General features: G+C 62.4%; 53 protein-coding genes (2 of these 53 running past the window's edge). 31 read left to right on the forward strand and 22 right to left on the reverse strand.

The window, feature by feature from the left end; translation table 11 throughout:
• The 9 genes from EI983_RS08805 to hemA all read left to right on the forward strand — a co-directional run.
• A protein-coding gene (locus EI983_RS08805; RefSeq protein ID WP_157709034.1) for a cytochrome D1 domain-containing protein crosses the window boundary here: on the forward strand, window positions 1-97 show its final stretch. It extends 1,010 nt beyond the left edge of the window; 97 of the gene's 1,107 nt are visible here — the last part of the coding sequence; its start codon lies beyond the left edge, outside the window; the stop codon is at window positions 95-97.
• Window positions 98-108: 11 nt separating this feature from the next.
• A complete protein-coding gene (gene ahbB / locus EI983_RS08810; RefSeq protein ID WP_157706997.1) occupies window positions 109-1,089 on the forward strand; it encodes a siroheme decarboxylase subunit beta in 981 nt (326 codons plus the stop codon).
• Entirely contained in the window at window positions 1,086-1,535 is a 450-nt protein-coding gene (locus tag EI983_RS08815) for an Lrp/AsnC family transcriptional regulator (protein WP_157709035.1), read from the forward strand. The genes ahbB (EI983_RS08810) and EI983_RS08815 overlap by 4 nt, the downstream gene beginning before the upstream one ends.
• Entirely contained in the window at window positions 1,532-2,020 is a 489-nt protein-coding gene (gene ahbB / locus EI983_RS08820) for a siroheme decarboxylase subunit beta (protein ID WP_157706998.1), read from the forward strand. Before EI983_RS08815 ends, ahbB (EI983_RS08820) begins: the two co-directional genes overlap by 4 nt.
• Window positions 2,020-3,231 (forward strand): heme d1 biosynthesis radical SAM protein NirJ, encoded by a 1,212-nt coding sequence (gene nirJ / locus EI983_RS08825; RefSeq protein ID WP_157706999.1) that lies wholly within the window; start codon window positions 2,020-2,022, stop codon window positions 3,229-3,231. The genes ahbB (EI983_RS08820) and nirJ overlap by 1 nt, the downstream gene beginning before the upstream one ends.
• A complete protein-coding gene (locus EI983_RS08830; protein WP_157707000.1) occupies window positions 3,206-4,756 on the forward strand; it encodes a nitrite reductase in 1,551 nt (516 codons plus the stop codon). Before nirJ ends, EI983_RS08830 begins: the two co-directional genes overlap by 26 nt.
• A 55-nt stretch (window positions 4,757-4,811) precedes the next feature.
• Entirely contained in the window at window positions 4,812-5,444 is a 633-nt protein-coding gene (locus EI983_RS08835; protein ID WP_246162358.1) for a sirohydrochlorin chelatase, read from the forward strand.
• A complete protein-coding gene (locus EI983_RS08840) occupies window positions 5,441-5,668 on the forward strand; it encodes a hypothetical protein (RefSeq protein ID WP_157707002.1) in 228 nt (75 codons plus the stop codon). The genes EI983_RS08835 and EI983_RS08840 overlap by 4 nt, the downstream gene beginning before the upstream one ends.
• A 72-nt stretch (window positions 5,669-5,740) precedes the next feature.
• A complete protein-coding gene (gene hemA, locus EI983_RS08845) occupies window positions 5,741-6,955 on the forward strand; it encodes a 5-aminolevulinate synthase (RefSeq protein WP_157707003.1) in 1,215 nt (404 codons plus the stop codon).
• Window positions 6,956-6,982: 27 nt separating this feature from the next.
• On the opposite strand, the gene EI983_RS08850 is transcribed toward hemA, so the two are convergent.
• The 7 genes from EI983_RS08850 to EI983_RS08880 are packed head-to-tail and all read right to left on the reverse strand — an operon-like array spanning window position 6,983 to window position 15,470.
• Window positions 6,983-7,918: an FAD:protein FMN transferase gene (locus EI983_RS08850; RefSeq protein WP_157707004.1), complete on the reverse strand. Its 936-nt coding sequence runs from the start codon at window positions 7,916-7,918 to the stop codon at window positions 6,983-6,985.
• Complete coding sequence (locus EI983_RS08855) at window positions 7,915-8,436, reverse strand: nitrous oxide reductase accessory protein NosL (RefSeq protein WP_157707005.1); 522 nt, start codon at window positions 8,434-8,436, stop codon at window positions 7,915-7,917. The genes EI983_RS08850 and EI983_RS08855 overlap by 4 nt, the downstream gene beginning before the upstream one ends.
• Entirely contained in the window at window positions 8,433-9,254 is an 822-nt protein-coding gene (locus EI983_RS08860; RefSeq protein WP_157707006.1) for an ABC transporter permease, read from the reverse strand. The genes EI983_RS08855 and EI983_RS08860 overlap by 4 nt, the downstream gene beginning before the upstream one ends.
• Window positions 9,251-10,147 carry an ABC transporter ATP-binding protein gene (locus EI983_RS08865; RefSeq protein ID WP_157707007.1) on the reverse strand — a complete coding sequence of 299 codons (897 nt, stop codon included), beginning with the start codon at window positions 10,145-10,147 and terminating at the stop codon, window positions 9,251-9,253. Before EI983_RS08865 ends, EI983_RS08860 begins: the two co-directional genes overlap by 4 nt.
• Entirely contained in the window at window positions 10,144-11,403 is a 1,260-nt protein-coding gene (locus tag EI983_RS08870) for a nitrous oxide reductase family maturation protein NosD (protein ID WP_157707008.1), read from the reverse strand. The genes EI983_RS08865 and EI983_RS08870 overlap by 4 nt, the downstream gene beginning before the upstream one ends.
• Window positions 11,403-13,295 (reverse strand): TAT-dependent nitrous-oxide reductase, encoded by a 1,893-nt coding sequence (gene nosZ / locus EI983_RS08875; RefSeq protein WP_157707009.1) that lies wholly within the window; start codon window positions 13,293-13,295, stop codon window positions 11,403-11,405. The genes EI983_RS08870 and nosZ overlap by 1 nt, the downstream gene beginning before the upstream one ends.
• 30 nt (window positions 13,296-13,325) lie before the next feature.
• On the reverse strand, window positions 13,326-15,470 hold the full coding sequence (locus EI983_RS08880) for a NosR/NirI family protein (protein ID WP_157707010.1): 2,145 nt from the start codon (window positions 15,468-15,470) through the stop codon (window positions 13,326-13,328).
• Window positions 15,471-15,694: 224 nt separating this feature from the next.
• Between EI983_RS08880 and EI983_RS08885 the strand changes: the two genes are divergently transcribed.
• A complete protein-coding gene (locus EI983_RS08885) occupies window positions 15,695-16,348 on the forward strand; it encodes a Crp/Fnr family transcriptional regulator (protein WP_198389402.1) in 654 nt (217 codons plus the stop codon).
• Window positions 16,349-16,361: 13 nt separating this feature from the next.
• Here the strand turns inward: EI983_RS08885 and EI983_RS08890 are convergent, their stop codons facing one another.
• Both EI983_RS08890 and EI983_RS08895 read right to left on the reverse strand, forming a co-directional pair.
• The gene (locus EI983_RS08890; protein ID WP_157707012.1) at window positions 16,362-17,561 is read right to left on the reverse strand and encodes an NnrS family protein; all 1,200 of its coding nucleotides are present in this window, start codon (window positions 17,559-17,561) and stop codon (window positions 16,362-16,364) included.
• Between the two features lie 231 nt (window positions 17,562-17,792).
• Entirely contained in the window at window positions 17,793-19,136 is a 1,344-nt protein-coding gene (locus EI983_RS08895) for a flavin-containing monooxygenase (RefSeq protein ID WP_157707013.1), read from the reverse strand.
• Window positions 19,137-19,299: 163 nt separating this feature from the next.
• Between EI983_RS08895 and EI983_RS08900 the strand changes: the two genes are divergently transcribed.
• Window positions 19,300-20,601 (forward strand): ABC transporter substrate-binding protein, encoded by a 1,302-nt coding sequence (locus EI983_RS08900; protein ID WP_157707014.1) that lies wholly within the window; start codon window positions 19,300-19,302, stop codon window positions 20,599-20,601.
• Between the two features lie 3 nt (window positions 20,602-20,604).
• On the opposite strand, the gene EI983_RS08905 is transcribed toward EI983_RS08900, so the two are convergent.
• Complete coding sequence (locus tag EI983_RS08905; RefSeq protein WP_157707015.1) at window positions 20,605-21,333, reverse strand: FadR/GntR family transcriptional regulator; 729 nt, start codon at window positions 21,331-21,333, stop codon at window positions 20,605-20,607.
• 158 nt (window positions 21,334-21,491) lie between these two features.
• On the opposite strand from EI983_RS08905, the gene EI983_RS08910 reads away from it, so the two are divergent.
• Complete coding sequence (locus tag EI983_RS08910; protein WP_157707016.1) at window positions 21,492-23,012, forward strand: trimethylamine methyltransferase family protein; 1,521 nt, start codon at window positions 21,492-21,494, stop codon at window positions 23,010-23,012.
• Here the strand turns inward: EI983_RS08910 and EI983_RS08915 are convergent, their stop codons facing one another.
• The gene (locus EI983_RS08915; protein ID WP_157707017.1) at window positions 23,013-25,433 is read right to left on the reverse strand and encodes a GcvT family protein; all 2,421 of its coding nucleotides are present in this window, start codon (window positions 25,431-25,433) and stop codon (window positions 23,013-23,015) included.
• Window positions 25,434-25,618: 185 nt separating this feature from the next.
• On the opposite strand from EI983_RS08915, the gene EI983_RS08920 reads away from it, so the two are divergent.
• Together EI983_RS08920 and EI983_RS08925 are read left to right on the forward strand one after the other, a co-directional pair.
• On the forward strand, window positions 25,619-27,145 hold the full coding sequence (locus EI983_RS08920) for a trimethylamine methyltransferase family protein (protein WP_157707018.1): 1,527 nt from the start codon (window positions 25,619-25,621) through the stop codon (window positions 27,143-27,145).
• A gap of 23 nt (window positions 27,146-27,168) precedes the next feature.
• Window positions 27,169-28,035 carry a methyltransferase domain-containing protein gene (locus tag EI983_RS08925; RefSeq protein WP_246162360.1) on the forward strand — a complete coding sequence of 289 codons (867 nt, stop codon included), beginning with the start codon at window positions 27,169-27,171 and terminating at the stop codon, window positions 28,033-28,035.
• Between the two features lie 88 nt (window positions 28,036-28,123).
• On the opposite strand, the gene EI983_RS08930 is transcribed toward EI983_RS08925, so the two are convergent.
• Window positions 28,124-29,107, reverse strand: a complete 984-nt coding sequence (locus EI983_RS08930; protein WP_157707019.1) for a LysR family transcriptional regulator — start codon at window positions 29,105-29,107, stop codon at window positions 28,124-28,126.
• An 88-nt stretch (window positions 29,108-29,195) separates the two neighbouring features.
• Entirely contained in the window at window positions 29,196-31,730 is a 2,535-nt protein-coding gene (locus tag EI983_RS08935; RefSeq protein ID WP_157707020.1) for a hybrid sensor histidine kinase/response regulator, read from the reverse strand.
• A 193-nt stretch (window positions 31,731-31,923) separates the two neighbouring features.
• Here EI983_RS08935 and EI983_RS08940 point away from each other — a divergent pair, with 193 nt between their 5' ends.
• Entirely contained in the window at window positions 31,924-32,529 is a 606-nt protein-coding gene (locus tag EI983_RS08940) for a response regulator (protein ID WP_157707021.1), read from the forward strand.
• Window positions 32,530-32,610: 81 nt separating this feature from the next.
• Window positions 32,611-34,644 (forward strand): hypothetical protein, encoded by a 2,034-nt coding sequence (locus EI983_RS08945; protein WP_157707022.1) that lies wholly within the window; start codon window positions 32,611-32,613, stop codon window positions 34,642-34,644.
• 118 nt (window positions 34,645-34,762) lie between these two features.
• Here EI983_RS08945 and EI983_RS08950 read toward each other — a convergent pair whose 3' ends face one another.
• Genes EI983_RS08950 through EI983_RS08960 form a run of 3 tightly spaced genes read right to left on the reverse strand, consistent with a single transcriptional unit; the run spans window position 34,763 to window position 37,108 of the window.
• On the reverse strand, window positions 34,763-35,824 hold the full coding sequence (locus EI983_RS08950; protein ID WP_157707023.1) for a methyltetrahydrofolate cobalamin methyltransferase: 1,062 nt from the start codon (window positions 35,822-35,824) through the stop codon (window positions 34,763-34,765).
• A gap of 13 nt (window positions 35,825-35,837) precedes the next feature.
• Window positions 35,838-36,770 (reverse strand): methylenetetrahydrofolate reductase, encoded by a 933-nt coding sequence (locus EI983_RS08955; protein ID WP_157707024.1) that lies wholly within the window; start codon window positions 36,768-36,770, stop codon window positions 35,838-35,840.
• A gap of 26 nt (window positions 36,771-36,796) precedes the next feature.
• A complete protein-coding gene (locus EI983_RS08960; RefSeq protein ID WP_157707025.1) occupies window positions 36,797-37,108 on the reverse strand; it encodes a virulence factor in 312 nt (103 codons plus the stop codon).
• 310 nt (window positions 37,109-37,418) lie between these two features.
• Between EI983_RS08960 and EI983_RS08965 the strand changes: the two genes are divergently transcribed.
• Both EI983_RS08965 and EI983_RS08970 read left to right on the forward strand, forming a co-directional pair.
• On the forward strand, window positions 37,419-38,546 hold the full coding sequence (locus EI983_RS08965) for a Ppx/GppA phosphatase family protein (RefSeq protein ID WP_157707026.1): 1,128 nt from the start codon (window positions 37,419-37,421) through the stop codon (window positions 38,544-38,546).
• 4 nt (window positions 38,547-38,550) lie between these two features.
• Window positions 38,551-39,267 carry an RlmE family RNA methyltransferase gene (locus tag EI983_RS08970; protein WP_157707027.1) on the forward strand — a complete coding sequence of 239 codons (717 nt, stop codon included), beginning with the start codon at window positions 38,551-38,553 and terminating at the stop codon, window positions 39,265-39,267.
• Window positions 39,268-39,278: 11 nt separating this feature from the next.
• Here EI983_RS08970 and EI983_RS08975 read toward each other — a convergent pair whose 3' ends face one another.
• Together EI983_RS08975 and EI983_RS08980 are read right to left on the reverse strand one after the other, a co-directional pair.
• Window positions 39,279-39,449, reverse strand: a complete 171-nt coding sequence (locus EI983_RS08975; protein ID WP_157707028.1) for a hypothetical protein — start codon at window positions 39,447-39,449, stop codon at window positions 39,279-39,281.
• A gap of 122 nt (window positions 39,450-39,571) precedes the next feature.
• Window positions 39,572-40,243, reverse strand: coding sequence for a PAS domain-containing protein (locus EI983_RS08980; RefSeq protein WP_157707029.1), 672 nt, complete (start codon window positions 40,241-40,243; stop codon window positions 39,572-39,574).
• A 208-nt stretch (window positions 40,244-40,451) separates the two neighbouring features.
• Between EI983_RS08980 and EI983_RS08985 the strand changes: the two genes are divergently transcribed.
• The 10 genes from EI983_RS08985 (at window position 40,452) to phoB (ending at window position 49,937) form a co-directional block, all read left to right on the forward strand.
• Complete coding sequence (locus tag EI983_RS08985; protein WP_157707030.1) at window positions 40,452-41,330, forward strand: YicC/YloC family endoribonuclease; 879 nt, start codon at window positions 40,452-40,454, stop codon at window positions 41,328-41,330.
• A gap of 56 nt (window positions 41,331-41,386) precedes the next feature.
• Complete coding sequence (gmk, locus tag EI983_RS08990; RefSeq protein ID WP_157707031.1) at window positions 41,387-42,028, forward strand: guanylate kinase; 642 nt, start codon at window positions 41,387-41,389, stop codon at window positions 42,026-42,028.
• Window positions 42,025-42,552 (forward strand): gamma carbonic anhydrase family protein, encoded by a 528-nt coding sequence (locus EI983_RS08995; RefSeq protein ID WP_157709037.1) that lies wholly within the window; start codon window positions 42,025-42,027, stop codon window positions 42,550-42,552. The genes gmk and EI983_RS08995 overlap by 4 nt, the downstream gene beginning before the upstream one ends.
• Window positions 42,553-42,556: 4 nt before the next feature.
• Window positions 42,557-43,606, forward strand: a complete 1,050-nt coding sequence (locus EI983_RS09000; RefSeq protein ID WP_157707032.1) for a sensor histidine kinase — start codon at window positions 42,557-42,559, stop codon at window positions 43,604-43,606.
• Window positions 43,607-43,757: 151 nt separating this feature from the next.
• Window positions 43,758-44,813, forward strand: a complete 1,056-nt coding sequence (locus EI983_RS09005; protein ID WP_157707033.1) for a substrate-binding domain-containing protein — start codon at window positions 43,758-43,760, stop codon at window positions 44,811-44,813.
• Window positions 44,814-44,882: 69 nt separating this feature from the next.
• Complete coding sequence (gene pstC, locus EI983_RS09010) at window positions 44,883-46,346, forward strand: phosphate ABC transporter permease subunit PstC (RefSeq protein ID WP_157707034.1); 1,464 nt, start codon at window positions 44,883-44,885, stop codon at window positions 46,344-46,346.
• Window positions 46,343-47,689: a phosphate ABC transporter permease PstA gene (gene pstA, locus EI983_RS09015; protein WP_157707035.1), complete on the forward strand. Its 1,347-nt coding sequence runs from the start codon at window positions 46,343-46,345 to the stop codon at window positions 47,687-47,689. The genes pstC and pstA overlap by 4 nt, the downstream gene beginning before the upstream one ends.
• 22 nt (window positions 47,690-47,711) lie before the next feature.
• Window positions 47,712-48,509 carry a phosphate ABC transporter ATP-binding protein PstB gene (pstB, locus tag EI983_RS09020; RefSeq protein WP_157707036.1) on the forward strand — a complete coding sequence of 266 codons (798 nt, stop codon included), beginning with the start codon at window positions 47,712-47,714 and terminating at the stop codon, window positions 48,507-48,509.
• 10 nt (window positions 48,510-48,519) lie between these two features.
• Window positions 48,520-49,242 carry a phosphate signaling complex protein PhoU gene (gene phoU / locus EI983_RS09025; RefSeq protein WP_157707037.1) on the forward strand — a complete coding sequence of 241 codons (723 nt, stop codon included), beginning with the start codon at window positions 48,520-48,522 and terminating at the stop codon, window positions 49,240-49,242.
• 5 nt (window positions 49,243-49,247) lie between these two features.
• The gene (gene phoB, locus EI983_RS09030) at window positions 49,248-49,937 is read left to right on the forward strand and encodes a phosphate regulon transcriptional regulator PhoB (protein WP_157707038.1); all 690 of its coding nucleotides are present in this window, start codon (window positions 49,248-49,250) and stop codon (window positions 49,935-49,937) included.
• A 63-nt stretch (window positions 49,938-50,000) separates the two neighbouring features.
• On the opposite strand, the gene EI983_RS09035 is transcribed toward phoB, so the two are convergent.
• Window positions 50,001-50,912, reverse strand: coding sequence for a LysR substrate-binding domain-containing protein (locus EI983_RS09035; RefSeq protein ID WP_157707039.1), 912 nt, complete (start codon window positions 50,910-50,912; stop codon window positions 50,001-50,003).
• Window positions 50,913-51,029: 117 nt separating this feature from the next.
• On the opposite strand from EI983_RS09035, the gene EI983_RS09040 reads away from it, so the two are divergent.
• From EI983_RS09040 to EI983_RS09050, 3 genes are all read left to right on the forward strand, one after another.
• Window positions 51,030-52,253 carry an acyl-CoA dehydrogenase gene (locus EI983_RS09040; protein ID WP_157707040.1) on the forward strand — a complete coding sequence of 408 codons (1,224 nt, stop codon included), beginning with the start codon at window positions 51,030-51,032 and terminating at the stop codon, window positions 52,251-52,253.
• 444 nt (window positions 52,254-52,697) lie between these two features.
• Window positions 52,698-53,141, forward strand: coding sequence for a type II 3-dehydroquinate dehydratase (aroQ, locus tag EI983_RS09045; protein ID WP_157707041.1), 444 nt, complete (start codon window positions 52,698-52,700; stop codon window positions 53,139-53,141).
• Window positions 53,138-53,893: an autoinducer binding domain-containing protein gene (locus EI983_RS09050; protein ID WP_157707042.1), complete on the forward strand. Its 756-nt coding sequence runs from the start codon at window positions 53,138-53,140 to the stop codon at window positions 53,891-53,893. The genes aroQ and EI983_RS09050 overlap by 4 nt, the downstream gene beginning before the upstream one ends.
• A 333-nt stretch (window positions 53,894-54,226) precedes the next feature.
• On the opposite strand, the gene EI983_RS09055 is transcribed toward EI983_RS09050, so the two are convergent.
• From EI983_RS09055 to rpsB, 3 genes are all read right to left on the reverse strand, one after another.
• Window positions 54,227-55,336, reverse strand: coding sequence for a serine/threonine protein kinase (locus EI983_RS09055; protein WP_157707043.1), 1,110 nt, complete (start codon window positions 55,334-55,336; stop codon window positions 54,227-54,229).
• Window positions 55,337-55,422: 86 nt separating this feature from the next.
• Window positions 55,423-56,301: a translation elongation factor Ts gene (gene tsf / locus EI983_RS09060; protein ID WP_157707044.1), complete on the reverse strand. Its 879-nt coding sequence runs from the start codon at window positions 56,299-56,301 to the stop codon at window positions 55,423-55,425.
• Between the two features lie 80 nt (window positions 56,302-56,381).
• Window positions 56,382-56,688, reverse strand: partial view of a 30S ribosomal protein S2 gene (gene rpsB / locus EI983_RS09065; protein WP_157707045.1) — the end only. Its footprint extends 497 nt past the window's final position; 307 of the gene's 804 nt are visible here — the last part of the coding sequence; its start codon lies off the right edge, out of view; the stop codon is at window positions 56,382-56,384.

Genomic DNA, 56,688 nt, shown 5'->3' on the forward strand with positions numbered 1-56,688 from the left:
CTACGACACGCGCAGCTTTGAAAAGCTGGGCGAAATCCCGGCCAAGACCCCCTCGGGCATCTTCTTTACCGCCCGCGCGCACCGGTCCGGCTTATGAGGAGCATGGCGATGGAGCTCGATAATCTGGACTGGAGACTGATGAACGACTGGCAGCGGGCGCTGCCGCTCGTCCCGCATCCGTTCAGGATTATCGGAGAGACGCTCAACACCACCGAAGAGGATATCCTTTTACGTCTGAAATCGCTTCTGGCCTCCGGCTCGATCAGCCGGGTTGGGGCGACCTGCCGTCCCAACACGCTCGCGGCCAGCACGCTGGCCGCGGTGGCCGCGCCACCGGAACGGATAGAGGAGGTGGCCGCGATCATCACCGGGATCGAAGGGGTGAACCACAGCTATCAGCGTGAAAACGAGTGGAATATCTGGTTTGTCGCGACCGGTCCGACCCGGGACTTCGTGGATGCCGCGCTTGACGAGGTTGCCCGCAAGACCGGGCTGAAGGTGCTCGATCTGCGCCTGGTGCGGCCGTTCAATGTGGATCTGGGCTTTGCGCTGGACGGCACGAGCACGATGCCGCCGCCGGTGCCGGTGGACGAGACAGTGCCGCTTGAGGAAGGCGACCGCGCGCTGATGCAGGCGCTGTCAGAAGGCATGGCGCTGGTCACGCGGCCCTTTGCGGCGCTGGGGGAACAACTGGGGCGCAGCGAGGGCGACATTCTCGACCGGGTGCGGGCGCTCGCGCAATCGGGGGTGCTGTCGCGGATCGGGCTGATCGTGCGGCACCGGCCGCTGGGCTGGCGCTCCAACGCGATGTGCGTGTTTGACGTGCCTGCCGACGAGATCGAGGAAAAGGGCCGTGCGCTGACCCAGGTGCAGGGGGTGACACTGTGTTACGAACGCCGCCCCGCGCCCGGAGACTGGCCCTACACGCTCTATTGCATGATCCACGGCCGCAGCCGGTCAGAGGCGCTGGATGTGCTGTCACTGGCGCGGGTGCGGGCGCAGCTTACGGGTTATGACTACAAGGTTCTGTTCAGTACCCGCTGCTTCAAGCAGACCGGCGCGCTGATCGACAAGACGGAGAGGGCCTGATGCTGGACGACACGGACCGCGCGATCATCAACGCGCTACAGGAAGGCTTCCCTCTGGCGTCGCGCCCTTATGCGCAGGCGGCGGAGCGGTTGGGGCTGAGCGAAGCGGACCTGCTCTCGCGGCTCACGGCGATGAAAGAGGCGGGCGTGATCACCCGCTTTGGCCCGTTCTTTGACGCCGCCGCGATGGGTGGGGCGTTCTGCCTGTGTGCGATAGCCGTGCCCGAGGACCGGTTCGATGAGGTCAACGACGCGGTCAATGCCTTCCCGGAAGTGGCCCATAACTACAAGCGCACGCACCGGCTGAACATGTGGTTCGTGCTGGCGACCGAGACCGAGGATGGCATCGGGGCCGCCGCGCGGGAGATTGAAGCGGCGACAGGGCTGACGGTCTATCTCTTTCCCAAGCTGCGCGAATTTTTCATCGGTTTCCGGGTGGCGGCATGAGTATTTCAGCCCAGGATCGCACGCTGATCGAAGCCTGCCAGGGCGGTTTGCCCTTCGTGCCCGAGCCCTACGCGGCCATTGCCGAAAAGACCGGCATGGACGAGGCCGAGGTGATCGACCGTCTGGCCGCATTGAAAGAGCGCGGCATCGTGCGCCGCATCGGCATCGCCCCCAATCATTACAAGCTGGGCATGACCGCCAACGGCATGACCGTGTGGGATGTCTGTGACGATGCGGTGCAGGAACTCGGCCCGCTGGTGGGCGCGATGGAGGCGGTGACGCATTGCTATATCCGCCCGCGCGCGCTGCCGATTTGGCCCTATAACCTTTTTGCGATGGTGCATGGCGCGAGCCGCGATGAGGTTGAGGCCAAACGCGCCGTAATCGCGGAGCTGTTGGGCGACGCCTGCCGCGCCTCCGACATTCTCTATTCGACCGCCATTCTCAAGAAAACGGGCCTGCGCCTGAAGAAGGGAGCCTCCTGATGTTTCGACTGAGCCAATACATGGAGCAACTGATCACCCCGACGCCGGTGCGTCCGCGCCGGGGGGAGGTGCGCCCGGTGGTAATCTGGAACCTGACGCGCCGCTGCAATCTGAAGTGCCGCCATTGCTATACAACCTCGGCTGATCTGGCCTTTCCGGGTGAGTTGAGCACCGAACAGGTGTTCGAGGTGATCGACGATCTGGCGGAGTTTGGCCTTCCGGCGCTGATCCTGTCGGGCGGAGAGCCACTGTCGCGGCCAGACTTCTTTGAGATCGCGCGCTATGCCCGGCCCAAGTTCCGCTATCTGGCGCTCTCGACCAACGGCACCAAGATCGAAGGCGAGGCGGCCCGGCAGGTGGCCGAAATCGGGTTCAATTACGTGGGCATTTCCATCGACGGCGTGGGCAAGACAAATGACTGGTTCCGCGGCAAGGACGGCGCCTTTGCCGAGGCGCTTTCTGGCGTGCAGACCTGCAAGGAGCTGGGCATCAAAGTGGGCCTGCGCTTTACGCCCACCGAGGAAAACGCCGATCAACTGCCGCAGATCCTGGACCTGTGCGAGGCGGAGGGGATCGACAAGTTCTACATGTCGCACCTTGTCTATGCCGGACGGGGCAACAAGAACCGGGGCGAGGATGCAGGCCATGCGCGGGCGCGCAAGGCCGTCAACCTGCTGATCGAAAGGGCCTGGGATGCGCTGAAGAACGGCCGACATTTCGAGGTGGTGACCGGCAACAATGACGCCGATGCGGTGCTGTTCCTCAACTGGGTGCGCGACAATTTCGCCCCTGAGAAGGCCGAGCATGTGGAGGCGCATCTGCGCGCCTGGGGCGGCAATTCGTCGGGCATCGGCGTGGCCAATATCGACCCTGTGGGCAAGGTCCATCCCGACACGTACTGGTCGGATTACACGATCGGAAATGTGAAACAGACCAAATTCACCGAGCTCTGGACCGGCGACGACAAGATGCTGGCGCTTTTGCGCACGCGGCCCCGGCCGCTGGAGGGGCGCTGTGGGGCCTGTGCGCATAAGGATGTCTGTGGCGGCAACACCCGCATTCGCGCGCTGCAACTGACGGGTAATCCCTGGGCCGAGGACCCGGCCTGTTATCTGAGCGATGCGGAGATTGGCGTGAATGATGCCGCCCCGCGTCTTGAAGTCTCGACCTTCCGAGGAAAACGGTATGATCCGGAACATCATTTTTACTAGCGCGGCGGCGGCTCTCTGCGCCCTTGCGGGGCAGCTCGCGGCGGCGGAGCCAGAGCCGGAGGTGCTCTTTGCAACCCATTGCGCGGTCTGTCATGGCGATGACCGGCTGGGCGCGCTGGGGCCTGCACTGATCCCCGAGGCGTTGAAGAGGCTGAAGGGCGACAAGCTGCAGGCGGTGATCGCGCAGGGGCGGGATGCCACCCAGATGCCGGGCTTTGCCGATCAGCTCAATGCCGAGGAAATCGCCGTTCTCGCGGCCTATCTGCATGAGCCGCTGCCGGACATACCCACCTGGGACAAGGCCAGGATCGAAAGCACGCTGGTGCTGAACGAGGATTATGCCGAACCCGCTGGTCCGGAGCATGGGGCGGACCCGCTGAACCTCACGATCGTGGTGGAGACGGGCGATCATCACATTTCGATCCTCGATGGCGACAAGATGGAGGTCATGCAACGGCTGGAGACGCCTCTGGCGGTGCATGGCGGCCCGAAGTTTTCGCCCGACGGGCGGTTCGTCTTTATCATGTCGCGCGATGGCTGGGTGCAGAAGGTGGATTTGTGGAACATGGCCGAAGTGGGCCGCGTCCGCGCGGGGGTCAACTCCCGCAATATCGCGATGAGTGCGGATGGCAAATGGCTGGCCGTGGCCAATTACCTGCCGATGACGCTGACGATCCTGTCGACCGACGATCTGAGCGTGGCGGAGGTGAAGGAGATTGTCGGCAAGAATGGCCAGCCAAGCCGGGTATCTGCCGTCTATCAGGCGCCGCCGCGCGAAAGCTTTGTTCTGGCGCTGAAGGACGTGCCCGAAATCTGGGAGGTTTTCTATGGCGAGGACCCGCCGTTCTATGGCTTCGTGCATGATTATCGCGATGAAGGCGTCCTTGGATATGACGAGCCGTTCCCGGTACGGCAGATCACGCTCAAGGACATCATGGACGACTTCTTCTTCTCGCAGGATTACGAATATGTCATGGGCGCGTCGCGCGACGGGATGGGCGGGCATGTCGTCGATCTGGTGATCGGTCACACGATTGCGGCGCTCGATCTGCCGGGCATGCCGCATCTGGGCTCGGGTATCACCTGGGAACGCGACGGCCGCACGGTGATGGCCACGCCGCATTTACGGGACAGCCTGTTGTCGGTGATTGACATGAAAAGCTGGGAAACGGTGGCGCAGGTCGCGACCGACGGGCCCGGTTTCTTCTTGAGAAGTCACGAGAACACGCCATATCTGTGGGCAGATGTCTTCTTTGGCCCCAATCGCGACGTGATGCATGTGATCGACAAGCAGAGCCTCGAGATCGTCAAATCCCTGCGTCCGGCAGAGGGCAAGACGGTGGCGCATGTGGAGTTTGACCGCTATGGCAAATATGCTCTGGTCAGCATCTGGGAGCAGGATGGCGCGGTGATTGTCTATGACGCGGCCACGCTGGAAGAGATCAAGCGCCTGCCGATGGTGAAACCTTCAGGGAAATACAATGTCTTCAACAAGATCACCTTCTCCGCCGGGACCAGCCACTGAACTGCTGATCATCTCGCATGGGTCACCGTCGGAACCTGCGCCGCAGGAGGCGTTCGTGCGGGAACTGGCCGCGCGCGTGGCTGAGGTGTCGGGTGCCGAAGTGCGCGGTGCGACGCTGGCCGCAGAAGGCGCCCTGGAGGCGGCGGTGGAAGGGCTCTCGCATCCGCTGGTCTTTCCGCATTTCATGGCCGATGGCTGGTTCGTGGCGACCAATATGCAAAAGCGGCTGGCGAAGGCGGGGCTGGCGGAGTGGACGACACTGACCCCACTGGGCCTGCTGTCCGATTTGTCGGCTCTGGCGCTGGAGCATCTGCGCCGTGCGATGCAGGAGAGTGGGCTGCCGGTGGGAGAGACGACACTGATCGTGGCCGCCCACGGCTCTCCGTCCAACCGGCGCCCGGCGGAGGTCACGGAACGCTTTGCCGCGCAGCTTCGCGCAGCGCCGGATTTTGCCGCAGTGCGGACAGGGTATGTGGATGAAGAGCCCAGCATCGAGGACGCCGCATCGGTGGAGGGCCCGGCGCTGGTGCTGCCGTTCTTTGCCGCCGAGGCCGGGCATGTGCTAATGGATTTGCCAGAAGGGCTGGAGGCGGCCGGGTTTGACGGGCTTGTGCTGCCCCCGATCGGCACCTGGGAGGAAATCCCGCGACTGATTGCCGCGCATCTGCGCGAGAGAGCCGCGGCATGACCGAGGGGCGCTGGCCAGTCTGGAAACTGGCGATCCTTCTCTATCCCTTCACGGCGGGCACCGTCGCGATCAACCTGTTTTTGCTGTTCCTCATGCTCCAATTCGTCGGGATTTCGGCGCTTTCGCCGGTGGCCTCGCTGATCGGGGGGCTGATCCTGGGCATACCCGCCACCTGGGCGGCGGGCAAATGGGCGCGACATTTGATGGATGAAGCCGATTCTTGACCTTGGTTAAGGCCAGCGCGGCCCGGAGGTGGTTCTCTCGAACAGACACTAGGATTATTCGGGAGCCGCTTCATGGACTATCAGGGATTTTTCGAGGAGACCTTGGCCGATCTTCGCGATGAGGGAAATTATCGCGTCTTCGCCGAGCTTGAGCGGCCCGTGAACGACGCCCCCCGCGCCATCCAGCATGTGAACGGCTCAACGCGCCCGGTCACGGTGTGGTGCTCCAATGATTACCTGGGCATGGGCAAAAGCCAGCTTGTGCGTGACACGATCGCCCGCACTGTTCTGGAAGACGGGGCCGGGGCCGGGGGCACGCGCAATATTTCCGGCACGGCGCATCTGCATGTGGAACTGGAGCGCACGCTGGCCGAGCTGCATGGCAAGGAGGCGGCCCTGCTCTTTACCTCGGGCTATGTCTCCAACTGGGCGAGCCTGAGCACGCTGGGGGCCAAGCTGCCCGATTGCACCATCCTGTCGGATGCCAAGAACCATGCGTCGATGATCGAAGGCATCCGCCACTCAAAAGCGCGCAAGGTGATCTGGGAGCATAACAACCCCGAGGATCTGGACCGCAAGCTGGCCGCCCTGCCGAAGGACGGCGCCAAGATCGTTGCGTTCGAATCCGTCTATTCGATGGATGGCGACATCTGCCCGATGGCCGAGATTCTGGACGTGGCCGAGGCGCATGGCGCGATGACCTATCTCGATGAGGTGCATGCCGTTGGGCTTTACGGGCCGCGCGGCGGCGGGATTGCCGAGCGTGAAGGTCTGGCGGACCGCGTGACGGTGATCGAAGGCACGCTGGCCAAGGCCTTTGGCGTCATGGGGGGCTATGTGGCCGCCTCTGCGGCGCTCTGCGATTTCATCCGGTCCTTTGCGAGCGGGTTCATCTTTACCACCGCCTTACCACCCGCGCTGGCGGCGGGGGCCAATGCCTCGATCCGGCATCTGATGCGCTCGGACATGGAGCGGATGCGTCAGCGGCGCAACGTGGCCCTGCTGCGCGAGCTGCTCGACCGGCAGCGCATTCCGCATATGCAAAACCCCAGCCATATCGTGCCGGTGATGGTGGGCGACCCGTTCAAGGCGAAGTTCCTCAGCGACACGCTGCTGGAAAGCTACGGCATCTATGTGCAGCCGATCAATTATCCGACTGTTGCCAAGGGGACGGAGCGGCTGAGGATCACGCCGTCACCTCTGCATACGGATGCGGATATTCATCATCTGGCAGGGGCACTGAGCGAGCTGTGGTCGCAATGCGCGCTGAGCCGCGCGGTGGCGTAACGCCCCGCGCGCCCTCGCGGGATCAGATCAAGCGATAAATTCGAGCGACGCGCCGGGGAAGGTTCTGACCGCCTCGGCGTGATGCGCACGGTCGAGCACGCAGAGCGCCGTGGACAGCCCGTCGGCAAGCGCGGCCTGGGGGGCGGAGACGCTGACCAGCGATGCACCTGAAGCCGTATCGCCTTGACGGGGGTGAAAGATATGCCCGGTCCGTCCATCGGTGCTGAGCAGGAACCCGGTCGGGTCTGAGGTGGCCATCGCCCGATCCGTGAGGCTGAGCCGCTTGACCAGCGCGCCATTCGCCCCACGTATCCCGGCCTTCCAGGGAAGGCCAGTTTCGGGGTTCATGCCCAGGGCCGAGATTTCGCCCATGTCGATCAGGACATTGCCAAGCCCGGCCCCGCGCAGAAGGGCGGCGATCCGGTCAGTTATATAGCCCTGCGCGATGCCGTTGAGGGTAAGCGCAGCGCCTGCGCGCTCAAGAATGATCTGGTCCTTGCCAAAGCGCACCGCCTCCCAGCCGACACGGGCATGGGCAGCGGCCAGATGGTCCGGATCCGGTGCTGTGTGGCGGCGCAGCGCCTCGGCATAGGCGACAAACAGCGGTTGCACGGAGGGATCGAACGCCCCCTGCGTGGCCCTATGGAGCGCGTCGCACAGGCCCAGCACTTCCAGCAGCTCCGGCGGGGGCGCATCAAGCCGCCCTGTGGCGTTGAGCCGCGACAGGGCAGAATCCGCGCGGTAGAGGCTGAAGATGCCTTCCAGCCGGGCCAGCTCTGCCTCGACGGCCGCAAAGACCGGAGCGGCCTCTTGCCCGGTCAGACCGGCAAGCCGCAGCGAAGCCGGAGCGCCCAGCGCCCGCCCGCGCCATGTGGACGTGGCGGCAGCCGTCGCGGTGCCGGTCAGAGCAGTACCGGCGGCAACGGCGGACATGGTGAGAAACCGGCGGCGGGTGAGGGTCATGAGGCGGGCTCCTGCAAAGTCATATCGGGGTCGACGGGGCCGGTCACCTCGGTGTCGGGAATATCGGCAAGGCCGACCACGCGGCCCCCGAATTCGGACACAAAGGCCGCGGCATCGCCGGGTTCGGCGAAGGGCACCACCTCGGGCGCACCCATGCCGCCACGCACACCGGCTTCGATCACGAAATGCGCGGTGTCGGCGTCAATCCAGTTTGTCGTGCCGGGCAACAGCCAGCTTTCGGCGGCCCCCATATCGCTGACATAGGTGGCGAGCACGCGATTATCGCGCTCGGGACTTTTGAGAAAGGCCACCGCATCACGGACCTGCCCGAAAAAGAGCGGGTCAGGCAGGCCATCAAGGTGGATCTGCGCCTTGGGCCCGCCATGCTCCATCACGTTCATCTGGCAGTAATGGCTGACGGCGTCTTCGGTCAGGGCGACGGGCAGGGGGCGAATGACCTCTTCCTCCTTGCAGGCGGCAAGGGCGAGAAGTGCGCAGGTGAGCAGCAGCACTCTCATGGCTCAAGCCTCCGGAACGCGAAGCGGGCGGCGAAAAAGCCGAACACCGGCCAGAACAGAAGCGACGCAGGCGCGGCCCAGGCGGGCAGGCTGTCGGCCACGCCGGCCATGCCTGCCGCGATGGCCACCCCGTCGGACCCTGCGAAATTCCACAGCCGGAACGCGTCGGCGGGGTTGGCTGTCATCACCCAGGGAAAGATGTGGAGGGTGAACATGCCGTCGCCATCAAGGACAACGCCCGCAAGAAGGGCAAGGTCATAGAGCACCACGAAGAACAGCCAGAGGGCGGCGGCCATGCCCGCGGCGGCGGCGGAAGACCCCGCAAGGGCCGAGATGAGATAGCCCAGGGCAATGAAGACAGCGCCAAGGATCACGGAGGTCGCGAGCAGGCGGGCCAGGGCCATGACGCTTTCGGTGCTGACCCCGTCCAGAGCCGCGGCGAGCAGCCCGGACAGGCCGAACCCGGCCAGACAGGCCACCGTCAGCGCCATGAGATGTGCCAGAGCCTTGCCCAGCAGGATCTGCCCCCGACTGGCGGGGTAGGAGAGCAGGAGGCCCAGCGCGCCGCGATCCGCCTCGCCGGCAATGCTGTCAAAAGAGATAAGCAGCGCCAGAAGCGGGATCAGGTAGACCGCGAGCGTGGTCATGGAGGTGATGGACACGGTCAACATATCCACACCAAGCGTGCCGGTGGGCGCACTGCCCGCAAAGGACAGCGCCAGCGAGAAGGCCACCATGATCAGGATGATCGTCAGCAGCCAGCGATTGCGGCGCAGCACCAGCGCTTCGGCGCGGGCAATGGCGAGGATGCGGGTCATTGCGCCTCCTCCTTCGAATAATGCCGGTAAAGCTCTTCCAGCCCCGGCGGGGTGATGTCGATATCGGTTACATCTGCGCCGAAACCGGAGAGCTGGCGCAGGCGGTCCATCTTCTGATGCGGTGTGCAGACCAGCTCGACCGAGCTGCCATTGATCCGCGCGCCGCCTGTCTGGGCGGCGATCTGGTCGGCCTCCTGTGTGCCCGAGGCGCGCACATGGATGGTCGAGCGCAGGCCCGCGGCGGCGGCGAGGTTGGCGAGCGTGTCATCGGCCACCAGTTGCCCCTTGCGCAGGATGGCGATCCGGTCGGTGCGGGCCTCCACCTCGGTCAGGGCATGGCTGGCGATCAGCACGGCGGTGCCGCGCGCGGCAAGCTCTCCGATGATGGCGTAAAGGTCATGACGCGACACCGGGTCGAGCCCGCTTGTGGGCTCGTCCAGCAGCGCCAGGCGGGGCTGACCGATCAGCACCTGCGCAAGGCCGAGGCGCTGGCGCATGCCCTTGGAATAGGTCTTGATCCGGCGGTCGGCGGCCTCGGTGAGGCCCACGCGGTCAAGCACGGCGCCGGTGTCGAACCCGCGTTCCCCGGCAAGATCCGCGAACATGCGCAGCACCTCACGACCGGTCAGGGCCGCCTGAAACGCCACCGCCTCGGGCAGATAGGCCACCGCCGCGCGGGCGGCATCCGAACCGGGGGCATGGCCGCAAATGTCGATGCGTCCGCCGCTCAGGCGTGTCAGGCCGAGGATGGACTTGATCAGCGTGGATTTGCCGGCGCCATTATGGCCCAGCAGGGCGATGCGCGCGCCTTCGGGCACGGTGATCGAGACATCGCTCAGAACAGGCGTCTTGCCCCTGAGTTTCGTCACGTTCTCGCAGCGGAGCACGGTCATGAGCCTTCCTCCGTAAAGTCTTGCGGCGGGGTGATCTCAATAGGCCGCATCAGAGCGTGGCTGTCCACCACACCGCCGGGCAAAAGCGCCGGGAAGGCCGATTGCGACCAGCGCACAAGCTGCACAGCCGGTGAGCCGAGCAGGAGCTTGGCCGATGGCTGTGTCCAGAGCACATGATCCATCGCGTCATTGGGCCGGTAGGGCGTATCGGCCAGCCCGTCTCCATTCAGATCATAGGCCACGAAATCCGACCAGTAATTGCCGCGCCCATCTTCGGACCATTCATCCCATTTGGTCGAGACATATTTGACCTGGGTCTGATTGCCGATGAAGGCATTGCCAACGATGCGGTTGCGGTCCGATCCGGCGGTGAAGTGAATGCCGATCTCGCAGGCCTCAAAGCGGTTGTTTTCAAACCGGTTCTTGTGGCTGTTGTAGAGGAAGGCGCATTTTTCCGTGCCGCCGCCCCGCACAAGGTTGCCGGTGATCACGCTGTCATTGGTATAGTTCAACATCACGCCATGGTCGCGGTCATCCACCGACAGGTTGCCGGTGACGGTCACACGGGTGGAATACATCACCGCATAGCCAAGGTGATTACCGATCGAAATATTGTCGCTGACCTCGCTTTGGTTGGCATACATGTAATGCACCCCAAAGCGCAGATCGCGGAAGCGGTTGCGGGTGAAGCTGTTCTTCTTCGACGAATTGACGAAAATCCCGTCGCGGCCCCAGCGGATATCGTTGCCGGTGACCACCGCACCGGGCGCGTTCCAGACATAGACGCCATTGCCGCGCCGGTTCATCTTGTCGTGCTGCTGGCCTTCGATGATGTTGTTTTCGACGGTGGAATTACGCGCGCCGTGAATATCGATGCCATAGAGATTGCCGCGCAGGATGTTGTCGCGCACCACGGCCCCATGGGCGGTCTTGGTCAGTTGCACACCGCTGTCGATGGTTTCGTGGTCGTCACCCGAGCCGGTGATGGTCAGACCCTGCACGGTGACATCTTCCGCCGTGACGGTGATCACGGAGCCATTGCCGCCACCGTCGATATGAGCCGCCCCGCCGCCATCCAGCGTGAGGCTGCGGTCGAGCACGATGGGGCCGGCATAGGCGCCCGGCTCCAGCCGCAGCACATCGCCGTCCTGAGCCTCCGCCAGAGCGGCGGTCAGCCCACCGGGCGCGACCGTAATCTCCCCCGCCCAGAGGGGCAGGGGAGCAAGGGCCAAGGATATGACCAGAGCCAGCCGCATCAGGTGGCACGCGGCTCCACGAACATCCGGCCGCGCATTTCCATGTGCAGCGCGTGGCAGAACCACTGGCAATAGAACCAGTGCACGCCCGGACGCTCAGCCGTGAAGGTCACCGACGCGGTGGCCTGCGGCCCGATCTCCATCGCGATGCCATAATTCGCCAGGCAGAAGCCGTGGGTCACATCGTCGATGTCGTCCATGTTGGTGACATAGATCGTGACCTCATCGCCTTGCTTGACGGTAAACTTCTCCAGCGAGAAGTTTGGCGCGATCGAGTGCATGTAGACCCGCACCTTATTGCCGTCCCGGATGGGCTCATCCGCGCCCCAGTCGAGATCGACGCCATCGGCCTCGGCCTGTTTGCGGGCGTCTTCCCACATCGGGTCATCCCGCGTCCAGGTGGTGGCGGGGTTCACGATGTCGCGGCGCACGATGATGCTGTCATGCGGCTCGGCAAAGGTCGGGCCGTCATGGACCACTTCCATGCCGCCATCCTCGATGGCGATAAGCTGCTCGTTCTCCGCCTTCAGCGGTCCGGTGTTGAGGAACCGGTCCTTGGAGAATTTGTTCATCGAAATGAGCCACTTGCCATCGGCTTCCTTGGTTTCGCCCATCGAGGTGGAGTTGTGGCCCGGCTGATAGGCGACATCAACCTTCTCGATGATCGGGTCTTCGCCCGCCAGCGCCTTGTCGATGTTCCACTTCACGACCTGGCTGTCGAGGAAGAGCGTGGTAAAGCAGTTGCCCTTGCCGTCGAACGCGGTGTGAAGCGGCCCGAGACCCAGTTCCGGCTCGGCCACGATGCACTCGCGCGGCTCGATCGCGTCGGCAAAGACATCATCAAGCTTGGTCACGTCCATCACCGACACGGTCGGCGACAGCTTGCCGTTGATCATCACATGCTTGCCATCGGGGGCGGTGTTGATGCCATGCGGGCTGTTGGGGATCGGGATGTAGCGGGTGTAGTTCTTGTTCGAGCCTTTGCGGCCATCAAGAACCTTGACGCCGTTCAGCTCCTGATAATCGCCAGCGGCCACGCCAGCCTCGATTTCCTTGAGGTTGAAGACCACGACGTGATCAAGCTCGTTCTCGGTCATCTCGGCGAGGTTCATACCCATTTCCGAGTTGTACGAGGTCGAGAAGGCGTATTTGCCCTGATAGTCGCAATCGGTGTTGTCAAGGTTGCCCGAGACCATCACCTGCCAGGCGATCTCCATCGTGTCGCCGTCGATGGCGGTGTAGATGTTCACATATTGCGACGGATCGTCGAGGATCTGCCCGTCATTGACCAGCGGCGCCTCATGTTCGCCATTGGCAAAGACATAGCCGGTGCGCGGGTATTTCTGCGGGCGCAGACCGTGGATGTCATGCGCGTTGGGGATTTCGATGATCTTGTCGCATTTCATCACGTCGCAGCGCACACGGGCCACGCGGGTGTTGGCCTTGTCGTTCATGAACAGATAGCGGCCGTCATAGGTGCCATCGGTGAAGGACATATGCGGGTGGTGCAGGTCGCCATTGTCATAGGTGACCTTGCCTTGTGTGGCGAGGTAGCGCTTGGTCTCTTCGGTCAGGCCCTCGGTAAGAATTTTGAGGCTTTCGTTGGTCTGGCCCCAGCCGGTGGCCGAGCAGCGGTTGAAAACCGGCACGCGCATGATCTCGCGCATCGACGGCACGCCGAGAATACGCATCTCGCCGGTCTGGCCCGAGGACCAGAAACCGTAATATTCATCCAGCTCACCGGGTGCCAGATGGGCGCCGGTGGCCGCGCGGGCCGCGGTGCCGGACATCATGCCGGTGCCGAAGCCGGTGGCGGCGACCACTGCGCCGGTGGCGGTCGCGCCGAGCAGGCCGCGCCGCGAAACTTTCATTTTTCCAGTATCTTCAGACATGTTTTCTCTCCTTCTCCGTAGGTTGGGCCGTCAGCTTTCAGCGGCTTCCTTCTTGGCGAACTGGGGTGGTACGGAGCCCACGGCAGCCCGGCGTTTCAGTGTCTTCATCACTTGCGGACACTTGGACTTGGATTGGTAAAGCACCTGGCAATGCAGGCAGTTGACACACTCATTGGGATTGATCTCACCGGTGGGGTGAATGGCATCGACAGGGCACTCATTGGCGCAGGTCTGGCAGGGCGAGCCGCACATCTGATAGCGCTTGAGCCAGTCGAACATGCGCATCCGTGCCGGGATCGCGAGCGCGGCCCCCAGCGGGCACAGATAGCGGCAGTAAAACCGTTCGATGAAGAGCCCGGCGACGATCAGGGCGACGGCAAAGACCACGAAGGGCCAGTCGCGCACAAATTTGAGGATGATCGCGGTCTTGAACGGCTCCACCTCAGCCAGTTGCTCAGCAAACTGAATGGAGGCCAGCGACACGCCGAAAAGCCCGAGGAAGATCATGTATTTCAGCGCCCAGAGCCGCTCATGCAGGCCCCAGGGCAGCTCGATCTGGGGCACTTTCAGCCAACGGGCAAGCTTGTTGGTCAGCTCCTGCAGCGCGCCGAACGGGCAGAGCCAGCCGCAATAGGCCCCACGCCCCCAGAACAGCAGCGCAGCGGCCACGGCGAACCATTGGATAAAGACCAGCGGGTCCAGAAGGAACGCATCCCAGGTGAAGCCCGAGCGCAGGGACCCTGCGAGCGCCATCAGATTCACGACGCTGAGTTGGGCGTTCATCATCCAGCCCAGCCAGACCAGTGTGAAGCTCAGGAAGCCGATGCGGAACCAGTAATAGGCCCGTTCGTGCCTGGTCACCTGCATCTGAAAGAAGAAGACGACCGTGAGAATGGCGAGCATCACCCCCAGCACGCCGATCTCAAACGTCTTGTCGCGCCAGATCCGTTGCCAGAGGGCGGCTTTGGCTTCGGCCTCGCTGGGCTCGTCGCTATGCACCACTTCCGGCACTTCGGCGGGCAGAAGGTATTTCTCGGGCAGCGCGTAGCCCAGATCGAAGGTGAGGAAGGTCTTGTCGATTGCGCCCACTGCCCGCTGCGCCAGAAGCTGGATGCGGAAGGGCTGGGCCGGGTCAAAGCCCAGATCGGCGGGGATCTTGAACAGATCCAACTCTCTGAAGCTGGGCGCATCAGGGGTGCCTAGGTCAAGCACCCGTCGGTTTTGCTTGTCGAAGAACCGGGCCGAGACATCGCCCTGGATCAACTGGAACCGGTCGAAGATCCCGCCCCGGACATAGCCCGATCCCTTGAAGCTATAGGTGCCACGCCCCAGCAGCAGGATGGCGTGTTCGCCGGGGGCAAGCCATTTGGTGAGGTTGGCATATTCTCGCTCGCCCAGCAGGCTGAGGCCGATCGACGGCACACTGACAAGGGCGGCATGCATGTCAATGTAAGTGTCATCCGGTTCGCCCTTTTCGGGCCGGGCAATGGCGCGTTCGTCGCCGGTATCGGCAAAGGCGGCGTTGATCTGGCCAACGTCGAGCGTGAGGCGGCGGATGGAACCATCGCCGGAAAGCTCCGACCAGCTCCGGGTTGCCATCTGGTCCATGTCGATCTCGCGCGGGGGGCCATCGGGGGTTGTGGGGGCAAGCCCGCCCAGGCCAAGCGCCCGCGCCACTTTGAGGCCGGCACGCACGATGGAATCGTCGATGACCATCACCGTAACGGTGGCGCCCGAGATGATATCCAGATCATGCGCCGAGCCTCCGGCGGCGGCTTCGGCTTTCAGGTCCAGCCCGGCATAGCTTTCCGTGAGGGCGATCATCTTGGCGTCGGGGATACCGATAAGCACGATCGGCTCGGAATGCTGCACCAGCTTGGCGCCCATAAGCACCGCGTCGGGTGAAATCGCCGCCACCACATGAATAGGTTTGCCGGAATAACCTGTAGTGCCCACAAAATCCGAAGTCAGGAAGGCCCAGCCGATCGTCTCGCCATCCCGCAGCAGAGGGGCTGTCGGTGTGCTCTCTCCGATCGGGCCAAAGCCGGTGGCCCCGTCAACGAGCTCAGCCGGATCAAGAGAGCTGAGGAAGCGAGAAAGATCGTCGGCGCGCGATGCACCCCCCGAGATCAGCAGCACCAGAATGCTGCACAAAATGCAAATCAACTTGGCCATGTGCGGCAGAGTATCGTCTGGGGCAGGGGCGTCCTTAACCATAGTCAAGTCAGCTCTCAGAAACCCGTGACAGATTGCGCGCGACACATCGGGCCTGTTTGTGCTAGATCAATGAAAGAGCAGGGCCGTAACAGTATAGGAGGCGCGCGCAGGTGTCGTGGCCCGTCCTCACGAGCGGCAATAAAGGAAGACTTCTGATGTTATCCCCCTCTCATCTGGACTGTATGAAGCAGACGACATTCTTTGGCATGCTTCCGTCCGATGTTCTGGACAAAATTCTTCCCAATGCGCAGGTGAGCAGCTTTCAACAGGGCGAGGCGGTGTATCGGCAGGGGGATACCTCAAGGTCCGTCTATTGCGTTGCCAAGGGGGCGATTAAGCTGACCGTTGCACGGCAAAACGGGACAGAGGTGGTTGTCGATATCTTCCATCCGGGAACAAGTTTTGCCGAGGCATTGCTGTTTCGCGACGATACCTATCCGGTTTCGGCTGTCGCCCTCGCCGATAGCGAGGTGATTTCGGTGCCGAAATCGCTGCTGGAAAAGCAGCTGCGGGAAAAGCCCGATACGCTGCCGTCGCTTCTGACTGCAACCTATATGCATCTGCACCGCCTGGTGCGGCAGATCGAGAACCTCAAGGCCGCATCGGGACATCAGCGCGTTGCCGATTTTCTGCTGGCACTGGCCGATCACAATCAGAACGCGTCAACATTCCAAATTCCTTATGAAAAGCAAACGCTTGCCTCCATGCTGGGCATTCAGCCCGAGACCCTTTCGCGTGCCTTCAAGCGCCTGTCTATGCATGGGGTGGAGGTGCACGGGCCCGAAGTCACCCTGACCGATCGCGCCGCGCTCGAGGCTTTCGTCAACGAGGATTGAGACCCCAAGTGCTCTATTCTGCCGAAGGACGCCGCCGCAGAAGGCGCGGCCCGTAAAGCAGCGCAAAGCCGAGATATCCCGCCATCCACGCGCCCCCCGACAAAAGGTGCCAGAGCGCCGGATCGTCGCCAAGCGGCGCGATCAGCCGGAAGGTGAGGGCAGCGGGCATCGCCAGATAGATCATGACACTGCCCGCGCCGGCCGACAGCGCGGCGCCGGTATGGCCCAGAGTGGCGCGGGTCATCACGGCGAGCGACATGGTGCCTATGGCCCCGATGGTCCAGACATGCAGGCTGGCCGCCGCGAGATGCGCCGCTTCTGTCAGGATCGCCAGCCCCAGCGCCAGCGCCCCAAGCGGGACGAAGAGATAGGCCAGGTGCAGCACCCAGACGAGCGGCTCGGACAGGGTGGCCCAGCCGCGCCAGCGCCTCAGGCGCAGCATGTGCAGTGCCCCGGTCATCGCCAGCAGCCCGCCACTCATAGCGCTTTCAGGCAGTACCACCCAGGCAGCAAGGGCGAGCACCAGGGCGAGCAGGCACAGCTTGTCGAAACTCTGCATCGGTGGGGCTGGAAGATGCTCGTGCCCGCGCTTGACCAGCCAGTTGCGGGTGAAGGAGGGCACCACTCGTCCGCCGATCACCGCAATCAGAAAGATGCCCGCGCCCAGGCCCAGCCTGATCCCCGCGCCCGCCGCCGGAAATCTGTCCGAGGCCGCGTCGAGGTGAAACAGCGCATTGCCCGAAAGAAACGCGAGCAGAGCCGCCAGAACGATCAGGTTCTTCCAGTTGCGGCCCGTAACGATTTCGCGGGCGAGAAACAGTGCCAGCGCCAGGAGAAACCCGAGATCTGCCAGCGCCACCCAGAGCGGCGGCCACAATCCCGCGCTGGACATGGCCAGCCGCCCGATGATCCAGAGCGATGACAGCGCAGCAAGCGGCCAGCCCACGACCGGCAATGTCCCGGTCCAGTTGGGCACGGCCGTCAGCAGAAAACCGGCCACGACCGCCGACAGATAACCGAACAGAAACTCATGCGCATGCCAGGACACCGGATCAAGCGCCAGAGGCAGGATGTCGGCACCGTTCAGCAGGCTCAGCCAGAGGCCCATGATGAGCCCGGCCCAGAGGGCGGCAAAGAGGAAAAACGGGCGAAATCCAAAGCTGAACAGGGCCGGTCCGGTCCATTGGCGCGCGCGTTCGCTTGTGGTGGCCATCGGTCTGACCGGCTCCGTTGCTATTTTGGACGGGCGGCCAGCCTTTTCGGTGGCCACTATGGGCCAAATCTATGCGCGGGCGGGGGCACAACCTTGACTTTGGTCAATGAACCGGCGCAATCGCCGGACTTTTTTTGCCAATGTCTTCGCCGGAGCTGTTCCATAAAACAAAACCCCCGGAGGCGCGGGGTGCGCATCCGGGGGCGGCTGTGGTTGGTCAGGCCGACAGCATCAAGTCTGCAGATAACTCTCCAGACTATCGTCCAGCGCATCCTTCCAGGGTGTGTGATGCGGCGGAGCCTCTTTGCCGGTCATCGGCGACGTGTAGCCGTGGTTGCGGAATTCCATGATCCCCTGCTTCTTGTGCTTCTTCCACTTGTAGAATTGCTGGCAAGCGGCTTCGACATCGAAGCTGGGATAATCCGTCTCGGCAATCAGTTCTTCGACATAGTCGCCCTGATAGCGGATGCAGGCGTAATCATCTTCCAGCGCGTCCTCGGCGGCCTCGCGCGCCTTCGGGTCGGCCTCCATCGTGGCCTGATCGGGCAGGGCGATCTTGCCCATGATGCTGTCTCGCACCCACCAGGCTTGGGCATCGAACATGTTGAAGGTGAACCACTGGTCCTGCATGCCAAGGTAGTACATCTTGGGGTTCTTGTTCCAGACCACGCCCTTGTAGAGATCCGCGGCCGCCAGACGGTTCGCGGTTTTCAGGCGCAGATCGTCGGGCAGGAAGTTGAAGTGGTGCTTGTAGCCGGTGCACAGGATGATGGCATCGACGTCCTTGGTGGTGCCGTCCTTGAAATGCGCGGTGCGGCCTTCGACTTTGACCAGGGCAGGGACCTCCTGCCAGTTGTCAGGCCATTTATAGCCCATGGGCGCTGTGCGGTGCGCCACAGTGATCGACTTGGCGCCATATTTCCAGCATTGCGAGCCGATATCTTCCGCCGAATAGGAGGTGCCCAGGATCAGGATGTCCTTGTCGGCAAACTCGCGGGCGTCGCGGAAATCATGAGCATGCAGGATGCGGCCGTTGAAGCTCTCGAAGCCGGGATAGTAGGGCACGTTCGGCGTGCTGAAATGGCCTGAGGCCACGATCACGTGGTCGAATTCTTCAGCGGTCTCAGCGTCATTCTTGCTGTCGCGGGCGGTGACGGTGAATTTACCGGTCCCCTCGTCATAGCGCACATCGCGGACGACGTGGTTGAACTTGATCCAGTCGCGCACCCCGGCCTTCTCGACGCGGCCCTTGATATAGTCGAACAGCACGGCGCGGGGCGGGTAGCTGGCAATCTCCTTGCCGAAATGTTCGTCGAATGTGTAGTCGGCGAACTCAAGCCCCTCCTTGGGGCCGTTCGACCACAGATAGCGATACATCGAGCAATGGCAGGGCTCGCCATCCTCATCGACGCCGGTGCGCCAGGTATAGTTCCAGAGACCACCCCAGTCGGACTGCTTCTCATAGCAGACGACTTCGGGGATATCCTCGCCCTTCTGCTTGGCCGACTGGAAGGCGCGCAATTGTGCCAGGCCCGAAGGTCCGGCTCCGATCACGGCAACGCGTTTATTGGACATTTCATCATTCTCCCTTTTTGGTTCAACCAAATTGCAGTATTGGTTCAATTGGTTCAGTCCAGTAAACCAATGCCTGAACCAATATGTCAAACAGAATCCGTATGCTGGACGGGTAATCTGGATCGGATAGACTGGCCGGATGAGAGCAAAGGGCGATTTTCTCATGTCATCTTCGAGCTTTGCACAACAAATGGCCATTCGTGGCGCGATGCCGCGCCTGTCGGTGGACATGAACAAAACGGTCAATATCGGCTTTCTTGCCCCCTTGTCCGGGCAGGCCGAATCCTGGGGGCTGCCCGGTTTACATGGCTGCCGCATCTGGGAAAGCTGGCTGAACAATGCCGGCGGGCTGCTTCTGAACGGGCGGCGCTATCCGATCCGTATTCACGCCTTTGACTGCGGCGATGACCCGGAGACGGCACGGGAAGGGGCGATTCATCTGGTGCAGACGCAGGACGTGAAGCTGCTGATGATGCTGGGCGGTGACAGCTTTGCAGCGGCGGCTGATTACCTGACCGAGAACAAGATCCTGACCTCGACGCTGCTGCCATCGGACCTGTCGCCCGATACGCGCTATCTGATTGCGCCGTCGGAGGTGCATCCGATTTATGTCGTGACCGGCGTGCAATGGCTGGCGCGGGAGCGTCCCGGGCTGAAAACGGTGGCATTGTGCAGCCAGACCGACGGCATGGGCCTGCCATCGCTGGCCAGTTATCGCGCGGCGTTCCACGCAGCGGGGCATGAGATCGTCCATCAGGTGCAATACCCCGCCGAGGGGGGCGATCCGGCGGTGATCGTGCAACCGATGCTGGATGCAAACCCCGACATCCTGTGCTGGTGCACCAGCTACACACCGATGGTGCACGCGATGACCGAATATGCGTATGCCCAGGGCTTCAAGGGGCAGATCCTGTCCTGTACGCTGGACCACTATGACCGCTTGCTCGCGCGCACCTCGCCGGACTTCATGGAAGGGGTCATTTTCCAATTTCCCGATTTCGACGATCCGGCGCTGCGTGAAAAGGCGTTTTTCTTCAATCAACCCAATGTGTTCTATGAGGAATATAATGCGCTTTACCCGCAAAGCTGGAGCGCGGTGAGCTGGGAATATGCCGCCATTCTCGACATCTGGCACGCCGCGGTCGACAAGGCCGGAACGGTCAACCCGGTCTCGGTTCTGGCGGCGATGAAGCAGCTTGGCCATGTAACCCATGCCTTCGGCCCCGCAGACTGGTGGGGCGCGGATGTGTTTGGCATCGACAACGCGCTGGTGGGGGATTGGCCGGTGGTCGAGGTGACACAGGGCAAGGCCCGGATCGTGTCCTTTGAATCGATCCCCGACTGGCTCGAACGGCACAGTGACCTGTTGCGTCAGGAAATGGCGGCACTTGGGCAGATGTGGGATCAGCGGGTCGGGCGGAGCGATGCAACCCCGGCGCTGATTGCGCGCGAGCCTGCCGACTAGGGCCTATTCATCCTGCAACAGCAGCTTCTGCTCTTCGATCAGGTGCAGCTTGATGAACTCCACCGCCGACGCCACATCCCGCGAACTGATCGCATTGAAAAGCGTGTTGTACCGCTTCTGGTAATCCTGAATGCGCTTGGGCGTGAGGTTGCGGCGGCGCAGCTTGGTGCGGAAGCTCTGCCGGTAGGTTTCGATTGTCAGCTTGTAGCAGGCGGCCAGCAACGGGTTGCCCGTGCCTTCGGCGATGCGCATGTAAAGCTGCTCTTCAAGGTCGATAAAGGCGTCGGTGTCGGTCTGGATCGCTTCGATCTCTGACAGGGTCTCCGACAGGGCGGTGATCTGGCGCGGGGTCATGTTGACCACGGCCAGCCGGACCATCTCGGGCTCCAATATGCCGCGCACGACAAGATGATTGAGCGGGCTTGTCTCTTCGGCCAGGCCATTCTCGGCCATGTTGGCAGGGGCAGAGGAGCGGTAGGTTACAAAGCTGCCGCTGCCGGGGCGGCGGCGGATCACGCCCTGGCTTTCAAGCACATCGAGCGCCTCGCGCACCGTGTTGCGCGCAACCCCCAATTCGGCGGACAGAGTGCGCTCTGACGGCAGGCGGGTATCGGTCGGGTATTCCTCGGCCTTGATCCGGGCAAACAGCGTGTCGATCACGATCTGCGCCGTGGCCCCGATGGGTTGCACCGCGAAAGGCGCGGTGTCCGATTTGCCGGTCTGCTTGTTCATGTGCGCCTCGTGAAAGCTCGGATGCTCACTATACCAGTTTCCATCAAACCAGACCAATTTTTTCTCAAATCGGCGAAATTGGTTCTTTTTCATGGTTGTTTCAACGGCTTTGACGACTCCCCTCATTCCCTCTAGCGTCATCGCAGAGGAGACCGCCCATGGCACGACGACACGGCGGCAGGCAAGGCCGGGCCGAGGCAGGCCCGCCCCCGGCGAAGGATTACAGCAGGCTGCGCCACCCCTTCGCTCCGCAGCGGATATTTTCGGACGATGAGGTGACGGCGATCCATCAGGCGGCCCTGGAGGTGCTGCAGGAGCTGGGGCTGAAGGTGCTGTTGCCCGAGGCACGCCAGATTCTGGCCGATGCGGGTGCGCGGGTCAGCGACGAGATGGTCTATTTCGGGCGCGATATGGTCGAGGAGGCCCTGCGCACCGCTCCGAGGAGCTGGCGGGTGAACGCGCGGAACCCTGACCATAGCCATGTCTACGAGCCCGGCGCGCTGTTCTTTTCGGGGTCAGGCGGCTGCCCCAACGCGTCGGATGCGGTGCGTGGGCGCAGGCCGGGCGATCTGGAAAGCTATACCGATGCGCTGAAGCTACAGCAGCATTTCTCGGTCATTCACAAGTTTTCCCCCTCGGCCGAGCCGCAGGACGTGCCGGTGCCGCTCAGGCATTACGCGATGATCCGGGCGCAGATGGCCACCGGGGACAAGGCGCTTTTCGGTTATGCGCGGGGGCGTGCGCAGATCGAGGACACGTTTGAAATGGTGCGGCTCGGCATGGGGCTGAGCGACGAGGAGTTCCTCAATAACTCATGGTGCTCGACAGTGATCAACACCAACAGCCCGCGCATGATCGACGCGCCTATGGCACAGGGGATCGTTGATTTTGCACGGGCGGGCCAGATGCTGATCATCACGCCGTTTTGCCTGGCAGGCGCCATGGCCCCGATCACCGTGGCGGGGGCGCTGACGCTGCAACATGCGGAATCCCTGGGGGCGATCACGCTGGCGCAGATGGCACGGCCCGGCGCACCGGTCAGCTATGGCGGCTTCGGCTCCAACGTGGATATGAAATCGGGTTCGCCCGCTTTCGGCACACCGGAGCATGTGAAGATGCAGCTTGGTTCGGGGCAACTGGCGCGGCATATCGGGCTGCCCTGGCGCTCGGCCGCGGGCTCGGCCTCGAATGTGGCGGATGCGCAGGGGGCCACGGAAAACATGATGGGCCTCTGGGGCGGGATGATGTCGGGCGCGACGCTGATCGTGCACTCGGGGGGCTGGCTCGAAGGCGGGCTCACCTTCGGCTATGAGAAGATGATCACCGATCTGGAAGGGGTGCAGATGATCGCGGATCTGTGCGCGCCCACCTCGGGTGCGGAGGCCGAGATCGGGATGGACGCCCTGCGCGATGTGGAGCCGGGTGGGCATTTCTTTGCAACCCAGCACACGATGGAACGCTATGACCAGGCGTTTTACAGCCCGCTTGTGGCCGATCTGAGCAATTTCGGCAGTTGGGAAGAGGCCGGTGCCGAGGATGCCGCCACGCGGGCGACGCGGGTCTGGCAGGGGATCCTGGCCGAGTACACACCGCCGCCGGGCTGCGACGAGGCGGTGGCGCGCATCGAGCAATTCATCGCCGACCGCAGCGCCGCGGGTGGTGCGCCGCCGATGGAGTGATCAGCCGCGCGGCAGGGTCATACCCGGATCGTAAGGCGAGGGGGCGATGACACGGGCCGGGGTCAACGTGCCGATGATGTCGATTGCAAGGTCGGTGCCTTCGGCGCTCAGAGCGGCGTCAACAAAGGCGTAGGCGAGGTTCATGCCAACCCGGTGGCCGTAATCGCCAGATGTGACCGTGCCCACGACCTTGCCGTCCCGCATGACCGAAGCGCCGCCATGAGCCGGCGCGGTCTCGCCTTGCACATGCAGGGTCACGAGGCGCTTGTCAGGCTTTTCAGCCTGTCGCGCGAGCAGCGCGTCGCGCCCGATGAAATCGCCCTTGTCGAGCCTGACGAACCGCTCAAGTCCGGTCTCATAGGGGTCGAATTCGGTCAGGATGTCCGATTTCCAGTGCAGGAACCCCTTTTCCAGACGCATCGCGTCAACCGCGCGCGCCCCGAAAAGCGTTAACCCATGTGCCTCGCCCGCCTTGCGCAGGGCCAGATAGGCGGCGTAGAGCTGCGCGTTCGGCACATGAATTTCATAGGCTAACTCCCCGGAAAAACTGACAGACATGACCGTGGCGGGGGCAATACCGACGAAACATTCCCGCACGCTGAGCCAGGGAAACGCGTCGGCGGACCAGTCGGCGCGGCTGACCGTTTGCAGCACCGCGCGCGCCTTGGGACCAGCCAGTACCAGAATGGTCTGATCGTTGGTGAGGCTGCGGATGTGCACGTCTTCATCGCTGCGCAGATGAAGGGTGAGCCAATCCATATCATGCTGTTCGGCGGCGGCGGCGGAGCCATACCAGACCCGCCCATCCGGCAGGTTGGCGATGGTGCATTCGCCCTTGAGCCGCCCATGATGATTGAGCAGATATCCCAAGCCCACGCGGCCTGGACGGCGCGGGACAGCGCCGCAGATCATCCGGTTCAGAAAGCTGTGGACGTCGCGGCCGGTCAGCTCAAAGCGGTTGAACCCGTTGACCTCTGCAAGGCCGACGCGGTTTTGTACCGCGGCGATCTCGGCTTTAACAACGTCGAATACCTCATTGAATTTGAACGAATGTGTTTCGTGAAAGTCAGGCGACGGTTTGATGTAATCCACCCGTTCCCAGCCATTGACCACGGTAAATTCCGCCCCCTCGGCCGCCATGATCGGGGTGAGGGGCGTGGTTTTGATCGGGCGGCCTGCGGGGCGGTGCTCATGCGGGAAGTGAAAGCGGAACTCGTTCTGGTAATCCTCGATGGCTTTCAGCGCGCACAGTTCCACATTGCCGTGCCCGGTGAAGCGGCGCGGATCGAGCACCCAGGTGTCATAACACGCCTCGCCATGCACGATCTGTTGCGCCAGAAGCCAGCCATGCCCGCCGCCTTCGCCAAGACCGGCGCGCAAGCCGATGATGCAAAACGCATTTCTCTTGCCCGGGATCGGCCCGACAAGGGGGGCGCCGTCGATCGTGTAGGTGATCGGGCCGTTGACGACGCGCTTGATGCCGACCTCCGTGAGGGCTGGCATCCGGGCAAACGCGCCTTCCAGCACATCCATCACGCGGTCAAGGTCATCGGGGCAGAGATCGTTGGAAAAATCGGGGCTGATCCCGTCCATCCCCCAGGTTTTGCAGTCTTGTTCGTAAAAGCCGACAAGCAGGCCGTTCTTTTCCTGCCGACAGTAATAGTCGGAGATCGGACAGCGGATGAGGGGCATTCGGTGGCCCGCCTCGACAATGGCGGGGATGTCCTCGGTCACGAAATACTGGTGCTCCATCGACATGACCGGGTGATGCACGCCCATCATCGCGCCCACCTCATTGACGCGGTAGCCGCAGGCGTTCACCACCACTTCGCAGTCGATATCGCCCTGTGTGGTGTGCACGGTCCAGCTGTGGTCCTTGTGCTGCGTGAGGCCGGTGACAGCGGTGTTGCGATAGACCTCGGCCCCGGCGCGGCGGGCATGAAAGGCAAGCGCCTGACAGAGCTGGGCGGGATCGATATCGCCATCCTCGCCATCCCAGAGCCCGCCGACAAGGTTGTCGGTGCTGATCAGCGGGTGACGGCGGGCGCATTCTTCGGCGTCGATCACCTCATAGGTCACGCCCATGCCGCGCGCCATGGAGGAGAAATGCCGGTAGCCCTCCATCTGTGCCTCGGTATTGGCCAGCCTGATGCCGCCATCGCCGTGGTGATACCCGACCGGGTAATCCGGGTCGTCGCGGAGTTTTTTGTAGAGCGCGATGGAATGGGACTTGAGGCCGACCATGGTCTGGTTCATCCCGAAATTCGTCACCTGCGCCGCCGAATGCCAGGTGGTGCCCGAGGTCAGTTCGTCGCGCTCGACCAGGACGACATCGCTCCAGCCTTCCTGGGTGAGATGATAGAGCGTGGAGCAACCGGCAATACCGCCGCCGATCACGACGCAACGGGTGGTGGATTTCATGATGCGTGCCTCCTGCAAAGACCTGCGCCACATGACGGGATATGACCCGACAAGGTCAACGGGCGAGGTGGATATACGATAATATCGAAACTTATCTGCGAGTTTGCAGGTTGCATCGCAATTTGCTTGCCATCACAGGGGGATGCGCCGCCTTATTTGCCCAAGATCCATGTCGGGAGGCAATGATGAGTGCGCAAACAGACCCGCGCCCGCGCCGGTCGGGCCGCAAGGAGCGGCTTGCCAAACGTGCGGCACCGCCATCGGTGAACCCCGCGCCGCCGGGTCAGCGGGGTGGGCAATATCGCCCCATGAGCGAGGCAGATTGCGCCAAGATCTATGCGATGGCGTTGCGGCTGCTTGACAAGCTTGGCATGGGCGAGGTGCCGCAGCGCTTGTGGGATGTGCTGATACAGGCGGGCGCGCGGGACCTGGGCAACGGGCGCATCGGGCTGCCAAAGGCGCTGGTAGAGGCGAGCATTGCCACCGCGCCCAAGCAGTTCACCTTTCATGGCCGCGATCCGGCGCGGTCGATCGAGGTGGGCGGGGAGGCGGTGCATTTCGGCACCGGGGGGGCGGCTGTGCAGACGCTCGATCTGGATACCGGCCTTTACCGATCCTCGACGCTGTCGGACCTGCATGATTTCACCCGGCTTCAGGACACGCTGACCAATGTCAGCTGGTTCACGCGCTGTTGCATCGCCACGGATGTGCAAGAGCCGTTCGATCTGGATGTGAACACGGCATTCGCGCTTCTGAAAAACACCACCAAGCCTGTCGCCACGGCCTTCACGCTGCCCGAGCATGTGGCGCCACTGGTGGAGATGTTTGACATTGCCGCCGGGGGGCCGGGCGAGTTTGCCAGACGCCCCTTTGTGAAGGCGCATATCAGCCCGGTCATCTCGCCCATGCGGTTCGGCGAGGATGCGGTGGATGTGACCTTTGAGTGCCTGAAACACAATATCCCTGTGTCCTGCATTACCGCTGCACAGGCCGGAGCGACGGCCCCTGCGACGATGGCCGGGTTCCTGGCGCAATCGCTGGCCGAAACGCTGGCGAGCCTTGTGATGGTCAATGTGATCAAGCCGGGGCACCCGATGGTGTTTTCCAACTGGCCGCTGGTGATTGATCTGCGCACCGGGGCCTTCGCGGGCGGCGGAGGAGAGACGGTACTGCTCAACGCCGCCTCGGCGCAGCTTTCCAACTGGCTGGGCCTGCCGTCAGGGGTTGCCGCATCAATGGCGGATGCCAAGGCAATCGATGCGCAATATGGCGTGGAAAAAGGCATGACAAGCCTCGCCGCCGCTCTCGCGGGGGGCAATCTCATCTATGAAAGCTCGGGCATGACCGCGTCGCTTCTGGGGGCCAGTTTCGAAGCGTTCATTCTGGACGACGAAATGCACGGCCAGACCTATCGCGTGCTGCGCGGGGTCGAGGTGAGCGAGGAAAACATGGGCTTTGACGCGATTTGCGAGGCGGTGCTGGGGGAGGGGCATTTTCTGGGCGGGGCCCAGACCATGGCGGCGATGGAACGCGATTACGTCTATCCGGGGCTGGCGGACCGGGAGACCCCGAAAGCCTGGGCCGAGGGCGGCGCGCGCGAGGCCTGGGACAGGGCCAATGCCAAGGCCCGGGAGGTGCTGTCCGGACATCACCCCAATTACCTGACACCAGATCAGGAGGCGGCTATCCGGGCGCGTTTCGACATTCTCTGAGTCGCAGTCGACTCCGAAGCCGGATGCGCTCGCCACATGGCCCCGATTTGCCGCTTCAGGCATCAACTGGTAGGTTGCCCTTATTGTCGAACGGTTGGGGGGCCGGATTGATGCTTAAATTTGATAAGAAAACTACAGAGTTATTGGATAATGCCTATCAGGGCGCGGATATTACCCGAAGACGGCAAGCCTCGTTTCATGCGCTTGATCCACGCCCCGGTGAAACGATTGTCGATGTTGGATGCGGGAACGGACTTCTGACGGCCGAACTCGCGCGCGCGGTCGGGCCGGAGGGCTGCGTGATCGGGGTCGACCCGAGTGAGGATATGGTTGCGGCTGGCAAGGATCGCTGCCGCGACTATGAATGCGTGGAGTTCCGCAACGGGGTCGCGGATCATCTTCCCGTGGCCGATAGCAGTGCTGACAAGGCCGTCTCCGTCCAGGTCTTTGAATATATCGACGATATTCCCGCGGCTCTTTCAGATGTGATGCGGTGCCTGAAACCCGGAGGGCGGCTGGTTGTCGGCGACCTGCATTTTGGCAGCTTCATCTGGGCCAGCGACGATCCAAAGCGCATGGCGGAGATCAAGGCGTCATGGGACAAGCATTTTGTAAGCGGGACTGTGCCCGAGCAGCTTCCCAGCCTGCTCAGTTCCGAGGGGCATATCATCGAAGCGATCGTGCCGATTACCCTGGTTGATCACGTGTTGAAACCGGATGGCATCGCAATCATGATGATGCACCTGATGAAGCAATTCGCGATCGAGATGGAGCATGTGGAGCCCGAAGTCGCGCAGGCCTGGTTCGACGAACAACTCAGCCTGGCCGACGAGGGGCGTTTCTTTTTCTCGATAACGCATTTTGTCATTGTGGCCAGAAAGGTGGCCTGAGGCGGGCTCTGACAATCATAGTTGGTCGCCTGTGGATGTTGGCAGCGCGCCTGGCTGCGCTGTTCACTCGCCTCAGAGGATGCGAAGGTCATACAGAGGGCGGTTCTCTGGCGGGCAGCAGCGTGAACCCCGCCCGCAGCCAGGGCATGCGGGTGACGGTCGGGTCGATCACGCGGGTCTGGATCAACTGCCGCAGCGTGCTGTCCACGGTTTCGAGCGCGCCGGACGGATGGGCTTCGCGGGTGAAAACGGACATGGTCCGGGCAAAGCCCTTGGCAGGGAAGGGGAGCAATGTCACCTGCCGCTGAAACCGCGCGGCACGGGCATAATTGGTGGGCGTGGTGATGGCCCAGCCGGCCCCCGCCGCCACCATGCTCATCATCGTCTGATTGCTTTCGAACTCATACGCATTTGGCAGAGTGACCCGCAGGCGGCGCAACTGGGCCTCGATCCTCTGGCCGATGATCTGGTCGCGGCTGTAGCGCAGCAACGGCAGGCCTGTCTGCCCGGCCAGGCAGGTTTCGGCGCTGAACGCCTCGGTGGCAGGCAGCGCGAGGACGAACGGATCGCGCAAAAGCGGGGTTTCAGCCAGATCCTCCGCATCGAACTGGGGGCGCGCCGCGATCCCGATATCCACGTCCCCGCTCCGCACCAGCGCCAGAATCTCGTGGCTGGGCCGGGTGAGATGACGGAAGGCGCAGGCGGGCATGGACTGGCTCAGCACGCGGGCGAGGTCCGGCGCCACCTCGCTGTCGAAATCCTCGATCATGGCGAGTGACAGCCGCCGCATCTGGGTCATGTCCGCTGCCATCGCCTCGGCCTCGGCGCGGTGCAGAAGCTGCATCGCCTCGTCCACATAGCGCAGAACCACGGCACCGGTGGCGGTGACCCGCATTGGCCGACGGCTATGGTCGAAAAGCGGGGTGCCGAGCGCGCTTTCCAGCGTTTTGAGGTGGTGCGAGGCGGTGCTGAGCGACAACCCGGTTTCCGCGGCCGCCGCCTGCACAGAGCCATGCCGGGCAACCTGCTGAAAGACTTCGAGCCATTTCAGGCTAAGCTGGGATTTTCGCATGATCGGTCTCTGCGCTGCCGGTGTATCGGGGCGAGTCTAGGCGCAATCCGTCGGAACTCATATCCCAAAAAATCGAAAGTTCTGGCGCTCAGGCGGCCTTGCGCAGGCTGGTAAGCCGGTCCTGCGTGCTGTGCCAGAGCTGGGGCAGGTCTTTCAAAAGCGCATCTGCCTCTTGCGGGGCGCCGCCGCGCAGGCTGGCTTCGGCGGCGGAGAGATGCGCATGCAGCCGCCGTGCCCCGATGGTCGCTGCAAGGCCCGCAAGCTCATGCAGATGCGCGATCAGCTCGTCATCCGAGCGCGCGCTGACCCGGTCAAGCAAGGCTCGGCCCTGCGTGTCAAACCCGTCGAAAAGCGCGGTCAGCGCCTGCGGGCTGAGGCTGTTGTGGAGCTGTGCCAGAATCTGATCGTCAAGCCAGACAAGCTCGGGCGTTGCCTGCCGGACGGAATGCGGGCCAAGCGCCTGACTAAGCTCATCGCGCTGAAGCGGTTTGTGCAGCAGACCATCCAGACCCGCCTTGCGCACCTGCTCGGCACTGTCAGGGGTCACATGCGCCGTAAGCGCAAGGATACGCGCGGTGCTTGATGGGCCCTGACCGGCGCGGATACGCCGCGTGGCGGCCAACCCGTCAAGGACTGGCATGTTCACATCCATCAGGATCACATCGAACCTGTGTGTCTGCGTCTTATCCACCGCATCCTGGCCGTTGACAGCCTCGGTGACCTTATGGCCATCACGGCTGAGCAATTCGGAGATCACCTGACGATTGATGTCGTTGTCTTCGACGATCAGGATATCGAGTTGCTCGGGCAGAGGCGCGGCGTCGCGGGGCGCGGGGCTGGCGGATTGGTCCTGCACCGGGGGCAGGGGCAGGCGCACCCAGAACAGGCTGCCTTCACCGGGCTCGCTTTCGACGCCGATCTCACCGCCCAACAGCGACACAAGCGTGCGCACGATGCCCAGGCCAAGCCCCGCCCCATGCGCGTCATGGGCATCCGGGGCATCAAGCCGCACGAAATCCTCGAAGATCGCCGCCTGATCGGCTTCGGGGATGCCGATGCCGGTATCACTCACCTGAAACTCGACGATATCGCTCGGGCCTTTGTCATCCTCAAGGCGCACCGCGTCGATCCTGATTTCGCCCTGCCGGGTGAATTTCACCGCATTTGCCACCAGGTTGAGCAGAACCTGATGCACTCTGTTGCGGTCACCGATGACAACGCCCATTGGTTCGGGCGTCAGGCTGAGGTGCATTTTTGTGCCGGACTTCTGCGCTTCGGGGGCCTGGCTGCGATAAAGCGTGTCGAGCATCGTATCGAGGTCGAACTGTTCGGCGGTGACGCTGAGCGCGCCCTGTTCGGCCTGGGCCACGTCAAGCGCATCGTTGATCTGCTTGAGCAGAAGCTGCCCCGAGGAGCGCATGATGCGGGCGTATCCCGATTGCTCGTTGGACATGGGGGTGTCGTTCAGAAGTTCGAGCGCTCCGAGAATGCCAGTAAGAGGCGTGCGCATCTCATGGCTGACCATGCTGAGAAAGCGCGCCTTGGCCTGCTCGCCCGAGAGAGCCCGGTCACGGGCCGCCAATAGGGCGGCATGGTCGGCCATGCGCCGTGCGATGTTGCGAAGAAAACAGATCACCACTTCGTGCCCGCCGCGCAGAGCTTTGTCGGCCGAAAGTTCAACGGGAAACACCTCTCCCGAGGGGGTCTGGCCGACCACATTGGCGCAGAGGTTCGGGCCGTCCGCGCAGGAGGCCAGAAGCTTTTCACCGCTGACCGGATTAAATTCGCCGCCGGCGGACCGCCTCATCAGAATGTCCGAAATCTGGGGTGGTTCGTTCGGTTGTTTCCCGTCGAAGAACATCGCATTGGCCGCGCGATTGGTGTCGATGATACAGCCATCGCGACAGACCACCAGGATCGCATCCTGCGAGGTGTCGAGAATGGTCGAAAGGCGGCGCAGCACTTGCCGGTTTTCGATCGCGCGCTGTCGGTAGAGCCGGTAAAGCTGCCAGAGCAGAGCGGCCAGCGACATCAGCGCGATGAGCAGGATCAGGCTCAGCCCGGTCACCTGCAAGAGCTTGCTGGTAAGCTTCTGGCGCTCGCGTTCCTTGGCCCGCGCATCAGAGGCCACACCCGCGCGCACAAGCTCGCGGATCGGTTCTGACATGGTGCGCACCTGTTGGATCATCGTTTCGCGCGCAGCGGCAAGATCGTCATCCGAGGCGCTGAGCAGAGGCTCGACCTCATCGATGGCATTGCTGAGTGCTGTCAGAGCGTCCCGCGCCTTCGGGTCGCTGAGAACGGCATGATAGACCGGACCGACGGCAATGGTGCCTCGGCGGCTGTAGAGCGCATCAAAGCGGCGGTTGAGCAGCGCCACCGTTGCCGGATCGTCCGGGTCGAGCGTCTGAAGCGCCGAAAGAAGTTTCAGCTGTTCCACCTCAAGCTGCGCCAGCGACCAGGAAACGTTGTCGCGGCTTGCGGTGGCGTAGTCATCGAGCTTGAAGAACACCTGCGTGGCCAGAAAGGCCGTCGCCAAAAGACACACCAGCGCCAGCGAGCTGAAAAAGGTCAGCTGCGCGCGGCGTCGGGTCAGTCGGCGTGTAAACGAAGCGAGGCCCATGACTCTGGCAATCGGCTCTTTGAGGTCAAGTCGAACAATCGCAATGTCCTAGCCTGAAAAGGCCGCCCGGTCCAGCCCGGAGCTTGGGCGCATTTTGATGGAGTGTCAGAAGAATGCGGGATATAATTGAACTTGCGCCATCACCGACCGCTCCGGCGCGCAGAAAAGAGGGCTTTCAGGACTGACCTATCCCATGCAAACGCTTCTACTGGCAGACGACCATGACCTTGTTCGTGAGACATTGGCCGAGTATCTGCGACAGCAGGGCGGGTTCATCGTGATCTGTGCCCGGACCTTCGAAGAGGCGGTCGATCTCTATGCAAAGCACGATCATTTCGATCTGATCCTGCTCGATTATTCCATGCCCGGCATGGATGCGTTGACCGGATTGGAACGCATGCGGGAACTGGCGGACTGTCCGGTGGCGCTTTTGTCGGGCACCGCGCCACGCGAAATCGCCCGGCGGGCACTCAAACGCGGGGCGGCGGGGTTCCTGCCCAAGACGTTGGCCCCCGTCGACATGGTCGCCGCGGTGCATGCCATGCTGGCAGGCGAGGTTTATCTGCCGATCGACTTTCTTGCCGGACGGGGCGGAACGCCGATGATTGTCAGCCTGACACCGCGCGAAACGGATGTGCTGCAAGGGATCGTGGAAGGCAAGTCGAACAAGGAGATCGCCCGCGATCTCGACATTCAGGAGGTGACAGTCAAGCTCCACCTCAAGACCTTGTCGCGCAAGCTGGGGGCGCGCAACCGCACCCATGCGGCCATGCTGGCGCGGGATCAGGGGCTCTGCTGACGCTGGCCCTGTGCCGCCGCTCCGGACCGGCCGATTCCGGGTTTGACTTTCGCCGCGCCGCACCTGATGAAGTGCGTCAGGATGAGCGGATCACGGACATATCGGATTGAGGATTTCTTCGGCGCGCTGCTGCTGATCGCGGCTTTGTTCGCCCTTGGGCTTTTCAATTTCAAATCCGATGCGCCGCTGGTCGAAGCCGGGATCATCGCACAGGCCGACAGCATCGTAAGCAAAAGCGTGCATGGCATGCGGGTGAGCCTTGATGGTCGGCACATCACGGTGCAGGGCCTGGCCGACAGCGAGTCCGAGAAAGCCGAGATCCTTGATGCGCTGCGTGGGATCGAAGGGCGCGGCCGGGTGCGCGCCCGGGTGACGGTGCTGGAACCGATGATCCCGTTCCGGTTTGTCGCCAGTCTAGGCCAGGATGGCGCGATGCGGTTGGAGGGGGCAACGCCGACAGAGGCGTTTCGCGCCGCGCTGAGCGAGGATCATGGCGCGGCGGCCGAGGCTCTGACGCTGGCCTCTGGCGCACCAGACACGGATTGGGCGCAGGTGGCATCGCGTGGCTTGCGGGCGCTGGAGGATCTGGCATCCGGCCGTCTTGAACTGGAGGATCGGGCGCTGCGCCTGACCGGGAAGGCGCTTACACCGGAGGTGGCCGCGCGGGCGGAGCTTCTGCTGGCCGATCTGCCAGAAAGCTATACGCTCACCATCGGGATCGACGCGCTTGACGATGGCACTCCGGTGCGGCTCACGGCGACGCGATCGGGTGGCGAGACGCGCGACATCACCGGCAAGCTTCCGGCAGAGATGGCGGTATCGGGGCTTGCGGGCGAACTCACCGCGTCGCCCTTGCCTCTGCCGTTCGATGGCTGGGATATGGCGGTCACGCAGGGGCTGGCGGCGCTGGAGGCTTTGCATAACGGGCATCTGGCGATCATCGGGTCCAACCTGACGCTCACCGGTGAGGCATGGTCCGACGCGGCGCACGCGGCGGCGGAAAAGGCGCTGGCGGGCTTGCCGGCAGAGATGATGATCTCCACCCGGATCATGTTGGCCGATAGTGGCGCGCCGTTCGGATTGTCCCTGACGCAGGATGAGGGCACGGTCCGCGCCGAAGGCAAGGTGCCGCAAAGCCTGGCGCCGGCGGTGCTGGCGGCGCTGACGGGCCGACCCATTCATGCCGAGGCCCTGGAGGTGGCGCGCATTTCCCCTGGCGACGATTGGTGGCAGGCGGCAAGCCTTGGTGCCGAGGCCATCGGATGGATTGAAAGCGGTCAGATGACATTTGACGGAGAGGTGCTCCGGCTCGAAGGGCGGGTACAGGACCCGCCTGCGCTGCACCGTCTGGAGCAACGGCTTGAGGGCCTGCCCGGAACCGTGCAGCTCGATCTTCAGATTGCCCTGATCGACGATGGCAGCCCGATGCGGCTGGTTCTTGCCTATGACGGGTCAGGTGCGGTGTTGGACGGCAAGTTGCCCGAAGGCTGGCAGAGCAGTCAGGTGGCAGAGTGGCTGGGGGCGAAGGTGGCGGATGGCGATCTGGTGCATACGCCGAAACCCGGCCCGGCGCGCTGGCCAGAGGCGGCGGAAAGCGCCACGCGCACCTTGGCGCTCTTTGAACGCGGCCGGATGGCGTTGATCGGGACGCAGATCGCGTTTACGGGCGTGGTCCGCAACCCTGCGCGAGAACGCGAGGTGCTTGCCGCGCTGGACGCCCTGCCGGAAGGGTACCAGACGCGCACCGAAATCCGCTTTCAGGATGACGGGCGTCCGTTTGGTTTTGTGCTGCGCTTTGACGGAACGCGTGGAACACTCAGCGGCAAGGTGCCCTCCGATCTGGGCCCCGCGTCGCAATCCGCAATCCTGGGCGCGCCGATTGCGGCGGAAGGGCTGGACTTTGCCGGTGTCCCGGCTGATGCCGATTGGTGGAGCGCCGCGCGCGCCGGGGTGAAGGCATTGGCCGAGCTGCGCTCAGGAGAGCTGCAGCTTGACGCGTATCAGATGGTCCTGACCGGGCGAAGTGCGTCGGCCGGTGCCGAGGCCGCGATCCGTGCGCGGCTGGCCCCGTTTCAGGAGGGGTTCAAGATCACCATCGAGATCGTGGCGGAGTAAATCAGACGCATCCTTGGCCTGTGTCGGGCAAGTCCGAGGCCTTAAAAAAAGGGCAATCAGAAACGAAAAACCCCCGATGCGCAGGGCACCGGGGGCGTTTGTGTGACTGGTCCGAGGATCAGGCGCGGCGGCGGCGGCTGCCGACGCGGCCACCCCGGCCTCGGCCCTCTTCGCCAGGGGCTGCCGGCGGTTTGTTGAACTTGATCCAGTTGCCGCCATGCGGGTCGTTATTGGTCAGGAAATTGGCGGCCATGATGGCCTCCATTTCCTTGCCCGCGCGTGCCTTGGTGGAGCCGAGGCCAAAGAGCTGGCAGAAGGTTTCGTCATCCATATCGTCGGGGATCACGAGGCCAGCGGCGGCGGCGGCGGCTTTCTTGGCGTCGATCTCGGCCTGTTTCACGGGCAGGGCGATCGGGTTCATGATGGCCGACGTCATACCGGCCCCCATCGCCATGGGCAGGAACGCGTTGTTGATGCCGTGACGGTTGGGCAGACCGAACGAGATGTTCGACGCGCCACAGGTGGTGTTCACGCCCAGCTCTTCGCGCAGCTTGCGCACCAGGGTAAAGACCTGCTGACCGGCGGTTGCCATGGCGCCGATGGGCATGACCAGCGGGTCAACCACGATGTCATGGGCCGGGATGCCGAAATCCGCCGCACGTTCGACGATTTTCTTGGCCACGGCAAAGCGCACATCGGGGTCTTCGGAAATGCCGGTGTCGTCGTTGGAGATGGCCACGACCGGCACGTTGTACTTCTTGACCAGCGGCAGAACGAATTCCAGCCGATCCTCTTCGCCCGTGACCGAGTTCAGGAGCGGGCGACCTTCGCAAGCCTGAAGGCCGGCCTCAAGAGCCGCGGGCACCGAGCTGTCAATGCAGAGCGGCACATCCACGAGGCCCTGCACCAGCTCGACCATCTTGGTCATGAGCGGCGGTTCGGTCTCGTTTGGGTTCGGGTTGGAGTTATAGACAACGCCCGCGTTGATATCGAGCACGGTTGCCCCTGCGGCGACCTGAGCCACGGCATCCGATTCCACGGTCGAGAAATCGCCCGCTTCCAGCTCGGCGGCCAGTTTCTTGCGGCCGGTGGGGTTGATCCGCTCGCCAATGACGCAGAACGGCTCGTCAAAGCCGATCACGGCGGTCTTGGTTTTGCTTTCGACGATGGTGCGGGTCATGTCTTATCCTTGCTCAGTCTTGTTGGTTGGCAGGGACGCCCGAGGCGCCACCATGGTCAATTGCCCATTGGGCGTTGGTCTTGATCCCGCCCAGTGGGAAGAAGTGCACCTGCTCGATACCGAAATCAGGGTTCTCGGCCTTGTAGTCGGACAGCGCCTTGATGATCTCATCGGGCTCATAGGGCAGGAGCAGCTTGGAGACATCCATCGCGCGGCGCTGCAGCACCTTCAGCGACGGGCCGACACCGCAGGCAATGGCGAACTTGATCAGCGTCTGCAACTTGGCCGGGCCGGCAATGCCGATATGCACGGGCAGGTCGATGCCTTCGGCCTTCAGTGCGTTGGCCCAGTTGATCACCGGATGGGCGTCAAACGAGAACTGCGTGGCCAGCGCCATCTTGGCGTCGGAGGTCTCGGCGAATTTCTGCTTCCAGCGCAGCGCCTCTTCGACGTTGCGGGTGCCGCCATCGGGGTCGATGTCGCGGTTGCCTTCAGGGTGCCCGGCGACGTGCAGGCGCTTGAAGCCCGCCTTGCCGAACTCACCCGATTCCATGAGCTGCATGGAGCTGTCGAAATCGCCATGCGGCTTGGCCACACCGCCGGCCAGCAGCAGCGCCTGATCGACGCCTGCCTCACCCTGATAGCGGGCGATCCAGTCCGCGAGCGTGGCCTGATCCTTGATGATCCGTGCCGGGAAGTGCGGCATCACCGGATAGCCTTCATCGGCCAGGCGTTTTGCGGTGGCGACCATGTCCTCGATCGGCGTGCCTTCGATATGCGCGATGTAGACGCGGGTGCCCTTCGGGAGCAGGTCGCGGAAATTTTCCACCTTCTCCGCCGTGCGCGGCATCACCTCGATCGAATAGCCCTTGAGGAAGGCCTCGACATTGCCATTGACCGGCGCGTCTGCGGCGGTTTCTTTCTTGCGGAAGTTCAACAGACCCATAGCGGCCTCCCAAAAAGAGCGTTTGCTCATGACGAACCTGTACCGGCCCAACCATCATTGGCGATCAGGGCTTTGATACGCTCCTGGTCGTATTCTGCATCGAGACGGGCAGCCTCGGATTTGGCCACGTCATCGGCCTCACCGTCGATCTGATAAGGGGCGGCCTTGCGCCATTCAGCCAGGTAGTCATCGGTTTCGGCCGCACCCGTCTTCATGGCGGCGCGGTCGATGGCCTGCTCAAACCGTTCGGGCAGCTGCACCTTGGAGCCGCGACGGCCCTTGCCGACGATCACCTGCGCGGGAATATCGCGCCAATAGACCACTGTGACATCAACCATCGCTGATTCCTCTTTCTCGATGCGCCCTATCTATGGCAGCGCCGCCCGATTGCGACGTCGATTTTCGACTTAACGAACGCTCTGAGCGACAGACCTACCCCATAGGCGGGTCTGCTGGCCACAGTGCGGGTCTTGAAAGATTTACATAACGATAATGAGGATGAGCGTTCAGCGGTTCCGTACCGCACCCTGCGCATGCCGTGGCAGGGCGGGGGGCGTAGAAATCTTGCAGGCCCCCAGGAACAAACCGTTGCTTAACCGTCAGTGCGCGCTTATCTTGGGGGCAACTCGAAATGGAGGGCGTATTGCTATGGCGCCCAAGCGTCCCGATGGTGCGGGCGCGATCCCTGAAACGGTTGAGAGCCCCGCACTCAATCCCGCTGGCGCAGCGCCTCTTTATGCTGCGTTGGACCTGGGCACAAACAGTTGCCGGATGCTGATTGCCGAACCTCTCGGCAGTCAGTTCAGAGTCGTTGACAGTTTTTCGAAATCCGTACAGCTCGGCTCCGGTCTGGAGCATTCGGGGCGTCTGAGCCGCGGTTCGATCCATCGTACGATCCAGGCGCTGCGCGTCTGTCGGCAGAAACTGAAGCGGCACAAGGTCAAGAAGATGCGCCTTGTGGCCACCGAAGCCTGTCGTCGGGCCACCAACGGGGCCGAGTTCATGGCGCGTGTCCGGCGTGAAACCGGCCTGCATCTGGACATCATCGAACCGCAGGAAGAGGCGCAGTTGGCCGTGGTGTCCTGTGCTCCGCTGGTCGCGCCGACGACGGATCAGCTCCTCGTGGTGGATATCGGCGGCGGCTCGACCGAGCTGGTCTGGATTGACCTCACACGGGTCGAACCTCAATCCCGGGCGCAATCGATCATGCGGATGCATCGCGGGTTTCAGACCGGAGAAAGCGCCGAGAACGAAGCGAAGGTTGTGGACTGGATCTCGGTGCCGCTGGGGGTGGCCACGTTGCGTGACCAATTCAGCGATGTGGAGGATGATGCGGCCCGCTTTGCGCTGATGAGCTGGTATTTCGAAGAGAACCTTTCGGAATTCGCGCCGTATACGAACGAGCAGGCGCGGGAAGGGTTTCAGATTGTCGGCACCTCGGGAACGGTCACGACGGTGGCCGCCTCACATCTCGGGCTCAGGCGCTATGACCGCAACAAGGTGGACGGGTTGACAATGACCTCGGATCAGATCGACGCGGTGATCCGTACCTATCTCAGCCTCGGCCCCGCCGGGCGCAAGCGCGATCCGCGGATCGGGCAGGACCGGCAGGCGCTGATCATGTCCGGCTCGGCGATCCTGCAGGCGCTGCTGCGGTGCTGGCCCACGGACCGGCTTTCGGTTGCGGATCGTGGTCTGCGCGAGGGGATGCTGTATGCGCAGATGGCGGCCGATGGCGTGCTGACGCGTGAGCCGGAACAGACGGAGAGGGAGTGACGCCATGGCGAAAAAACCGACCGGCAAGAACACCTCAGGGCGCGGCCAGCGCGATCTGACAGTCAAGGTCAAGACCGCGCGCGGGCGCCGGAGTTCTTCGACACGCTGGCTTCAGCGTCAGTTGAACGACCCCTATGTGCAGCGCGCCAAGGCCGAAGGGTATCGCGGGCGTGCGGCCTACAAGATCATGGAGCTTGACGACAAGTTCCGTTTTCTCGTGCCGGGCGCACGGGTGGTGGATCTTGGCTGTGCGCCGGGGGGGTGGTTGCAGGTGGCCGTGCCGCGCGTCAACGCCTTGGGTGAAAAAACGGGCAAACGCATCGGGCGCCTGCTGGGCATCGATCTGCAAGAGGTGGAACCGATCGCGGGGGCCGAGATCCATCAGCTCGATTTCATGGAAGACGGGGCGGATGACAAGGTCAAGGAATGGCTTGGCGGTAAGGCGGATGTGGTCATGTCCGACATGGCCGCGGCCAGCTCGGGACACAAACAGACCGACCATTTGCGCATCATCGCGCTCTGCGAAGCGGCGGCCTATTTCGCTTTTGACGTTCTGGAAGAGGGCGGAACCTTCATTTCCAAGGTGCTGGCGGGCGGGGCCGAGGGCGAATTGCAGAAACTGCTCAAGCAGCGCTTTGAAAAGGTCGCCAATGTGAAGCCGCCTTCATCGAGATCGGACAGTTCCGAAAAATTCGTGGTGGCCACCGGGTTCCGGGGATAGGGCGCGCCCGCTCAGGGCCGGATCGATTGTTCGGCGCGGTCGCGCAGCGCTTGCAGGGTCGAAGGCGCGGGCACAGAGGCGCGGCGGGTGCCAGATTGCGATGCCAGGTTGCCCTGACGGATCAGCTCGAACAGGCGCTGGTGCTTGTCCGCGCGCGACATGCGCGAAATGGAACGGGCCATGGGGTACCTCACTCAGAAACGATCTGAGGGCACAATCACCTGTCAATCGGGCGCTTTTGGCCCGCATATCGTGCTGATTTGAGGCAATTCCGGGGCGATGGCCGGGCGTGATCCGAGGGGGCTTAGGTGTCGTCCCGCACCAGCCGCAGGTAAGGTCGTTCGCTCTCCAGAATAGGCGGGCCATGCTCGAAGGGTGCATTCGGATCGGCAAAACCCGGCTGGGATTTCGTTTCCGGTGCGGCGGCCACGGTGCTGTCGACCGGCTCTATACTGACCTTCACGATTTCAAAGCGCCGTGGTGTGCGTCCGATTCCGCCGCGACTGACCAGACACCCCAGCGCACGGGATACATCCCCCAGATCGCTGCGAAGAGGTAGCAGGATCAGGTTGGCCTGCATCTCGGGGCTGCCGGTGCAGCCTGGTGCGCTCAGATGCAGTGTGATCACCGCTGGGCGCTCAAAAAGCTCGATCAGCGCCTCGCTCAGCCGGTCGCGGTGATCCGGTGCGATGAACGCGCTGAGCGGCATGCCACGGACCTCCATCCCCATCAGATCGCTCAGATGCTGGCCCGCGATACGCAGCCGCGCAAGGCCCGGCGCGATCCGTTCGGCGATCAAGGCGTTTTCCAGCAGCTTTTCGATGCCGCGCGGGTCGATATCCGAGCGCCGGGGCACATCGCCGTCTTTGCGCATGCCTTGCCAGTAGCGCCGCATCGCGCCAATGTCCTTGCCCTGAATTCCTTTGGCTGACGCACCCAGTGCAACGACATCAGCCGGTCTGTTGTCCTCAGTCATTCTACTCACCCATGTAGAGAGCCCACACTGCCCCCTTGGCAACACTAGCCGATTTGCCGGGGCTTTTGTTAAAAATCAGCGTAATTGGTTAACCTTCCTTCGGATTGCCGTACGCTTGCTTTGTCTGCGCTTCGCGCTTTTCGTCAGGGGCGAAACACTTTAGGAGAAGGCAACAGCCGGAAGAAGGGGGCGACCTGTGATTTATTCCATGACCGGATTTGCGTCGGCACAGGGGGCGGGCCATGGGTTTGCCTGGAGTTGGGAATTGCGCTCGGTGAATGGCAAGGGCCTGGATATGCGGCTGCGTCTGCCGGAGTGGGTGGAGGGGCTCGAAGCGGCCATCCGCACCCGGCTTGGCAAGGCCCTCTCACGGGGCAATGTCAGCCTCGCGCTCAGGATGCAGGCCGAAGACAGTTCGGCGGGGCTCGGGCTCAATCAAGGTCAGCTTGCACAGGTGCTCTCTGCGATGGCCGACGTGGAAACGCAGGCGATGGATCTCGGGCTCACTCTGGCGCCCGCCAATGCGGCGGATATCCTGGCCCTGCGAGGCGTCATGGAACAGACGAGCACTCTGCCTGATACCGCGGCCCTGCGCGAACAGCTGCTGAGCGAGTTCGAAACCCTGCTTGCCGCCTTTCTTGAGATGCGCAGGGGGGAAGGGCAGGCGCTCAGCAATCTGCTCGACGCGCAGCTTGGCCAGATCGCCGAACTGACAGAGCAGGCAGCGGAGGTAGCTCAAGCCCGCGCACCGGAAGTGGCCGCTGCCCTGCGGGCGAACCTTGCCAAGGTCATGGAGGGCGCCGAAGGGGCCGATGAGGCACGTGTGGCGCAGGAACTGGCCTTGCTTGCCGTCAAGGCGGACGTCACCGAAGAGCTAGACCGGCTGCGCACGCATGTGACGGCCGCGCGCGATCTGCTCGCGGCGGGATCGCCCATCGGGCGCAAGCTCGACTTCCTGAGCCAGGAATTCAACCGTGAGGCCAACACGCTGTGCTCGAAGGCGCAGAATACCAGCCTCACGACCCTGGGGATCGAGCTGAAAAGCGTGATCGATCAGATGCGCGAACAGGTGCAGAATGTGGAGTGAGCGGCCAATGGCGGAACCTTCTGAAGATATGCGCAGAGCCGGAAAGGCAGGATGGCATGAGTGATCGCCGGGGGCTTCTGATCATCCTTTCATCGCCTTCGGGCGCGGGCAAATCGACGCTGACCCGGCGGCTCAGGGCATGGGACGAAACCCTGACCTTCTCGGTTTCGGCCACCACGCGCGCCCCGCGCGAGGGGGAAGTCGATGGCAAAGACTATCATTTCCTGAGCGAAGCGCAGTTCACCCAATATGTCGATGACGGGTTCATGCTGGAATATGCGCGGGTCTTCGGCAACTCCTATGGCACGCCGAAACTACCGGTGGAGATGGCCATTGAAGACGGGCGCGATGTGTTGTTCGACATTGACTGGCAGGGCGCGCAGCAGATCGCCAACTCGTCGCTTCAGAACCATGTGCTTTCGATATTTCTGTTGCCGCCATCCATTGCTGAACTGCGCCGACGACTGGAAAACCGCGGCCAGGACAGCGCGGAGGTGATTGCAAGCCGGATGCGGAAGAGCTGGGCCGAGATCAGCCACTGGGACAGTTACGATTTCGTGCTGATCAACGACGATCTGGATGCCACGGAGGCAAAGCTGAAAAGCATTGTGACCGCCGCCCGCCTGCGGCGTAGCCAGCAACCGGGTTTGACCGATCATGTGCGGGCCCTGCAGGCCGAATTCGAGGAGCTGAGCTGATGTTTTACGAACTGGACGGGCACCGCCCGGAGACACCGGCAGACGAGGATTTCTGGGTTGCGCCGGATGCCAATCTGATTGGCAAGGTGGTGCTGGAGAGTGCGACATCCGTCTGGTTCGGCACGACCTTGCGCGGGGATAACGAGGTGATCCGCATCGGGGCCGGGACCAATGTGCAGGAAAACTGTGTGATGCACACCGATATGGGGTTCCCGCTGACCATCGGCGCGGGCTGTACCATCGGACACAAGGCCATGCTGCATGGGTGTACGCTGGGCGATAACGTGCTGATCGGCATGGGCGCCACAGTGCTGAACGGAGCGGTGATCGGGGACAATTGCCTGATCGGCGCGGGCGCGCTGATCACCGAGGGCAAGGAGATCCCGGCCGGATCACTGGTCATGGGCAGCCCCGGGAAGGTGGTGCGGCAGCTGGATGATGCGGCCATCGACAAGCTCAGGCTAAGCGCGCTGCACTACCAGCAGAACATGCGCCGTTTCCGCGCCGGGCTTCAGGCGATCTGAACCGGTGGACGAGGCGCTGATCGCCAGCCTTCTCGCGGCCCTGCCGCTGCCGACGCTGCTGATCGGGGCGGATGAGCGGATCATCGGCGCCAATGCCAAGGCTGAACATCTTATGGGTCAGCCGCTGGAGGGGCGGCATTTCATCACGGTGCTGCGCCAGCCTCCACTGCTTGACACGATCGAGGCCTGCCTGCGCGAGAATACCCCGCGCGAGACCCGTTATCTGAGCAACGATGGCCCCCGCGATACCAGCTTTGTGGTCAGTTGCGCGCCGGTGGACATGGGGCCGGACCGGGGCGTGATGGTCAGTTTCGAGGACATGACACATCTGGAGGAAGCCGGTCAGATGCGCCGCGATTTCGTGGCCAATGTTAGCCATGAGCTGCGCACACCTCTGACGTCGCTGCTGGGCTTCATCGAAACCCTGCAAGGCCCGGCGCGTGATGACCCGGCTGCGGCTCAGAGGTTTCTGGGCATCATGCAGGGTGAGGCAGCGCGGATGGAGCGGCTGGTGCGCGATCTGCTGTCGCTCAGCCGGGTAGAGGCCGAGGAACGGGTGCGCCCGAACGCCCTGGTTGATCTGGTCGCGACGCTCCGCGCGGTGAGCCATGCCTTGCGCCCCCTCGCGGCCGAGGCGGGGGTGGATATCGCGCTCGATCTGCCCGAAACCCCGGTTCACGTGCCTGCGGATGCGGACCAGTTGGCGCAGGTGGTGTCGAACCTCGTGGAAAATGCCGTCAAGTATGGAGGTGCGGGCAAGCGGGTTGAGCTTGGCCTCGCCATTCATGACGAAGACCCTCACCTGCGTGGGCCCGCGGCGGTCATCACCGTGCGCGATCACGGCGCGGGTTTCGATCCGGTTCATGTGCCGCGCCTCACCGAACGGTTCTACCGGATCGACAATCACCGGTCGCGACAGATGGGCGGCACGGGGCTGGGGCTTGCCATCGTCAAACATATCGTCAACCGCCATCGCGGCCGGTTGAGGATCAGCAGCACACCGGGGCAGGGCAGTGAATTCAGGGTGATACTGCCACAGGAACGGCCGAGCTGAGCGCGGCAGTCGCACAGCACGCGGATTTGTGCGTGCGATGTCATGAAACCGTTACAAAAACTTTACAGAAACGTCGCTGACCACGCCTAGCAAGCGACTCAACCGGTCCCCATGAGGGGGGCTGGCTGAACCAAAGCAGGAGCGCTGCCCGATGTCATTCTTCAACACTTCAACCTCTGCCGCCGCCATTCTTGTGCTAAGCGCAACCGTCGCTGTTGCCCGCGATAATGTGCAGGTGGCAGGCTCGTCCACGGTCCTTCCCTATGCCTCGATCGTCGCCGAAGCCTTTGGCGAGAACTTCGACTTTCCGACACCTGTCGTCGAATCGGGCGGATCCTCGGCCGGGCTGAAGCGGTTTTGTGAAGGGGTCGGCGAAAACACCATCGACATCGCCAATGCCTCGCGCCAGATCCGCGAAAACGAGGTGAAGGTCTGTGCCGAAAACGGCGTGGCCGATATCATCGAGGTGCGCATCGGCTATGACGGGATCGTCTTCGCCAGCCAGAAGGCCGGCCCCGAGTTTACCGCCTTTGAACCGGCCGATCTGTTCAACGCGCTTTCACCCAAAGTGGTTGTCGACGGCGCCCTGGTGGATAACCCCTACAATAAATGGTCCGAGTTCAACGCGGACCTGCCGGATGTCGAGATCGCGGCTTTCATTCCCGGCACCAAGCACGGGACACGCGAAGTGTTCGAAGAAAAGGTGCTGGTCGAAGGCTGCAAGGCCACCGGCGCCTATGACCTTTTGGTCGCTTCCGCAGAGGGCGATGACGACAAGGCCAAGAAGAAAGCCGCCAAGAAGATGTGCTATGAGGTGCGCACCGATGGCAAGTCGGTGGATATCGACGGCGACTATACCGAGACCCTGGCGCGGATCGACTCGAACAAGGACGGTGTGGGCGTCTTCGGCCTGGCCTTCTATGAAAACAACACCGACACGCTGAAGGTTGCGACAATGAGCGGCGTGGCCCCCTCGACCGAGACCATCGCCAGCGGCGAGTATCCGGTCAGCCGCCCGCTGTTTTTCTACATCAAGAAGGCGCATATCGGCGTGATCCCGGGGCTGAAGGAATTCGCTGAATTCTTCGTCGCTGACGAGATCGCCGGACCTGATGGCCCGCTGGCCGAATACGGTCTCGTATCCGATCCGGAGCTTGCCGATACCCAAGCCGCCGTGGCTGACGAAAAAACCCTGAGTGGAATGTAAACCCAGCCTTCCGGGGCGGCCCAGATCCGGCCGCCCCGACCTTGCTGCCCCTGAGTAAACGAGGCGTTCATGCCGCTTTCCTGGCTCCTGATTATCGTGGCGGGTCTTGCCCTTGCCGGAAGCATTGCGGGACGGGCGCGGGCGCTCGCCTCGGCGGGCGGGGACATCCGTGCGCTGCATTCGCTGCCGCGCTATTACGCCGCCAATGTCGGGCTGACAGCATTGCTGCCCGCGGTGGGCCTTCTGGCGCTATGGCTTCTGGTGCAGCCTTTCATCATCAATGCCAATGTCGCGGCCACGCTGCCTGCCGAGGCGGTGGGCGAAGATACGACGCTGGACCTCGTGATGAGCGATGTGCGCCGGGTTGCGGACGGGCTGAACGCGGCCGTCGCGCAGGGTGTGCTGAGCCCAACGGATGCGGCGACGCTTGACGCGCAAGAGGTCGATTTGCGGCAAGTGCTGGCCGGGGCTGGTGTGGCGCTTGGCGCAGAGGTGCGGCCCGAGGTTCTGGCCGCCGCGCAGAGCGTCCGTGCCCAGAGCGCCACAGGCTATCGCTGGATGAGCGTGGCGGTGCTTCTGACGGCGGTTCTGGGCCTCGCGCTCAGCTATCTGCGGACAGATCGCACCTTTCGCGCCCGCAATGTGGTGGAAAGCGGTGTGCGGCTGCTACTGCTGGGTGCGGCGTGCCTGGCGATCCTGACCACGCTGGGGATCGTGCTGTCGCTCGTGTTCAACACGATCGAGTTTTTCCGGCTGTACCCCGCGAAAGATTTCTTTTTCGGCACCGTCTGGTCGCCCAGCTTTGGCGGCGGCTCGGAACTTGGGGTGCTGCCGCTTCTGTGGGGGACGTTCTATATCTCGCTCATCGCATTGGCTGTGGCGGTGCCGATCGGGCTTTTTGCCGCGATTTACCTGTCGGAATATGCCTCGCCCCGGCTGCGGGCCTTTGCCAAGCCGCTGATCGAGATGCTGGCAGGCATCCCCACCATCGTTTACGGCCTGTTTGCATTGCTCACCGTCGGCCCGCTCCTGGTCAGCGTCTTTGGTGACGGGGGCCTGGGCTGGATGCAGGCGGGAACAGCGGTGATGACCGCGGGGCTTGTGATGGGCATCATGCTGATCCCCTTCGTAAGCTCGCTCAGTGACGATATCATCAACGCCGTGCCACAGGCGATGCGCGACGGCTCTTATGGGCTTGGCGCGACCCAGTCCGAAACCATCCGCCAGGTGATTTTGCCCGCCGCGCTGCCGGGCATTGTCGGGGCGATCCTGCTGGCCGCCTCGCGCGCCATCGGCGAAACGATGATCGTCGTGCTCGGGGCAGGGGCCGCGGCGCGTCTGGACCTTAACCCGTTCGAGGCCATGACCACCGTCACCGCCAAGATCGTGAGCCAGCTGACAGGCGATGCCGATTTCGCCAGCCCCGAGGCGCTGGTGGCCTTTGCGCTTGGGATGACATTGTTTGTCATCACGCTGGGGCTGAATGTGCTGGCCCTCTACATCGTGCGCAAATACCGGGAGCAATATGAATGACCGATGCCACCGCCACAACTGCGCCGCGCAAGGGCTCGCTTCTGGTGCAGGACGCGCGCACGGCCCGCCGCAATCGCGCCGAGGCGCGGTTTCGCGCCTATGGACTGAGCGCGATCCTTGTCGGGCTGGCCTTTCTTGTCGTGCTGCTTGTCACCATCGTCAGCAATGGTACCGGCGCGTTCCAGCAAAGCGTTATCAACGTGCCGGTCTATCTGGATCCGGCCAAGCTCGACAAGGACGGCACGGGCGATATCGAGCAGATCAAGAAAGTGTCCACCTTCGGCTATGCGCCGCTGATTCAGCAGGGGCTGCTGAACGCGGTTGAGGCGCAGGGTATCGAGACCTCCCTAGCCAAAGCCAAGGACATGAAGAACCTGATCTCCGCCTCGGCCCCGGCGCAGGTGCGCGACTTCGTCCTCGAAAACCCGGAACGCATTGGTGAGACGGTGGAGTTTCAGGTGCTGGCGGCGTCCCGTGTGGATGGCTATCTCAAGGGTCGTGTGACACGCGACGCGGTGGCGGATGACAAGAATATCTCGGTCGAGCACCTCGATCTGACCGATGCTCTGTTTGAGGCGGGGATCGTGTCGAAAGGGTTCAACCTGGCCTTCATCACAGGCGCCGACGCATCCGAAAGCCGCCCCGAGCAGGCCGGTATGGGCGTGGCGATGCTGGGTTCGTTCTTCATGATGCTGGTGGTGCTGATCCTGAGCCTGCCCATCGGCGTGGCGGCCTCGATCTATCTTGAGGAATTTGCACCGAAAAACCGGTTCACGGATCTGATCGAGGTGAACATCTCAAACCTCGCCGCGGTGCCGTCCATCGTCTTCGGGATCCTCGGGCTTGCGGTTTTCATCCAGTTCGCGCATCTGCCGCAATCGGCCCCTCTGGTGGGTGGTCTGGTGCTGACCCTGATGACCCTGCCGACGATCATCATCTCAACCCGGGCCTCGCTGAAATCCGTACCGCCGTCGATTCGCGATGCAGCGCTTGGCGTGGGGGCCTCGAAGATGCAGACGGTCTTTCATCACGTTCTGCCGCTCGCCATGCCGGGTATTCTGACAGGCACGATCATCGGCCTTGCGCAGGCTTTGGGTGAAACCGCGCCGCTGCTGCTTATCGGGATGGTCGGCTATATCGCGACGAACGTTCCCGACGGGATCGCCTCGGGTCTGCTGGATCCGAATTCCGCGATGCCCGCACAGATCTATGAATGGGCCAAGCGGGCCGATCCGGCCTATTATGAGCGTGCCTGGGGCGGGATCATCATCCTGCTGGCTTTCCTGCTGACCATGAACATTATCGCCATCCTGCTGCGCCGTCGTTTCGAGCGCCGCTGGTAAGCCTCACAAGGACACGATACCCATGTTTGACAATCCCACCGCGGAGAGTGCTTTGACCCGGACCGATATCAAGTTTTCCGCCCGCAACGTGCAGGTCTTTTACGGCGACAACCATGCCATAAAGGATGTGGATGTTGACCTGCAGGACAAGACGGTGACCGCCTTTATCGGCCCCTCGGGCTGTGGCAAATCCACCTTCCTGCGCTGCCTCAACCGGATGAATGACACGATTGATATCTGCCGGGTGAAGGGCGATATCCGCCTCGATGGCGAAGACATCTATGACCGCAAGGTTGACCCTGTGCAGTTGCGTGCCAAGGTCGGTATGGTGTTTCAGAAACCCAATCCGTTTCCGAAATCGATCTATGACAATGTCGCTTATGGCCCGCGCATTCATGGCCTGGCCAAGACCAAGGCCGAGCTCGATGAGATCGTGGAAAAATCCCTGCGCCGCGCCGCCCTCTGGAACGAGGCCAAGGATCGCCTGAACGCGCCCGGAACAGGGCTTTCGGGCGGGCAGCAGCAGCGGCTGTGCATCGCGCGGGCCGTGGCCACGGCACCGGAAGTGCTGTTGATGGATGAGCCGTGCTCGGCGCTGGATCCCATCGCAACGGCTCAGGTCGAGGAACTGATCGACGAGTTGCGACAGAATTATTCGGTGGTGATCGTGACCCATTCGATGCAGCAGGCCGCCCGGGTCAGCCAGAAAACTGCGTTCTTCCATCTGGGTCATCTGGTGGAGTTCGGTGAAACCGGGCAGATATTCACCAATCCGTCGGACGAGCGCACCGAGAGCTACATCACCGGCCGGATCGGGTAGGGGTATTCAGATGAACGAAACACATATCGCATCGGCCTTCGACCGCGATCTTGAAGCGATCCAGGCGCAGATCATGAAGATGGGCGGGATGGTCGAACATGCAATCGCCCAGGCCGCGCAATCGCTGGAAACCCGCGACGAGGAACTGGCCGAGCAGGTCCGCGACCGCGACCGCGCCATCGATGACCTCGAAGAGCAGGTCAATGAGGCCACCGCCCGGCTGATCGCGCTGAGGGCCCCAACGGCGGTCGACCTGCGCCTGGCGCTGAGCGTGCTCAAGATCAGCTCCAACCTCGAGCGGATCGGCGACTATGCCAAGAACATGGCCAAGCGAACCACCGTGCTGGCACAGATGCCTGCCATCGAAGGGGCGCCCGCCGCCCTGCGCCGCATGGCGCGCGAGGTGGAGCGGATGCTCAAGGACGCGCTGGATGCCTATATTCGGCGTGACGCAGAACTTGCGCAAACCGTGTTGCTGAACGATCATGATGTGGACCAGATGTATAACGCCCTGTTCCGCGAGTTCCTGACCTTCATGATGGAGGATCCGCGCAACATCACCGCCTGCATGCATCTGCACTTCATCGCCAAGAATACCGAACGCATGGGGGACCATGTGACCAACATCGCCGAACAGGTGATTTATCTCGTGACCGGCGAACTGCCTGAAGCCACTCGTCCCAAGGTCGACAATGTTGCGCAGAGCGGCGGCTTCGGGCTGGAGGTGGAGTAAGGGCGATGGCGGCTGAACGACCCTGCGTTCTGATTGTCGAGGACGAGCCGGCGCAGCGCGAAGTTCTGAGCTATAACCTCGCTGCCGAAGGCTATGACGTGGCCTATGCGGAAAATGGCGAAGACGCCCTTTTGCAGGTCAGGGAAAGCTGCCCGGACCTTATCGTGCTGGACTGGATGCTGCCCAATGTGTCGGGCATCGAGGTGTGTCGGCAGCTCAAATCCCGTGCCGACACCCGGCCGATCCCGGTGATCATGCTGTCGGCCCGCTCCGAAGAGGTGGACCGGGTGCGCGGGCTGGAGACAGGTGCTGACGATTATGTGGTCAAACCCTATTCCGTGGCCGAACTGATGGCGCGGATACGCACACAGCTGCGCCGGACGCGTCCCGCGTCGGTGGGTCAGACGCTGGAATTTGACGATATCGTGCTCGATGCCGAGACCCATCGGGTGACACGCGCGGGCAAACAGGTGAAGCTTGGCCCGACGGAGTTCCGCCTGCTGGCCACCTTCATGGAAAAGCCGGGAAGGGTCTTTAGCCGGGATCAGTTGCTCGACCGGGTCTGGGGCCGGGATATCTATGTGGATACGCGGACGGTCGATGTGCATATAGGCCGGTTGCGCAAGGCGCTCAGCGCTTCAGGCGGGAGCGATCCGCTTCGTACGGTGCGTGGCACAGGCTACGCTCTGGGCTGAGCGGCTCATCCGCCCTGTCAGGCGGCCTCGCGAACCGGGGGTGCATGACCCGGCGGCGGCGGATCAGCGGGGCAGGGGGTCATCCTCGGCCTCGGCCTGTCCGGCCAGCCAGCGGCGGAAGGTCATCAGCGCCGCATCGCCCCGTTTTTCCACTGGCCAGACCAGATAATAGGCGCCAGGGCTTTCCACGGGGCCGCCCCAGGCCGCGCTGAGCCGCCCGCTCGCCAGATCCGCCTGGACCAGATATTCGGGCGCCAGCGCAACGCCAAGCCCGTGCAGCGCCGCTTGCAGCAAGGTCGAAAACTGGTCATGCACCGTCCCGGTCACATGGGCACCATCCACGCCATATTGTGCAAACCAGGCTGCCCAGGCTTCGGGCCGGGTTGCGATATGCATCAAGGGCAGGCTCAGCAGATCTTCGGGGCGCGCCGGAAGGCGGCCCGCCAGGAGTTCGGGAGTGCAGACGGGCAGTACGGAATCGGATTTCAACCTCAGATGCTCCAGGCCCGGCCAGGGAGGACGGCCAAAATAGATTGCTGCATCAAAGGGTTCCGTCGCAAAGTTAAACGGCTCCAGGCGTGAGGTGAAATTGACCGTGACATCTGGATGCGCCTGAGAAAACTCTGCGAGTCGCGGCACCAGCCAGCGCATCCCGAAGGTCGGCAGAATGGCGAGATTGACCGTCCCGCCCGCCGGATTGAGGCTGAGCTTCATGGAGGCCTGCGCGATCTGCCCCAGCGCCCGGCGCACATCCGCCGCGTAATTCTGCGCGGCACTTGTCAGGACAATCCGACGGTTCCGACGAATGAACAGGCTCTGATCAAGCTGTTCTTCCAACCCCTTGAGCTGTCGACTGACAGCACTTTGGGTCTGGTTCAGCTCATCAGCGACCGCGGTTGCGCTGCCCAGCCGGTCCAGAGCTTCCAATGCGCGTAACGCAGAAATCGAAGGCAGATAGCGGCGGGGCAGGGACATGGTTGCGGAAATCTCATGAATACTTGCGAAAAACGTGCTGTTTTCGCATGCTTCTATGGGGTATGTACCCGTAAAAGGCAAATTCTTTTGCGCAAACCGCATGGAAAGGACGCATTCATGACACTCGACGCCCCCGTTCTCAAAGCCAAAGATGCCCCCGATCTCGGTCAGTTCGACTGGGCCGATCCGCTGCGCCTGAGTGATCAGCTTGCCGAAGACGAGCGCATGATCGCCGACAGCGCCCGTGCATACGCTCAGGAAAAACTGCAACCGCGCGTCACCAAAGCCTATGCCAATGAAGAAACCGATCCCGAGATTTTCCGCGAAATGGGCGAGATGGGGCTTCTGGGCACGACGATCCCCGAAGAATACGGCGGGTTGGGCGCGGGCTATGTAAGCTACGGTTTGGTCGCGCGCGAGGTGGAGCGGGTGGACTCGGGGTATCGGTCGATGATGTCCGTGCAGAGCTCTCTCGTGATGTATCCGATCTATGCCTATGGCACCGAGGCGCAGCGGCAGAAATACCTGCCCAGACTGGCTTCGGGCGAGTGGATCGGCTGTTTTGGCCTGACCGAGCCGGATGCGGGCAGCGACCCGGCCGGGATGAAAACCCGCGCCGAGAAGATTGACGGCGGTTATCGCCTGACGGGATCCAAGATGTGGATCTCCAACAGCCCGATTGCCGATGTCTTCGTGGTCTGGGCGAAATCCGAAGCGCATGACGGCAAGATCAAGGGTTTCGTGCTGGAAAAGGGCATGAAGGGCCTTTCTGCGCCCAAGATCGAGAACAAGCTGAGCCTGCGCGCCTCCATCACCGGCGAGATCGTGCTGAACGGAGTCGAAGTGACCGAAGACGCATTATTGCCGAATGTTCAGGGGCTGAAAGGGCCGTTCGGATGCCTCAACCGGGCCCGCTATGGTATCGCCTGGGGGGTCATGGGCGCCGCCGAGTATTGCTGGCATGCGGCGCGGCAATACGGGCTTGACCGGCACCAGTTCAAACGGCCTCTGGCGCAGACGCAGCTCTTCCAGAAGAAGCTCGCCGATATGCAGACCGAGATCACCCTGGGCCTGCAAGCCTGCCTTCAGGTCGGCCGTCTGATGGATGCTGCCAACGCAGCGCCCGAGATGATCAGCCTGATCAAGCGCAACAACTGCGGCAAGGCGCTCGATATTGCGCGTCATGCACGGGACATGCACGGTGGCAACGGGATCTCGGGTGAGTTCCAGGTGATCCGTCACATGATGAACCTTGAGACGGTCAACACCTATGAAGGCACGCATGACGTTCATGCGCTGATCCTCGGCCGTGCGCAAACCGGGCTTCAGGCGTTTTTCTGAGGTAGAGCAGGGGTTTCGCCTGCGCTCTTGAAGTTGTTTTCAGGCGGTGTGACAGCGCGTAATTCTGCAACGGCCCGCTGAGACGGGCCGTTACTCTCGTGATGTATCCTGGCGGCCTGATCGGCCACGATTGTGTACGCTGGGGGTTGGAACGCTTTTCATGGTAAAAAGCGTATTTGACAGCTTGGATTTGCGCGTGCTCAAATCGCAGCACTATAATGCGCATAATCAGTATTATGTAAATAATACGTATTGCAATTATGACGAATAATCATCTTATTATAATGTATTATGGCGCACTTCTCACCTTACGCCAAGCAAGCGCTGGTCCCGCTGATATAGATTCTCTCGTTAAAACCATCACAGCTTAACGCTTTCGCAGCCTCCGCTCTCGACAGGTTGCGCGGGTCTGGTCTAAACAAACGCAACACAAGGACGTACCCCATGACCTCGATCCTCATTCTCAATGGTCCCAACCTGAACCTGCTTGGCACCCGCCAGCCGGAGGTCTATGGTACGACGACGCTTCTGGATATCGAGCATCGGTGCAAGGCCATAGCGATCGAGCTGGGCGTCGCGATGTCCTTTCAGCAGGATAATTCCGAGGGCGCGCTGGTCGATCACATCCATGCTGCGCGCGGCACACATGACGGCATCATCCTGAATGCCGGTGCCTACACGCATACCTCCGTAGCTCTGATGGATGCGATAAGCTCAGTGGAATTGCCGGTGATCGAGCTGCATCTGAGCAATATCCATGCGCGCGAAGAGTTCCGGCACAAATCCTTCATCGCGCCTGTGGCCCTTGGGGTGATCTGTGGTTTTGGGGCTGCGGGATACGGTCACGCGCTCAGAGCCATGACCGAACATCTTCGGGCGGCTGCATGATCGAAACCGAGCATCTAAAGCGCCTGCTCAACGCGCAGGAAATCGAAACGCTCTGGAACATGCATACACAGACGATGGCCGCATACGGGTTTGACCGGCTGATCTATGGGTTCACGCGCTATCGCACCGCAACCTCGCTTGGCGATCCCGAAGATTTCGTGCTGCTCACCAATCACAGTTCGGATTATACCGACACCTTCATTGGAAGCGGTCTGTATCATCATGCGCCGATGGTCCGCTGGGCGCTTGATCATGACGGACCTTGTTCCTGGAATGTGATGCAGACCATGATCAGTTCCGGCACCCTGAGCGATCAAGAGCGCAAGGTGGTCGCGTTCAACCAGTCGCATGATGTGACAGCCGGTTATTCCATCAGTTTCAAGTCGATGTCGCCGCGTTCAAAAGGAGCGATTGCCCTGACCGCACGTAAAGGGATGGATCAGGCGGAGGTGGATGCGATCTGGGCCGAGCATGGCGATGACATCACTGTGCTCAACAATATCACGCATCTGCGGATCCTGTCCCTGCCCTATACGTCCCCCAATCGCGCGCTCACCAAACGACAGCGCGAGGTGCTCGCCTGGGTTGGCGACGGCAAGACCGTGCAGGATATCGCCATGCTCCTTGAGCTGACGCCCGCGACGATTGAAAAACACCTGCGGCTGGCGCGCGAGGCGCTGAGTGTCGAGACCACGGCACAGGCGGTTTTGAAGGCCGCGTTCCAAAATCAGATGTTCGTGCTCGATACGTGAAAAATGCGTGAAAAGCCGGTGAGTATGGAATCCCTTACTTTCGTTACGTAGGGTTAGGATGCATGCTGAGGTTGTTCCGTGAGTGGTGGCTTTAAAGCCTGGGAACACCAGATCAGACCCCTGGTAATAGACTTGGGCTCTCTGATTTGCCGGTCTTAATCCGGATGCCAATCGTCGGCTTTATTGGTCGGGTCGGCGATTGGCGCTTACCGCCTGCTGTTTCATCCCTAACTCCGGGGCGGTCTTTGTGGGAACGGTGTCGCCACTCCCGGCGGCACCGTTTTCGCGTTATACGTGCGAGGCGGGTCTTTGTCGCGGTTCGCCGCCCTGCCCTCACATATTCGGGAAATAATCCTCGCACCCACCTTCACGATAGACATCCGCCGTGCAGCAATGCAGACCGCCGCCAAAGGCATAGGCGTCGCGCAGCTCGACCGGGACCACCTCCATGCCGAGCTTGTCCATCTGTTCCATCTGGTACACCTCTGACGCCTCGACACAGACCGTCTTGGGGTCAAGCACCAGTACGTTCATGCTGAGCCAGGTCGAGGAATAGCACAGCGGCGGCGGCGTGTTATGCGCAGGCTGTGCTGCATCCACGATTTCCCAGTCATTGTCGTTGAACATTTTCCGCTGTTCATCCGGCAAACGACGCTGGGGGTTGTTCAGGATCAGTCCCGGACGCAGCGGCGTGAAGGTCGCGTCGATGTGGATCGGGTACGGATCGCCCGGGAAGTTGACCGCGTGCACACGGTGATCCGGGAAATGCCGCCGGATCCACTCGATGCCCTTAAGGTTGGTCGTAAACCCGTGCTGCACCACCAGATCCCGGCCAAACCGCAGCACGTCGGCCGCATCGAACAAGGGTTCCTCCTCGGTCGTGACAAAGAATTTCTCGGCCGTCCATTTCAGGCGCTTTTCCACGCCGATCTTCTCGGACAGGTAATCAGGGTGATAATCCGCATCGGTCAGGCGCGGTTTGGGCGCGCTTTCATGGCGGAAGTTGGGGTCTTCCTCCCAGTAGCGCTGCATCAGCGGGCGGTAGTTGAGATACTCGAACCACCGGCAGCGATAGGACATGGTCGCTTCGAGGATTTCACTGCCCACCGTCAGCAGCACATCGCGCGGCGGCATGCAGCCGAACTGGCTGTCGGTGTGAAAATCAGGCGTGGTGACGGGCTTGGAGTGGTCGATCGGCGTCGGGCGGTCCACCCGGATGCCGCGCTTTTCCAGAAGGCTCGCAAAATTGTCCAGAAGCTCGTTGGCCCGGTCGATCGTCTCCTGCGGCCGGCGGCCCCACTGCCCGCGCATATCGCTGTCTTCGGGCACCTTGGCGTCCAGTGCGGGCTCTTCGGGCGGGATGTGGCAATCATCGGCGCGACCCACGATGACATGTTTCAGCGGATCCCATTCGTTCCAGCTGTTGACGATAGTTTTCTGCATGATCTTGATCCCAAACCGTCGCTTTATGGACGGATGTTGAAACAAAAAGGGGCACCCGAAGGTGCCCCGATCCGAACCTGTGTCGCTCAGGCGCCTGCGGCGGCTTTGGCGACCTCAGCGGCGAAGTCTTCGACTTTCTTCTCGATGCCTTCGCCCACTTCCATCCGGACAAAACCGGTGATCTCGGCGCCGACCTCTTTGGCAGCCTGGCCGACGGTCAGGTCGGGGTTGATCACGAAGGACTGGTTCACCAGCGTGATTTCCGACATGTATTTCTTCATCCGGCCTTCGATCATCTTCTCGATGACCTGCTCGGGCTTGCCGCTTTCACGGGCGATGTCGATCTGGATCTGACGCTCCTTGTCTACGACCGCGGGGTCCAGCTCGGCCTCGTTCAGGGCCGCCGGATTGGTGGCCGCGATATGCATCGCCACCTGCTTGCCAAAGCCTGCATCGCCGCCTTTCATCGCGACCAGCACGCCGATCTTGCCCATGTCGGTGGCCACGGCGTTGTGCACGTAGGACACAACCGTCTCGCCTTCGATCGAGGCCATGCGGCGCACGCTCATGTTTTCACCGATGGTGGCGATCTTGTCGGTCACCACGTCCTGAACGGTCTTGCCGCCCATGTCGGAGGCCATCAGCGCGTCCAGGTCGGCAGCGTTGAGTGCCAGCTTGGCGATCCCGGCCACCATGGCCTGAAACTCGGCGTTTTTGCCCACGAAGTCGGTTTCGGAGTTCACTTCGACGGCCACACCCTTGGAGCCCTCGACCATAACAGCCACGAGACCCTCGGCGGCTGTGCGGCCCGATTTCTTCTCGGCTTTCGCCAGACCCTTGGTGCGCAGCCAGTCAACAGCGGCTTCCATGTCGCCATCGGTTTCGGTCAGCGCTTTTTTCGCGTCCATCATGCCTGCGCCCGTGCTGTCGCGCAGTTCTTTCACCATTGCAGCAGTGATCGCCATGTCGGCTCTCCTCGATCTCGAATTGAATTGGGTTGGCGCGGGCCAGTGCCCGCGCCTCAGGTCAGGTCTTTAAAACCGGCTCAGCTCTCGGCGGCGGTTTCTTCGGCAGGAGCTTCGGCGGGGGCCTCGGCTTCGGCGACAACCTCTTCGACCGGCGCCTCTTCCATGGCACCAAGGTCAACGCCTGCTGCGCCAAGCTGGGCGCTCATGCCGTCCAGTGCGGCACGGGCGGCGAGGTCGCAGTAAAGCGAAATCGCGCGGGCAGCGTCGTCATTGCCGGGGATCAGGTAATCCACACCCTCGGGCGAGCAGTTGGTGTCGACCACAGCCACAACCGGGATGCCCAGCTTGTTGGCTTCGGCAACGGCCAGCGCTTCCTTGCGCACG

The sequence above is a fragment of the Roseovarius faecimaris genome (assembly GCF_009762325.1).
GTDB classification, from domain to species: domain Bacteria; phylum Pseudomonadota; class Alphaproteobacteria; order Rhodobacterales; family Rhodobacteraceae; genus Roseovarius; species Roseovarius faecimaris.

Excerpts from the sequence above, each read along its gene's own strand:
- EI983_RS08920 (WP_157707018.1), top strand. The coding sequence starts at position 25,619 with ATGAGTGCGCAAACAGACCCGCGCCCGCGCCGGTCGGGCCGCAAGGAG.
- EI983_RS08830 (WP_157707000.1), top strand. The coding sequence starts at position 3,206 with ATGATCCGGAACATCATTTTTACTAGCGCGGCGGCGGCTCTCTGCGCC.
- EI983_RS08840 (WP_157707002.1), top strand. The coding sequence starts at position 5,441 with ATGACCGAGGGGCGCTGGCCAGTCTGGAAACTGGCGATCCTTCTCTAT.
- phoU (WP_157707037.1), top strand. The coding sequence starts at position 48,520 with ATGAACGAAACACATATCGCATCGGCCTTCGACCGCGATCTTGAAGCG.
- EI983_RS08865 (WP_157707007.1), bottom strand. The coding sequence starts at position 10,147 with ATGACCGTGCTCCGCTGCGAGAACGTGACGAAACTCAGGGGCAAGACG.
- gmk (WP_157707031.1), top strand. The coding sequence starts at position 41,387 with ATGAGTGATCGCCGGGGGCTTCTGATCATCCTTTCATCGCCTTCGGGC.
- EI983_RS08970 (WP_157707027.1), top strand. The coding sequence starts at position 38,551 with ATGGCGAAAAAACCGACCGGCAAGAACACCTCAGGGCGCGGCCAGCGC.
- EI983_RS08925 (WP_246162360.1), top strand. The coding sequence starts at position 27,169 with ATGCGCTCGCCACATGGCCCCGATTTGCCGCTTCAGGCATCAACTGGT.
- pstB (WP_157707036.1), top strand. The coding sequence starts at position 47,712 with ATGTTTGACAATCCCACCGCGGAGAGTGCTTTGACCCGGACCGATATC.
- EI983_RS08980 (WP_157707029.1), bottom strand. The coding sequence starts at position 40,243 with ATGACTGAGGACAACAGACCGGCTGATGTCGTTGCACTGGGTGCGTCA.
- EI983_RS08950 (WP_157707023.1), bottom strand. The coding sequence starts at position 35,824 with ATGACCCGCACCATCGTCGAAAGCAAAACCAAGACCGCCGTGATCGGC.
- EI983_RS08905 (WP_157707015.1), bottom strand. The coding sequence starts at position 21,333 with ATGAACAAGCAGACCGGCAAATCGGACACCGCGCCTTTCGCGGTGCAA.
- nirJ (WP_157706999.1), top strand. The coding sequence starts at position 2,020 with ATGTTTCGACTGAGCCAATACATGGAGCAACTGATCACCCCGACGCCG.
- EI983_RS08855 (WP_157707005.1), bottom strand. The coding sequence starts at position 8,436 with ATGAGAGTGCTGCTGCTCACCTGCGCACTTCTCGCCCTTGCCGCCTGC.
- EI983_RS08910 (WP_157707016.1), top strand. The coding sequence starts at position 21,492 with ATGGCACGACGACACGGCGGCAGGCAAGGCCGGGCCGAGGCAGGCCCG.
- EI983_RS08900 (WP_157707014.1), top strand. The coding sequence starts at position 19,300 with ATGTCATCTTCGAGCTTTGCACAACAAATGGCCATTCGTGGCGCGATG.
- EI983_RS09050 (WP_157707042.1), top strand. The coding sequence starts at position 53,138 with ATGATCGAAACCGAGCATCTAAAGCGCCTGCTCAACGCGCAGGAAATC.
- aroQ (WP_157707041.1), top strand. The coding sequence starts at position 52,698 with ATGACCTCGATCCTCATTCTCAATGGTCCCAACCTGAACCTGCTTGGC.
- tsf (WP_157707044.1), bottom strand. The coding sequence starts at position 56,301 with ATGGCGATCACTGCTGCAATGGTGAAAGAACTGCGCGACAGCACGGGC.
- EI983_RS08975 (WP_157707028.1), bottom strand. The coding sequence starts at position 39,449 with ATGGCCCGTTCCATTTCGCGCATGTCGCGCGCGGACAAGCACCAGCGC.
- EI983_RS08850 (WP_157707004.1), bottom strand. The coding sequence starts at position 7,918 with ATGACCCTCACCCGCCGCCGGTTTCTCACCATGTCCGCCGTTGCCGCC.
- EI983_RS08895 (WP_157707013.1), bottom strand. The coding sequence starts at position 19,136 with ATGTCCAATAAACGCGTTGCCGTGATCGGAGCCGGACCTTCGGGCCTG.
- EI983_RS09055 (WP_157707043.1), bottom strand. The coding sequence starts at position 55,336 with ATGCAGAAAACTATCGTCAACAGCTGGAACGAATGGGATCCGCTGAAA.
- ahbB (WP_157706998.1), top strand. The coding sequence starts at position 1,532 with ATGAGTATTTCAGCCCAGGATCGCACGCTGATCGAAGCCTGCCAGGGC.
- pstC (WP_157707034.1), top strand. The coding sequence starts at position 44,883 with ATGCCGCTTTCCTGGCTCCTGATTATCGTGGCGGGTCTTGCCCTTGCC.
- EI983_RS08935 (WP_157707020.1), bottom strand. The coding sequence starts at position 31,730 with ATGGGCCTCGCTTCGTTTACACGCCGACTGACCCGACGCCGCGCGCAG.
- EI983_RS08945 (WP_157707022.1), top strand. The coding sequence starts at position 32,611 with ATGAGCGGATCACGGACATATCGGATTGAGGATTTCTTCGGCGCGCTG.
- phoB (WP_157707038.1), top strand. The coding sequence starts at position 49,248 with ATGGCGGCTGAACGACCCTGCGTTCTGATTGTCGAGGACGAGCCGGCG.
- EI983_RS08965 (WP_157707026.1), top strand. The coding sequence starts at position 37,419 with ATGGCGCCCAAGCGTCCCGATGGTGCGGGCGCGATCCCTGAAACGGTT.
- EI983_RS08955 (WP_157707024.1), bottom strand. The coding sequence starts at position 36,770 with ATGGGTCTGTTGAACTTCCGCAAGAAAGAAACCGCCGCAGACGCGCCG.
- EI983_RS08915 (WP_157707017.1), bottom strand. The coding sequence starts at position 25,433 with ATGAAATCCACCACCCGTTGCGTCGTGATCGGCGGCGGTATTGCCGGT.
- EI983_RS08985 (WP_157707030.1), top strand. The coding sequence starts at position 40,452 with ATGACCGGATTTGCGTCGGCACAGGGGGCGGGCCATGGGTTTGCCTGG.
- pstA (WP_157707035.1), top strand. The coding sequence starts at position 46,343 with ATGACCGATGCCACCGCCACAACTGCGCCGCGCAAGGGCTCGCTTCTG.
- EI983_RS08890 (WP_157707012.1), bottom strand. The coding sequence starts at position 17,561 with ATGGCCACCACAAGCGAACGCGCGCGCCAATGGACCGGACCGGCCCTG.
- EI983_RS09035 (WP_157707039.1), bottom strand. The coding sequence starts at position 50,912 with ATGTCCCTGCCCCGCCGCTATCTGCCTTCGATTTCTGCGTTACGCGCA.
- hemA (WP_157707003.1), top strand. The coding sequence starts at position 5,741 with ATGGACTATCAGGGATTTTTCGAGGAGACCTTGGCCGATCTTCGCGAT.
- EI983_RS09040 (WP_157707040.1), top strand. The coding sequence starts at position 51,030 with ATGACACTCGACGCCCCCGTTCTCAAAGCCAAAGATGCCCCCGATCTC.
- nosZ (WP_157707009.1), bottom strand. The coding sequence starts at position 13,295 with ATGTCTGAAGATACTGGAAAAATGAAAGTTTCGCGGCGCGGCCTGCTC.
- EI983_RS08960 (WP_157707025.1), bottom strand. The coding sequence starts at position 37,108 with ATGGTTGATGTCACAGTGGTCTATTGGCGCGATATTCCCGCGCAGGTG.
- EI983_RS08940 (WP_157707021.1), top strand. The coding sequence starts at position 31,924 with ATGCAAACGCTTCTACTGGCAGACGACCATGACCTTGTTCGTGAGACA.
- EI983_RS08880 (WP_157707010.1), bottom strand. The coding sequence starts at position 15,470 with ATGGCCAAGTTGATTTGCATTTTGTGCAGCATTCTGGTGCTGCTGATC.
- EI983_RS08870 (WP_157707008.1), bottom strand. The coding sequence starts at position 11,403 with ATGCGGCTGGCTCTGGTCATATCCTTGGCCCTTGCTCCCCTGCCCCTC.
- EI983_RS09005 (WP_157707033.1), top strand. The coding sequence starts at position 43,758 with ATGTCATTCTTCAACACTTCAACCTCTGCCGCCGCCATTCTTGTGCTA.
- EI983_RS08885 (WP_198389402.1), top strand. The coding sequence starts at position 15,695 with ATGAAGCAGACGACATTCTTTGGCATGCTTCCGTCCGATGTTCTGGAC.
- EI983_RS08930 (WP_157707019.1), bottom strand. The coding sequence starts at position 29,107 with ATGCGAAAATCCCAGCTTAGCCTGAAATGGCTCGAAGTCTTTCAGCAG.
- EI983_RS08860 (WP_157707006.1), bottom strand. The coding sequence starts at position 9,254 with ATGACCCGCATCCTCGCCATTGCCCGCGCCGAAGCGCTGGTGCTGCGC.
- ahbB (WP_157706997.1), top strand. The coding sequence starts at position 109 with ATGGAGCTCGATAATCTGGACTGGAGACTGATGAACGACTGGCAGCGG.